The sequence below is a fragment of the Knoellia flava TL1 genome, from assembly GCF_000768675.1.
Lineage (GTDB): Bacteria > Actinomycetota > Actinomycetes > Actinomycetales > Dermatophilaceae > Knoellia > Knoellia flava.
Map to the genome: position 1 here is coordinate 1 of NZ_AVPI01000027.1, position 56,195 is coordinate 56,195.

Annotated in this window: 54 protein-coding genes and 1 pseudogene (1 of these 55 running past the window's edge); 42 read left to right on the forward strand and 13 right to left on the reverse strand. The window is 71.6% G+C overall.

What is annotated here, in order from left to right; translation table 11 throughout:
- A partial coding sequence (locus N798_RS09830; protein WP_035948160.1) for a 1,4-dihydroxy-2-naphthoyl-CoA synthase occupies window positions 1–818 on the reverse strand: 818 nt, incomplete at its 3' end.
- A gap of 61 nt (window positions 819–879) precedes the next feature.
- Window positions 880–1,125, reverse strand: a complete 246-nt coding sequence (locus N798_RS09835) for a hypothetical protein (protein ID WP_035948104.1) — start codon at window positions 1,123–1,125, stop codon at window positions 880–882.
- Between the two features lie 59 nt (window positions 1,126–1,184).
- Here N798_RS09835 and N798_RS09840 point away from each other — a divergent pair, with 59 nt between their 5' ends.
- From N798_RS09840 to N798_RS09870, 7 genes are all read left to right on the forward strand, one after another.
- The gene (locus tag N798_RS09840; RefSeq protein WP_035948105.1) at window positions 1,185–2,174 is read left to right on the forward strand and encodes an o-succinylbenzoate synthase; all 990 of its coding nucleotides are present in this window, start codon (window positions 1,185–1,187) and stop codon (window positions 2,172–2,174) included.
- On the forward strand, window positions 2,171–2,896 hold the full coding sequence (locus tag N798_RS09845; RefSeq protein ID WP_198030736.1) for a VOC family protein: 726 nt from the start codon (window positions 2,171–2,173) through the stop codon (window positions 2,894–2,896). The genes N798_RS09840 and N798_RS09845 overlap by 4 nt, the downstream gene beginning before the upstream one ends.
- A gap of 3 nt (window positions 2,897–2,899) precedes the next feature.
- A complete protein-coding gene (locus N798_RS09850) occupies window positions 2,900–3,235 on the forward strand; it encodes a TfoX/Sxy family protein (protein WP_035948106.1) in 336 nt (111 codons plus the stop codon).
- A 133-nt stretch (window positions 3,236–3,368) separates the two neighbouring features.
- The gene (locus tag N798_RS09855) at window positions 3,369–4,598 is read left to right on the forward strand and encodes a helix-turn-helix domain-containing protein (protein ID WP_035948107.1); all 1,230 of its coding nucleotides are present in this window, start codon (window positions 3,369–3,371) and stop codon (window positions 4,596–4,598) included.
- 105 nt (window positions 4,599–4,703) lie between these two features.
- The gene (gene exaC / locus N798_RS09860; protein ID WP_035948108.1) at window positions 4,704–6,221 is read left to right on the forward strand and encodes an acetaldehyde dehydrogenase ExaC; all 1,518 of its coding nucleotides are present in this window, start codon (window positions 4,704–4,706) and stop codon (window positions 6,219–6,221) included.
- 22 nt (window positions 6,222–6,243) lie between these two features.
- Complete coding sequence (locus N798_RS09865; RefSeq protein WP_035948109.1) at window positions 6,244–6,633, forward strand: DUF779 domain-containing protein; 390 nt, start codon at window positions 6,244–6,246, stop codon at window positions 6,631–6,633.
- Between the two features lie 66 nt (window positions 6,634–6,699).
- Window positions 6,700–8,013 (forward strand): MFS transporter, encoded by a 1,314-nt coding sequence (locus N798_RS09870; RefSeq protein ID WP_035948110.1) that lies wholly within the window; start codon window positions 6,700–6,702, stop codon window positions 8,011–8,013.
- On the opposite strand, the gene N798_RS09875 is transcribed toward N798_RS09870, so the two are convergent.
- Window positions 8,010–9,446 carry a mycothione reductase gene (locus tag N798_RS09875; protein ID WP_035948112.1) on the reverse strand — a complete coding sequence of 479 codons (1,437 nt, stop codon included), beginning with the start codon at window positions 9,444–9,446 and terminating at the stop codon, window positions 8,010–8,012. The two genes, N798_RS09870 and N798_RS09875, sit on opposite strands and share 4 nt — an antisense overlap.
- 127 nt (window positions 9,447–9,573) lie before the next feature.
- Here N798_RS09875 and N798_RS09880 point away from each other — a divergent pair, with 127 nt between their 5' ends.
- The 5 genes from N798_RS09880 to N798_RS09900 are packed head-to-tail and all read left to right on the forward strand — an operon-like array spanning window position 9,574 to window position 14,476.
- Window positions 9,574–9,816: a hypothetical protein gene (locus N798_RS09880; protein ID WP_156971697.1), complete on the forward strand. Its 243-nt coding sequence runs from the start codon at window positions 9,574–9,576 to the stop codon at window positions 9,814–9,816.
- Entirely contained in the window at window positions 9,813–10,994 is a 1,182-nt protein-coding gene (locus N798_RS09885) for an alpha/beta fold hydrolase (RefSeq protein ID WP_035948114.1), read from the forward strand. Before N798_RS09880 ends, N798_RS09885 begins: the two co-directional genes overlap by 4 nt.
- Entirely contained in the window at window positions 10,991–11,449 is a 459-nt protein-coding gene (locus N798_RS09890; RefSeq protein ID WP_035948115.1) for a DUF3817 domain-containing protein, read from the forward strand. The genes N798_RS09885 and N798_RS09890 overlap by 4 nt, the downstream gene beginning before the upstream one ends.
- On the forward strand, window positions 11,449–13,218 hold the full coding sequence (gene menD / locus N798_RS09895) for a 2-succinyl-5-enolpyruvyl-6-hydroxy-3-cyclohexene-1-carboxylic-acid synthase (RefSeq protein ID WP_035948116.1): 1,770 nt from the start codon (window positions 11,449–11,451) through the stop codon (window positions 13,216–13,218). The genes N798_RS09890 and menD overlap by 1 nt, the downstream gene beginning before the upstream one ends.
- Before the next feature lie 25 nt (window positions 13,219–13,243).
- On the forward strand, window positions 13,244–14,476 hold the full coding sequence (locus N798_RS09900) for a geranylgeranyl reductase family protein (protein ID WP_035948118.1): 1,233 nt from the start codon (window positions 13,244–13,246) through the stop codon (window positions 14,474–14,476).
- Between the two features lie 135 nt (window positions 14,477–14,611).
- Here the strand turns inward: N798_RS09900 and N798_RS09905 are convergent, their stop codons facing one another.
- Window positions 14,612–15,280: a SanA/YdcF family protein gene (locus N798_RS09905; protein WP_052117133.1), complete on the reverse strand. Its 669-nt coding sequence runs from the start codon at window positions 15,278–15,280 to the stop codon at window positions 14,612–14,614.
- A gap of 121 nt (window positions 15,281–15,401) precedes the next feature.
- Window positions 15,402–16,703 carry an isochorismate synthase gene (locus N798_RS09910; RefSeq protein ID WP_035948122.1) on the reverse strand — a complete coding sequence of 434 codons (1,302 nt, stop codon included), beginning with the start codon at window positions 16,701–16,703 and terminating at the stop codon, window positions 15,402–15,404.
- 73 nt (window positions 16,704–16,776) lie between these two features.
- Between N798_RS09910 and N798_RS09915 the strand changes: the two genes are divergently transcribed.
- From N798_RS09915 to N798_RS09995, 17 genes and pseudogenes are all read left to right on the forward strand, one after another.
- On the forward strand, window positions 16,777–17,469 hold the full coding sequence (locus tag N798_RS09915; RefSeq protein ID WP_035948124.1) for a demethylmenaquinone methyltransferase: 693 nt from the start codon (window positions 16,777–16,779) through the stop codon (window positions 17,467–17,469).
- 104 nt (window positions 17,470–17,573) lie between these two features.
- Entirely contained in the window at window positions 17,574–18,851 is a 1,278-nt protein-coding gene (locus tag N798_RS09920; RefSeq protein WP_052117134.1) for an NAD(P)/FAD-dependent oxidoreductase, read from the forward strand.
- Window positions 18,848–19,210, forward strand: a complete 363-nt coding sequence (locus N798_RS09925) for an NADH-quinone oxidoreductase subunit A (RefSeq protein WP_035948126.1) — start codon at window positions 18,848–18,850, stop codon at window positions 19,208–19,210. The genes N798_RS09920 and N798_RS09925 overlap by 4 nt, the downstream gene beginning before the upstream one ends.
- Before the next feature lie 78 nt (window positions 19,211–19,288).
- Window positions 19,289–19,885: a NuoB/complex I 20 kDa subunit family protein gene (locus N798_RS09930; RefSeq protein ID WP_035948128.1), complete on the forward strand. Its 597-nt coding sequence runs from the start codon at window positions 19,289–19,291 to the stop codon at window positions 19,883–19,885.
- Window positions 19,882–20,673, forward strand: coding sequence for an NADH-quinone oxidoreductase subunit C (locus tag N798_RS09935; RefSeq protein WP_035948130.1), 792 nt, complete (start codon window positions 19,882–19,884; stop codon window positions 20,671–20,673). Before N798_RS09930 ends, N798_RS09935 begins: the two co-directional genes overlap by 4 nt.
- Window positions 20,673–22,091 (forward strand): NADH-quinone oxidoreductase subunit D, encoded by a 1,419-nt coding sequence (locus N798_RS09940; RefSeq protein ID WP_035948132.1) that lies wholly within the window; start codon window positions 20,673–20,675, stop codon window positions 22,089–22,091. The genes N798_RS09935 and N798_RS09940 overlap by 1 nt, the downstream gene beginning before the upstream one ends.
- Window positions 22,091–22,939: pseudogene (gene nuoE, locus N798_RS09945) on the forward strand (NADH-quinone oxidoreductase subunit NuoE); the annotation flags it as partial. The gene N798_RS09940 and the pseudogene nuoE, both read left to right, overlap by 1 nt.
- A gap of 380 nt (window positions 22,940–23,319) precedes the next feature.
- Window positions 23,320–24,633, forward strand: a complete 1,314-nt coding sequence (gene nuoF / locus N798_RS09950; RefSeq protein WP_035948134.1) for an NADH-quinone oxidoreductase subunit NuoF — start codon at window positions 23,320–23,322, stop codon at window positions 24,631–24,633.
- Window positions 24,630–27,128 carry an NADH-quinone oxidoreductase subunit G gene (locus N798_RS09955; RefSeq protein WP_035948135.1) on the forward strand — a complete coding sequence of 833 codons (2,499 nt, stop codon included), beginning with the start codon at window positions 24,630–24,632 and terminating at the stop codon, window positions 27,126–27,128. The genes nuoF and N798_RS09955 overlap by 4 nt, the downstream gene beginning before the upstream one ends.
- Window positions 27,125–28,585, forward strand: coding sequence for an NADH-quinone oxidoreductase subunit NuoH (nuoH, locus tag N798_RS09960; protein WP_084100455.1), 1,461 nt, complete (start codon window positions 27,125–27,127; stop codon window positions 28,583–28,585). Before N798_RS09955 ends, nuoH begins: the two co-directional genes overlap by 4 nt.
- A complete protein-coding gene (gene nuoI, locus N798_RS09965) occupies window positions 28,578–29,183 on the forward strand; it encodes an NADH-quinone oxidoreductase subunit NuoI (RefSeq protein ID WP_035948136.1) in 606 nt (201 codons plus the stop codon). Before nuoH ends, nuoI begins: the two co-directional genes overlap by 8 nt.
- The gene (locus tag N798_RS09970) at window positions 29,180–30,043 is read left to right on the forward strand and encodes an NADH-quinone oxidoreductase subunit J (RefSeq protein WP_052117135.1); all 864 of its coding nucleotides are present in this window, start codon (window positions 29,180–29,182) and stop codon (window positions 30,041–30,043) included. Before nuoI ends, N798_RS09970 begins: the two co-directional genes overlap by 4 nt.
- Window positions 30,040–30,339, forward strand: a complete 300-nt coding sequence (gene nuoK, locus N798_RS09975; RefSeq protein ID WP_035903805.1) for an NADH-quinone oxidoreductase subunit NuoK — start codon at window positions 30,040–30,042, stop codon at window positions 30,337–30,339. The genes N798_RS09970 and nuoK overlap by 4 nt, the downstream gene beginning before the upstream one ends.
- Before the next feature lie 12 nt (window positions 30,340–30,351).
- Window positions 30,352–32,304, forward strand: coding sequence for an NADH-quinone oxidoreductase subunit L (nuoL, locus tag N798_RS09980; protein WP_035948137.1), 1,953 nt, complete (start codon window positions 30,352–30,354; stop codon window positions 32,302–32,304).
- Window positions 32,304–33,845 carry an NADH-quinone oxidoreductase subunit M gene (locus tag N798_RS09985; protein WP_035948138.1) on the forward strand — a complete coding sequence of 514 codons (1,542 nt, stop codon included), beginning with the start codon at window positions 32,304–32,306 and terminating at the stop codon, window positions 33,843–33,845. Before nuoL ends, N798_RS09985 begins: the two co-directional genes overlap by 1 nt.
- Window positions 33,842–35,422: an NADH-quinone oxidoreductase subunit NuoN gene (gene nuoN / locus N798_RS09990; RefSeq protein ID WP_035948139.1), complete on the forward strand. Its 1,581-nt coding sequence runs from the start codon at window positions 33,842–33,844 to the stop codon at window positions 35,420–35,422. The genes N798_RS09985 and nuoN overlap by 4 nt, the downstream gene beginning before the upstream one ends.
- Entirely contained in the window at window positions 35,419–36,405 is a 987-nt protein-coding gene (locus N798_RS09995; protein WP_035948140.1) for a polyprenyl synthetase family protein, read from the forward strand. The genes nuoN and N798_RS09995 overlap by 4 nt, the downstream gene beginning before the upstream one ends.
- 96 nt (window positions 36,406–36,501) lie before the next feature.
- Here N798_RS09995 and N798_RS10000 read toward each other — a convergent pair whose 3' ends face one another.
- Window positions 36,502–37,857, reverse strand: coding sequence for an MFS transporter (locus tag N798_RS10000; RefSeq protein WP_052117136.1), 1,356 nt, complete (start codon window positions 37,855–37,857; stop codon window positions 36,502–36,504).
- A gap of 71 nt (window positions 37,858–37,928) precedes the next feature.
- Here N798_RS10000 and N798_RS10005 point away from each other — a divergent pair, with 71 nt between their 5' ends.
- A complete protein-coding gene (locus N798_RS10005) occupies window positions 37,929–39,101 on the forward strand; it encodes an amino acid deaminase/aldolase (RefSeq protein ID WP_035948141.1) in 1,173 nt (390 codons plus the stop codon).
- Entirely contained in the window at window positions 39,098–40,402 is a 1,305-nt protein-coding gene (locus tag N798_RS10010; RefSeq protein ID WP_035948142.1) for a D-arabinono-1,4-lactone oxidase, read from the forward strand. Before N798_RS10005 ends, N798_RS10010 begins: the two co-directional genes overlap by 4 nt.
- A gap of 22 nt (window positions 40,403–40,424) precedes the next feature.
- On the opposite strand, the gene N798_RS10015 is transcribed toward N798_RS10010, so the two are convergent.
- From N798_RS10015 to N798_RS10030, 4 genes are all read right to left on the reverse strand, one after another.
- The gene (locus N798_RS10015; RefSeq protein ID WP_035948143.1) at window positions 40,425–40,817 is read right to left on the reverse strand and encodes a hypothetical protein; all 393 of its coding nucleotides are present in this window, start codon (window positions 40,815–40,817) and stop codon (window positions 40,425–40,427) included.
- 161 nt (window positions 40,818–40,978) lie between these two features.
- Complete coding sequence (gene rarD / locus N798_RS10020) at window positions 40,979–41,929, reverse strand: EamA family transporter RarD (RefSeq protein ID WP_035948144.1); 951 nt, start codon at window positions 41,927–41,929, stop codon at window positions 40,979–40,981.
- A gap of 88 nt (window positions 41,930–42,017) precedes the next feature.
- Complete coding sequence (locus N798_RS10025; RefSeq protein ID WP_035948170.1) at window positions 42,018–43,076, reverse strand: 2-oxoacid:ferredoxin oxidoreductase subunit beta; 1,059 nt, start codon at window positions 43,074–43,076, stop codon at window positions 42,018–42,020.
- Window positions 43,077–43,186: 110 nt separating this feature from the next.
- Window positions 43,187–45,055: a 2-oxoacid:acceptor oxidoreductase subunit alpha gene (locus N798_RS10030; protein WP_035948171.1), complete on the reverse strand. Its 1,869-nt coding sequence runs from the start codon at window positions 45,053–45,055 to the stop codon at window positions 43,187–43,189.
- A 226-nt stretch (window positions 45,056–45,281) separates the two neighbouring features.
- Here N798_RS10030 and N798_RS10035 point away from each other — a divergent pair, with 226 nt between their 5' ends.
- The 7 genes from N798_RS10035 to N798_RS10065 are packed head-to-tail and all read left to right on the forward strand — an operon-like array spanning window position 45,282 to window position 49,829.
- Window positions 45,282–45,581 (forward strand): hypothetical protein, encoded by a 300-nt coding sequence (locus N798_RS10035; RefSeq protein WP_156971699.1) that lies wholly within the window; start codon window positions 45,282–45,284, stop codon window positions 45,579–45,581.
- A gap of 3 nt (window positions 45,582–45,584) precedes the next feature.
- Window positions 45,585–47,312, forward strand: coding sequence for an alpha/beta hydrolase (locus N798_RS10040; RefSeq protein ID WP_052117137.1), 1,728 nt, complete (start codon window positions 45,585–45,587; stop codon window positions 47,310–47,312).
- A 14-nt stretch (window positions 47,313–47,326) separates the two neighbouring features.
- Window positions 47,327–47,926, forward strand: coding sequence for an LppA family lipoprotein (locus tag N798_RS10045; protein ID WP_035948146.1), 600 nt, complete (start codon window positions 47,327–47,329; stop codon window positions 47,924–47,926).
- A gap of 59 nt (window positions 47,927–47,985) precedes the next feature.
- On the forward strand, window positions 47,986–48,345 hold the full coding sequence (locus N798_RS10050) for an NADH-quinone oxidoreductase subunit A (protein ID WP_035948147.1): 360 nt from the start codon (window positions 47,986–47,988) through the stop codon (window positions 48,343–48,345).
- A gap of 4 nt (window positions 48,346–48,349) precedes the next feature.
- Complete coding sequence (locus tag N798_RS10055) at window positions 48,350–48,991, forward strand: NADH-quinone oxidoreductase subunit B (protein WP_035948148.1); 642 nt, start codon at window positions 48,350–48,352, stop codon at window positions 48,989–48,991.
- Window positions 48,991–49,419 (forward strand): DUF2568 domain-containing protein, encoded by a 429-nt coding sequence (locus tag N798_RS10060; protein WP_229708455.1) that lies wholly within the window; start codon window positions 48,991–48,993, stop codon window positions 49,417–49,419. Before N798_RS10055 ends, N798_RS10060 begins: the two co-directional genes overlap by 1 nt.
- Window positions 49,416–49,829, forward strand: a complete 414-nt coding sequence (locus tag N798_RS10065) for a DUF2256 and DUF3253 domain-containing protein (protein WP_035948149.1) — start codon at window positions 49,416–49,418, stop codon at window positions 49,827–49,829. The genes N798_RS10060 and N798_RS10065 overlap by 4 nt, the downstream gene beginning before the upstream one ends.
- Here N798_RS10065 and N798_RS10070 read toward each other — a convergent pair.
- Complete coding sequence (locus N798_RS10070) at window positions 49,798–50,640, reverse strand: DNA-formamidopyrimidine glycosylase family protein (RefSeq protein WP_052117139.1); 843 nt, start codon at window positions 50,638–50,640, stop codon at window positions 49,798–49,800. The genes N798_RS10065 and N798_RS10070 overlap by 32 nt on opposite strands.
- Before the next feature lie 250 nt (window positions 50,641–50,890).
- Here N798_RS10070 and N798_RS10075 point away from each other — a divergent pair, with 250 nt between their 5' ends.
- The 3 genes from N798_RS10075 to N798_RS10085 all read left to right on the forward strand — a co-directional run bounded on the left by N798_RS10075 (window position 50,891) and on the right by N798_RS10085 (window position 53,111).
- On the forward strand, window positions 50,891–51,940 hold the full coding sequence (locus tag N798_RS10075) for an SGNH/GDSL hydrolase family protein (protein WP_035948150.1): 1,050 nt from the start codon (window positions 50,891–50,893) through the stop codon (window positions 51,938–51,940).
- Window positions 51,941–52,035: 95 nt separating this feature from the next.
- Window positions 52,036–52,584: an NADH-quinone oxidoreductase subunit C gene (locus tag N798_RS10080; RefSeq protein ID WP_035948151.1), complete on the forward strand. Its 549-nt coding sequence runs from the start codon at window positions 52,036–52,038 to the stop codon at window positions 52,582–52,584.
- A gap of 2 nt (window positions 52,585–52,586) precedes the next feature.
- Window positions 52,587–53,111, forward strand: a complete 525-nt coding sequence (locus tag N798_RS10085; protein ID WP_035948153.1) for an STM3941 family protein — start codon at window positions 52,587–52,589, stop codon at window positions 53,109–53,111.
- On the opposite strand, the gene N798_RS10090 is transcribed toward N798_RS10085, so the two are convergent.
- Both N798_RS10090 and N798_RS10095 read right to left on the reverse strand, forming a co-directional pair.
- Window positions 53,072–54,589 carry a multicopper oxidase family protein gene (locus N798_RS10090; RefSeq protein ID WP_052117140.1) on the reverse strand — a complete coding sequence of 506 codons (1,518 nt, stop codon included), beginning with the start codon at window positions 54,587–54,589 and terminating at the stop codon, window positions 53,072–53,074. The two genes, N798_RS10085 and N798_RS10090, sit on opposite strands and share 40 nt — an antisense overlap.
- The gene (locus tag N798_RS10095; RefSeq protein WP_035948155.1) at window positions 54,576–55,061 is read right to left on the reverse strand and encodes a DUF6220 domain-containing protein; all 486 of its coding nucleotides are present in this window, start codon (window positions 55,059–55,061) and stop codon (window positions 54,576–54,578) included. The genes N798_RS10090 and N798_RS10095 overlap by 14 nt, the downstream gene beginning before the upstream one ends.
- Before the next feature lie 210 nt (window positions 55,062–55,271).
- Between N798_RS10095 and N798_RS10100 the strand changes: the two genes are divergently transcribed.
- Window positions 55,272–56,195: the 5' portion of a complex I subunit 1/NuoH family protein gene (locus N798_RS10100; protein ID WP_035948156.1), read on the forward strand. 33 nt of this gene lie beyond the right edge of the window; 924 of the gene's 957 nt are visible here — the first part of the coding sequence; it begins with the start codon at window positions 55,272–55,274; the stop codon falls past the right edge of the window.

Sequence of the window (56,195 nt, forward strand, 5' to 3'; positions counted from 1 at the left end):
CCGTCGTCGACGAGGTTGAAGGAGAACTTGAGCATGCGCTGCGCCTGCGGCGACTTCGACAGGATCTCGCGGGCGACCTGGAGGGCGTCGGACTCGAGATCGGCGTGGGCGCTGACGATGTTGACCGCGCCCATCCGGTGCATGTCGTCGGCGGTGTAGGTCCGGCCGAGGAAGAAGATCTCGCGGGCGAACTTCTGCCCGACCATGCGCGCGAGGTAGGCCGAGCCGTAGCCACCGTCGAAGGAGCCCACGTCGGCGTCGGTCTGCTTGAAGCGGGCGTGCTCGCGCGAAGCCATGGTGAGGTCGCAGACGACGTGCAGCGAGTGGCCGCCCCCGGCCGCCCAACCGTTCACGAGGCAGATGACGACCTTGGGCATCGTGCGGATGAGGCGCTGGACCTCGAGGATGTGGAGCCGGCCGCCCTCGGCCTTGACCCGGCGCTCGTCGACGCCCGCCGCAGTCGCGTCGTCGGTGTCCTCGGCGGCGTACTGGTAGCCCGAGCGGCCGCGGATGCGCTGGTCGCCGCCGGAGCAGAACGCCCACTTGCCCTCGCTGCCCGTGCCGGACGGACCCGGGCCGTTGCCGGTGAGCAGGACGACGCCGACGTCCGCGGTGCGGCGGGCGTGGTCGAGCGCGCGGTAGAGCTCGTCGACGGTGTGCGGCCGGAAGGCGTTGAGCACCTCGGGCCGGTCGAAGGCGATGCGCACGGCACCGAGGCCCTTGGCCCGGTGGTAGGTGATGTCGGTGAAGTCGAACCCCTCGACCTCGTCCCACGCCGCCGGGTCGAACGTCTCGCTCACGCCATCGATCGCAGTCACGCGTCGGAGCCTAACGGGGCGCCGAGAGGCGCCGGTCGCCGCGGCAGGCTCCGGCCGGCTGTCAGCGCTGCCAGCCGTAGTCGGCGCCGGCCTCGGCCTCGACGACCTCGTCGGGCACGACGACGAAGTGGGTGCGCTCGGCCTCGGTGAGGGTGGCCGGGTCGACCTTGCCGTCGGGGTCGACGATCTCGAGGTGCGCCCGCAGGGCGCCTTCCGCGAACTCGTTCCACGTGAGGCCGGAGCGCTTCGCGTAGCCGCGGGCCTGCTTGAGGAGGGCCGAGTCGATGCTGATCGTCGTCTGCTGCATGCCCCCATCGCAGCTCACGCCGTCGCCGTTGGCAAGAGACGCGCGGGTAGGTTCGCCCCATGGCGCCACCCGGACCGTCGCTCGATGACGTGCTGGCGACCCTGCGGGTCGTCTCGATCCCCATGCGCGTCCGCTTCCGCGGCGTCACCGAGCGCGAGGTCGCCCTCGTCGAGGGTCCAGCGGGGTGGGGCGAGTTCGGCCCATTCCTCGAGTACGGACCGACCGAGGCGAGCCGGTGGCTCGACGCCGCCGTCGAGGCCGCGTGGACCGGCTGGCCGGACCCGGTGCGCAACTCGGTCCAGGTCAACGCCACCGTTCCCGCCGTCGCGGCCGAGGCCGTCCCCGCTCTGCTGCAACGGTTCCCGGGGTGCACGACCGCCAAGGTCAAGGTCGCCGAACGCGGTCAGGAACCGAACGACGACGTATGCCGTGTGGCCGCCGTCCGTGACGCGATGGGACCTTCCGCTCGGATACGGGTGGACGCCAACGGGGCCTGGGACGTCGACACGGCGAGGGACGTGCTCGGGAGGCTCACGGCATACGGGATCGAGTACGCCGAGCAGCCGTGCGGCACGGTCGAGGAGCTGCGCGACCTGCGAGTCGTGCTGGCGCGCAACGGGATCGACGTGCCGGTCGCCGCGGACGAGTCGATCCGCAAGGCCGAGGACCCGCTGCGCGTGCGCGACCTCGAGGCGGCCGACGTCATCGTCATCAAGGCCGCACCGCTCGGGGGAGTGCGACGTGCGCTCCAGGTCGTCGAGGAGTGCGGGCTGCCGGCCGTCGTCTCGTCCGCGCTCGACACGAGCGTCGGCATGGCTGCCGGGGTCGCGCTCGCGGCCGCGCTGCCGGAGCTCGACCACGCCTGCGGCCTCGGGACCGTCGCCCTGCTCGACGGCGACGTGACGGCCGACTCGCTCGTGCCCCAGGACGGTGCGCTGCCGGTCCGCCGGGTCGTCGCCGACGCCGAGCTGCTCGACCGGCACGCAGCGTCGCCTGAACGGGCAGCATGGTGGCGAGAGCGGGTCACGGCTGCATGGGAGGCGAGATGATCGACGTCCGTTGGGTCTGGGTGTTCCTCGACACGGCCGAGGCCGACGCCGGCCGGTCGTGGGAGTTCTGGGCCGAGGTGACCCGGTCTCGGCTCGCCGACCGACGCGGGCCGCAGGACGAGTTCTCGACACTGCTGCCGCGCAGCGGGGACGCGTGGGTCAAGCTCCAGGCGGTCGGGGACGGCGGTGGGGTGCACGTCGACCTCGACGTCGACGTGCCGCTGTCGGAGGCGGCCGAGAAGACGACGCGTCTGGGTGCGACCGAGGTCCACCGCGACAGCGACTTCGTCGTCCTGCGCTCGCCGGCCGGTTTCACCTTCTGCCTCACCTCGTGGGCCAACGCGGGCTCGGCGACGACCCAGGTGCGCGACGGCGAGCCCGACCTGCTCGACCAGGTGTGCGTCGACATCCCGTCCGAGCACTACGCCCGTGAGGTCGATTTCTGGGAGTCGCTGACGGGATGGCCGAAGCGTCCGGGCAGCCTGCCCGAGTTCGTGTCGCTGACCCGGCCGGACGGCATACCGGTGCGGTTCCTGCTCCAGCGGCTTGGGGAGGCGAGCGGCACGGCACGCGGGCACGTCGACCTCGCCTGCCGCGACCGGGCCGCGAGCCGGGACGTCCACGTCGCCGCCGGCGCCGAGGTCGTCTCGGAGCAGGAGTTCTGGACCGTCATGCACGACCCTGCCGGGCGCACCTACTGCCTCACCGACCGGCAGCCCTGAACCATGGCCTACGACGAGGTGCTGGCCCAGAGGCTTCACGACCTGCTCGACAACGAGCCGGGCCTGAGCACGCGGGCGATGTTCGGCGGGCTCGGGTTCATGCTCGACGGCCACATGGCCGTGGCCGCCGGCAGCGGTGGCTCGCTCATGGTGCGGGTCGACCCCGCCGACGGCGAGGCGTGGACCGACGGGGAGTCGGTGGGGCCGATGGAGATGCGCGGGCGTGCGATGGCCGGGTGGCTGCTCGTCGACGGTCCCGAGCTCGCCGAGGACGAGCGGCTGCGGCTGTGGGTCGGTCGTGGCGTGGAGTTCGCGCGCTCGCTGCCGCCGAAGCAGTGACGAGGCGCCGCCCGGGCGGCCGGAGCGGCCACATGGCGCCGCGGGCGACCGCCCACCCGGCGATGTTGGCGAACTGCTGGTCGCCGCACAGGTGGGGTGCCTACCCTGACAGGCACCGGCGGATGGAGGGTCGATGGCGACCAAGGGCCTGAGAGGGCGGCGCACCGCGCTCGAGCGCGCCCGCTCCGCATGGGCCGACCGGGTCGGGCCTCGTGCACGACCGGACGACGTCGACGAGACGATCGTCGACAGCTGGGACCGCAGCGCCGACAGCGTCCCCGAGGGCGTCACCGAGGCGCCGATGGCGGACCCCGACCAGACGCGGGCCGAGTTCGAGGACTCGCCGCTGCACGTCGCCGTCGGCAACATCTCGACCGAGCTGCGGCGCGCCGCCGAGGACGGCGACCTCGTCGTCGCCGTCACCGACCGTGACACCCGGATCCTGTGGACGTACGGCGGGCGCGTCATGCGCCGCAAGGCCGAGCGGGTCAACTTCGTCGCAGGCGGTCGGTGGGACGAGGAGAGCGTCGGCACCAACGCGCTCAGCCTCGCGCAGCGGACCGGGCGGACGCAGACGGTCTTCTCGGCCGAGCACTACGCGCCGATCGTCCACAACTGGGTGTGCTGGGCGGCGCCCGTGCACGACCCCACGACCGGCGAGCAGATCGGCGTCCTCGACCTGTCGACGACCTGGGACCGGACCCACCCGATCGGTGCCGCGACGGCGACCGCGCTGGCCGCCCTGCTCGAGCGGGAGATCCCCCGCGGAGGACCTGCCGCCGCGGCGCCGAGGCTGGGGTCCGGCCTCGCGCTCCGGCTCCTCGGCGCGGCTGAGGCGCACCTCGACGGCTCGCGGCTGCTCCTCACGCGGCGGCAGAGCGAGATCGTCGCGCTCCTCGCGCTGCACCCCGAGGGGCTCACCCTCGATGCCCTGCACGCCGCGCTCTACGGCGACGCTCGGGTCTCGCCCTCGACCCTCAAGGCCGAGGTGTCCCACCTCCGTCACGCGCTCGGGGGGCGGCTGGCCTCGCGCCCCTACCGGCTCGACCTGCCGGTGTCGTGCGACGCCGTCGAGGTGATGCGCGCGGTCCGCAGCGGTGATGTCGAGAAGGCGGTCACGGCATACGGAGGAGATCTCGTGCCGGGGACGGACTCGCCCGAGCTGACGCAGACGGGGGAGTACCTCGCGGTCGCCGTGCGCGAGTCACTGCTCGCCGACCCACGGCCCGACGTCGTCGCCCGCTACGCCCGCGCGGTGCCGTGGGACGTCGAGGTCGTCGAGCGGGCGCTCGCGGTGCTCGGCGACCACCCGCACCCGGCACGGGCCGAGCTCGTCGCCCAGCGGCGCGCGGCGCAGCTCTGACGCCCGGCCGAGCCCGGCCAACCTTCGACCAACCTCTCCCGACCTAGCGTCCGGACCAGGTGGTGACGCAGTGGCGCGTCACCTCGTGGACAAGGAGGTCCGGTCATGGTCTACGCACCCCCGAACGCCGAGGGCTCGAAGGTGGCGCTCCCGTCGCACTTCGACAACTTCATCGGCGGCAAGTGGGTCCCGGCGCAGGACGGCGAGACGTTCGAGGACATCTCGCCGGTCGATGGCAAGGCGTTCGCGACGGTCGCCCGCAGCAAGCAGGCCGACATCGACGCCGCGGTCCAGGCCGCGCACGACGCCAAGGACGCCTGGGCGCGCACGTCGACGACCGAGCGCAGCAACATCCTGCTCAGGATCGCCGACCGGCTCGAGGAGCACCTCGAGGAGCTCGCCGTCCTCGAGACGTGGGAGAACGGCAAGCCGGTGCGCGAGACCCTCGCCGCGGACCTGCCGCTGGCCATCGACCACTTCCGCTACTTCGCCGGCGCCGTGCGCGCCCAGGAGGGTGGGATCTCCGAGATCGACCACGACACGATCGCCTACCACTTCCACGAGCCGCTCGGCGTCGTCGGCCAGATCATCCCGTGGAACTTCCCGATCCTCATGGCGACGTGGAAGCTCGCCCCCGCGCTCGCGGCCGGCAACTGCGTCGTCCTCAAGCCCGCCGAGCAGACCCCGGTGTCGATCCTGCGCGTCGTCGAGATCATCGCCGACCTCCTGCCCGACGGCGTCCTCAACGTCGTCAACGGCTTCGGCGTCGAGGCGGGCAAGCCGCTCGCGTCGCACACCGGTATCGCCAAGATCGCCTTCACCGGCGAGACGACGACCGGGCGGCTCATCATGCAGTACGCCTCGCAGAACATCATCCCGGTGACCCTCGAGCTCGGCGGCAAGAGCCCGAACATCTTCTTCTCCGACGTCATGGCCGAGGACGACGCGTTCTTCGACAAGGCGCTCGAGGGCTTCACGATGTTCGCGCTCAACCAGGGCGAGGTGTGCACCTGCCCGTCCCGCGCACTCGTCCAGGAGTCGATCTACGACCGGTTCATGGAGCGCGCCATCGAGCGCGTCAACGCCATCACCGTCGGCAACCCGCTCGACCCGGCCGTCATGGTCGGCGCGCAGGCGAGCAGCGACCAGCACGAGAAGATCCTCAGCTACCTCGACATCGGCAAGCAGGAGGGCGCCAAGGTGCTCACCGGCGGCGACAGGCGCACGGTCGAGGGGCTCGAGGGCGGCTACTACATCCAGCCGACCGTCTTCGAGGGCGACAACTCGATGCGGATCTTCCAGGAGGAGATCTTCGGCCCGGTCCTCTCGGTGACGACCTTCAGCGACAAGGACGACGCGCTGCGCATCGCCAACGACACCCTCTACGGCCTCGGAGCGGGACTGTGGACGCGCGACACGAACACGGCATACCGGCTCGGTCGCGGCATCGAGGCGGGACGCGTGTGGGTCAACTGCTACCACGCCTACCCGGCGCACGCGGCGTTCGGCGGCTACAAGCAGTCCGGCATCGGGCGCGAGAACCACAAGATGATGCTCGACCACTACCAGCAGACGAAGAACCTGCTCGTCAGCTACAGCCCCGACAAGCTCGGCTTCTTCTGAGCCGGCCGGGAGCGATGCAGCGATGAACCAGCCATCGGTGGCGACCCGCGTCGAGCTCACGGACCCTGCCGCAGAGCTGCTCGCCCGCCTGGAGCGGACCCACGGTCCGCTGATGTTCCACCAGTCCGGCGGGTGCTGCGACGGGTCGTCACCGATGTGCTTCCCGGTCGGGGAGTTCCTCACCTCGGACGCCGACGTGCTGCTCGGCACGCTGGCGCCCGAGGGCGTGACGCCCGTCGAGTTCTGGATGAGCGCGTCGCAGTACGAGTACTGGAAGCACACGCACCTCACCGTCGACGTCGTGCCCGGCCGCGGCTCGGGCTTCTCGGTCGAGGCCCCCGAGGGCGTGCGCTTCCTCATCCGTTCGCGGCTCATGACCGAGGAGGAGCTCGTCGCCTTCGACCTGCTCTGACGCCCTCCGGGACAGGTGGGCGGTCGCGTATGCCGGCCGCCCACCTCCGGACGTAGGCTCGCTCGCGTGCCCCTGCTCCTCGACCTCGAACCGCTGAGGAGCAACACCGACTACCGCCGCCTGTATGCCGGCTTCACCCTCTCGAACGTCGGCTCCCAGCTCGCCGTGGTCGCCATCGGGCTCCAGGTCTACGACCTCACCCGGTCGACGGCGTCGGTGGGCGTCGTCGGGCTGTGCGCCCTCGTGCCGCTCGTCGTCATGGGGCTCTACGGCGGGACGCTCGTCGACCACTTCGACCGCCGCGTCGTCGGGCTCGTCGCGCAGTCGGTGGCCTTCGTCGTGTCCGTGCTGTGCGCGGTGCAAGCGTGGATGGGCAACACGTCGGTGCTCGTCCTCTATGCGCTCGTGGCGGCGTGGAACGCGGCCTTCGCGGTGTCGTCGCCGGCCCGCACGTCGATCTACCCGCGCATCCTCCGGCGCGACCAGCTGCCCGCCGCCAACGCGCTCTCGGTCTTCGCGATGAACGCGTCGATGACGGTGGGGCCGTTGCTCGCCGGCCTCCTCGTCGACTGGGGCGGATTCCGAGCCGCCTACACCGTCGACGCCATCATCACGACCGCCGCACTGTGGGGACTGGCCCGGTTGCCATCTCTCCCACCGGAACCCGACAGCGTCCGGCAAGGTGACGGCCTGGCCACCACAGTTGCGGACGCAAGGCAGCGGCGGGCACCCGGCATACGGTCGGTCCTCGACGGATTCTCGTTCCTCGCGACGAGGCCCAACGTGCGCATGACCTTCGTCTCCGACATCTGCGCGATGGTGCTCGCCCAGCCGCGCGTGCTCTTCCCGGCGGCGGGCGCGGTGATCTTCGGCGGGGGAGCGACGACGGTCGGCGCGCTCTCGGCGGCGGCCGCCGTCGGGGGCATCGGCGCGATGTTCTTCTCCGGGCGTCTCGGCTCGGTCGTCCACCAGGGGCGGGCCATCCTCGTCTCGATCGTGGGCTGGGGCGCGGCGATCGCCGGTCTCGGGGCCGCGATGCTCGCCGCCGGCGACATACTCACCCGCGGTCAGGCCCTGTGGGTGGGGCTCGTCTGCATGGCGGTCGCGGGCGGGTCGGACTCAGTGAGCGCGGTCTTCCGCACGACGATCCTGCAGTCGGCGACGCCGGACCACCTGCGCGGCCGTCTCCAGGGCGTCTTCATCGTCGTCGTCGCCGGAGGACCGCGTCTCGGTGAGCTGCTCGGCGGGTTCGTCGCCGAGAACGTCGGCGAGGGGACGACGGCTCTCGCGGGCGGGATTGCCTGTGTCGCAGCGATGGTCGTGCTCGCGCGGGTGACGCCGGGCTTCCTCCGCTACGACGCGCGCAACCCCACGCCCTAGTCCACCTGGTCGTTGGCCGGCAGGTCGAGGCCGAGCAGGGCGTTCTCGACGACCTCGGCGAGCGCGGGGTGGATCCAGTACTGCCCGCGCGCGACGGTGTGCGCGTCCTGCCCGAACGACGCCGCCTGGATGAGCGGCTGGATGAGCGTCGAGGCGTGCGGCCCCATGCAGTGCGCGGCGAGCAGCTGTCCGGTCTCGGGGTCGGCGTAGACGGTGAGGATCCCGGTCGTGTCCTCCAGCGCCCACCCGTATGCCGTGTCGCCGAACGACTGCGTGTAGCTCACGTAGGGGGTCTGCGCCTCGTCGAGCTCGGCCCTGGTCGGCCCGAACGCGGCGACCTGCGGGTGGCCGAAGACGGCGTGCGGGACGAAGCGGTGGTCGGCGTCCATCGGCTTCGGGTCCGACTCGCGGGCTCGACCGGTGTCGACGGCGATGTTGTGGGCGACGACCCGCGCCTCGTGGTTGGCGACGTGCTTGAGCTGCCACGCGTTGGCGACGTCACCGAGCGCCCAGACACCGTCGGCGGTGGTGCGCTGCTGCTCGTCGACGACGACGACACCGCGGTCGTCGAGCTCGATGCCGCCGGCCTCGACGTCGAGTCGCTTGCCGTTGGGCGTCCGGCCGATGGCGACGAGCACGGCGTCGGCCTCGACGTCGGTGTCGCCGTCGAGACCCTTGAGGTGCAGGGTCCACGTGCCGTCGTCCGCGCGGGTCGCGCCGGACACCGTCGTCTCGAGCCGGACGTCGTGGTGGCCGCGGGCAAGCTCGGTGTAGCGGCGCGAGATCTCGGCGTCCTCGGCGCGCAGGAGGTGGGCCGACCGCTGGATCTGGGTGACCTCGACGCCGAGCGAGCCGAAGACGTGGGCGAACTCGCAGGCGACGAACCCCCCGCCGACGATTGCCATCCGGCGCGGCAGCGCGTCCATCCGCATCACCGTGTCGCTCGTGTGGACGCTGCGGTCGGGGTCGACGCGGTCGAGCCCGTCGATCTCGAGCAGGTCCGCGCGCGAACCCGCGGCGACGACGACCCGGTCGGCGGTGATCTCCTCACCGGTCGAGAGCGCGAGGCGGCGCTCGCCGACGAAACGGGCCGTCGCGGCATACACCGTGACGAAGTCCTGGCTGCGCCGGTAACGCTCGCCGCCCGCGGCGATCTCGTCGATCCGGTCGGCGAAGATCCGGTCGCGGATCGCCGGCCAGTCGACCTCGACGTCGCGGCTGATCGTCACGCCGAGCCGCTGCGCCTCGCGCGACTCGAGGACGCGGTCGGCGGGCAGGACGAGCATCTTCGTCGGGATGCAGCCGACGTTGAGGCAGGTGCCGCCGAACGTGCCCTCCTCGACGATGGCGATGTCGAGTCCCTCGAGCTCGGGCGTGATGAGCGAGTTGCCCGACCCGGTGCCGATGATGATCAGGTCGTGGTGTCTCGCCATAGCAGCAGCGTATGCCGGGTGCTTCCGGCTCTCTCGGCCGTCCACATGGGCGGTGGTCGCGGTTGGTCGTCCACAGGCCCGGGCGAGCAGGCTCGACGCGGTCCTCGACGGGGCGTTGGCTGGTCGCATGATCGACGCGGGGGACCTGAGACGGCGGGCGGGACGGTGGCGGCAGGCGACCGACACGACCCGGCGCGAGTGTGCCGTGCTCGTGAGGGTGTCGGAGCTGAGCTGGCGGTCTCCGTCGGCCGCGGAGTTCCGGCGAATCATCGACGTGCGGCTCCGTGAGCTCCACGACCTCGCCGCCCGCGAGGACGCCGTTGCCGACCTCCTCGACCGAGTGGCCGACGCGGCGGAGCGGGCGGCGTGAGCGACCTCGTCGTCACCGGTGGGGCCGGCGGGATCGAGGTCGCGGTCGAGGACCTGCGACGTGCGGCGTCGCGCCTTCGGGCGAGCGCGGACGAGATCGAGCGCGTGGTGCCCGAGCGATGGCGCGCGCCGCCGTGGGACCTCATTTCGGCCTCTCCCGACCTCGCCCACCTCGTCGTTCGGGCACGGCTGGCCTCTGCGGCATGCGCCGATGCGGTGCAGCACGGCGTCGAGCGGCTGCGGGACCTCGCGGCCTCGACCGACCGGTCTGCGGAGAGGTACGAAGCGGCCGAGGCGTCGGTCCGCGGGCTCGTCGCGGGGCTGCACGACCAGGCGATGGGCATCGCGTGGCTCGTGTCCGAGACGACGGGTCGGGCGTTCGGTCTGCTCGACGAGGGCGAGGGATGGGACGTCTCGGTCACGGAGGTGCCGGCGCCCGACTACGTCCCGGCACCCACGACGACGGACTCCCTCCTCGCTGGCGTCGAGACCCTCGGTGGTCAGGGAAGCCGGGGCGGAGTGCGCGTGCTCGAGGTCCCCTTGGCCGACGGCACGACGACCTGGGTCGTCCAGGTGCCGGGGACGCACGGCGGCTGGGCCGAGGGCGACCCCGTGCCCATGGACTGGCCGGCCAACGTCGCCCTCATGCTGCACGCGACGAGTGCCTCGAAGGTGGCCGCCGAACGGGCGCTGTCACTGGCGCAGGCCGACCGGGCGAGCCCTCGGGACCGGGTCGTGCTCGTTGGCCACAGCCAGGGTGGGATCGTCGCCGCGGCGCTCGCGTCCGACCCAGCCTTCGCCCGGCGGCACCGGGTGACGCACGTCGTCACCGCCGGGTCGCCCATCGACGACTTCCCGGTGCCCGTCACGACCCAGGTCCTCTCGCTCCAGCACCGGACCGACCCGGTCCACGCCCTCGACCTGTCGCCGCCGCCGGACCGGCGGAGCTGGACGACGGTCGAGGCGTCGGCCCCGATCCCTGCCGGTGCGCACCTCACCGCTGGTGCCCACGCCCTCTCGGCCTACCGCTCGACCGCCGCTGCCGCCGATCGTTCCGACGACGTGTCGCTGCGCGCGTGGCGTGCCTCGTTGGCGCCGGCGCTCGCGACCGCGCCGGGCGCGCAGCCGGTGGTGCATGAGTTCCGCTCCGAGCGCCGGTGGCAGAATCGCGACTCGTGACCCCCAAGCTGCTGTTCCGCCGGGTGGCCGTCGCCGAGGCGATCACCTGGGCCCTGCTCCTGCTCGGCATGTTCCTCAAGTACGTCACCGAGACGACCGACCTCGGTGTGCGGATCTTCGGGATGGTGCACGGGGTCGTCTTCATCGCCTACGGCCTCGTCGCGCTCACGACGTGGGTCAACCAGCGCTGGTCCCTGGGCGTGGGGATGCTCGCGCTCGTCAGCGCCATCCCTCCGTTCGCCACCGTGCTCTTCGACCGGCGGGCCGAGTCCGCCGGGCTGCTCGAAGGGCTGTGGCGGTTCGCCGCCGGGGGGGAGACCCCGGGGTCACTTCCCGAGCGGGTCCTCGCCTGGCTCACCCGCAACCCGGGACTCGCCGCTGTCGTCGGGGTCGTTGCCGTCGCCGGGCTCACCGGTGTCGCCCTCTTCGTCGGCCCGCCCGCCTCGGGCAGCTGATGAACCCCTCCACCGCGCTCGCTCGCGTCCTCGTCGACGAGCTCGTCCGCGGTGGGGTGCGTGACGTCGTCCTCGCACCCGGGTCGCGCTCCGCACCCTTGGCGTATGCCGTCCAGCAGGCCGAGCGTGACGGTCGCCTGCGCCTGCACGTCCGGGTCGACGAGCGGACAGCCGGGTTCCTCGCCCTCGGGCTCGCGAAGGGCTCTGGCGCACCGGTCCCCGTCATCACGACGTCGGGCACGGCTGTGGCCAACCTCCACCCCGCGGTGCTCGAGGCCCACCACACCGGCGTGCCCCTCGTCGTGATCTCCGCCGACCGCCCCGCCGAGCTGCGGGGGACGGGCGCCAACCAGACGACGGTCCAGCCGGGCATCTTCGGACCGGCGATGCGCTGGTCCGCGGACCTACCCGCACCCGAGTCGGTCGAGTCGGTCGGCGCCTATCACCGCACCTCCGTATGCCGCGCCCTCGCCGCCGCTCTCGGCGCACCGGGCAGCGGTGTGCCCGCCTCGCACCGCGGGCCTGTCCACCTCAACGTCTCCTTCCGCGACCCCCTCACCCCCGACTTCTTGCGCACCAGCGACACCACAGGCCGGGATTCCGGGGCTTCCGTGTCGCTGGAGCGCAATCAGTTGGGGGTGCATGAGGGGCGGGCGGACGGTATGCCGTGGGTCGAGGTGCCGGGTGAAGCTCGGATCGGCGGCTCCCTCTCTCTGCGCGACGTCCCACGCACGCTCGTCGTGCTCGGCGACCTCTCGCCGTCACCGGTGACCTCGGCGCAGGTCGTCTCTTGGGCCGCGTCGCAGTCGTTCCCGATCATCGCGGAGCCCTTCGGCGACCACGTCCGCGACGGCGTCGTGCCGCACGGCCCGCTGCTCCTCACCGATGGCGACTGGCTCACAGAGCACCTGCCGGACCGGGTGCTCGTCGTCGGACGCATGACCCTGTCCCGTGCCGTGGCCGGACTCCTGCGCAACCCGGACGTGCGGGTCGAGGCGCTCAGCGCCCAGCCCCAGTGGTCCGACCCGGGCCATGTCGCCCACGTCGTCCACCCGCTGGTCGAGCTCGCCGGTGGGTCCGGCCCGGAGGGTGACGGAGCGTGGGCGTCGACGTGGGCGGACGCCGGATCGGCTGTCGCGCAGGCGGTGTCGGCGTCCCCAGCCGAGTGGGGGACCGGGTTGGCCGTCGGGATGCTCGTCGGCGAGGTCCTGCCCGAAGGGGCGCGGCTCTTCGTCGGATCCTCCAACCCGGTGCGCGACCTCGACCTCGGCATGGCCCCCCGCGACGCGCCACTCACCGTCGTCGCCAACCGCGGTCTCGCCGGCATCGACGGGTGCCTCTCGACCGCCGTCGGGCTCGCCCTGACGACCGACGCACCGAGCTATGCCTGGGTCGGGGACCTCACCTTCCTCCACGACAGCAACGCGCTGGTCATCGGACCCGACGAGCCCCGGCCGGACCTCACGATCCTCGTCACCAACGACGGGGGCGGCGGCATCTTCCGCACCCTCGAGCACGGGGCGCCCGAGCGGGCCGACGACTTCGGCCGCATCTTCGGCACGCCGACGGGGACCGACTTCGGGGCACTGTGCCGGGCACACGGCATACGCCACGTTCTTGCGCGCACGCGCGAGGAGGCGGCCGAGGCGCTGTCCGCGACGCCCGCCGGCCTCACCGTCGTCGAGGTGCCGGTCGACCCCGAGTCGCACCGATCCGCGCACGAGAGGCTGCGGCAGGTCGCGCGCGAGGCCCTGGCGATTTCGGGCTGAGCGGACGGCTTGCGAGAATGAGGACGTGACCACCACCCCGCAGCGCACGGACGTCCTCGTCGTCGGAGCCGGTCCGGCCGGCTCGGCAGCAGCGGCCTGGGCGGCCCGCGCCGGGCGCGACGTCGTCCTCGCCGACGCGGCCGTCTTCCCGCGTGACAAGACCTGCGGCGACGGGCTGACGCCACGCGCCATCGGCGAGCTCGAGCGGCTCGGCCTGCGCGACTGGGTCCGCGGGCACACGGTCAACAAGGGCCTGCGCGCGCACGGCTTCGGCCAGACGCTGCTGCTCGAGTGGCCGGGCGGCACGCTGCCCGACTACGGCTCGGCGGTCGCGCGCACCGAGCTCGACGACCACCTGCGCACGACCGCGCTCAAGTCCGGCGCGCTCGGCGTCGAGGGTGCCAAGGCGGTCGACGCCCGCATCGAGGGTGGGCGTGTGCGCGGCGTGACCTTCAAGCGCGACGGCGAGACCTTCGAGATCGAGTGCGAGCGGCTCATCGTCGCCGACGGCGTGCGCTCGACGCTCGGCAAGGTGCTCGGCCGCGAGTGGCACAAGGACACCGTCTATGCCGTGGCCGGCCGGTGCTACGTCGACTCCGGCATGTCCGACGACCCGTGGATCAGCAGCCACCTCGAGCTGCGCGGCGAGGACGGCGAGATCCTCTCGGGCTACGGCTGGATCTTCCCGCTCGGCGGCGGCCAGGTGAACGTCGGCGCCGGCACCCTCGCGACGACGAAGCGCCCGGCCGAGGTCGCCATCAAGCCGCTCATGGCGCACTACGTCGAGGAGCGCCGGGCCGACTTCCAGCTCAGCGGCGAGGCTCGGATGCCCACGAGCGCACTCCTGCCGATGGGCGGTGCGGTGAGCAACATCGCCGGGCCCAACTGGGCCCTCATCGGCGACGCGGCCGCCTGCGTCAACCCGCTCAACGGCGAGGGCATCGACTACGGCCTCGAAGGTGGGCGGCTCGTCGTCGACCTGCTCGACACCGACCTGTCGGTGACGTGGCCCGCGACGCTGCAGGAGCACTACGGCGAGGCGTTCTCCATCGCCCGCCGCCTGGCCGGTGTCGTCACCGTGCCGCGGGTGCTGCCCGCGCTCGGTCCGGCCGGCATGCGCTCGGACTGGCTCATGACGCTCGCGCTCCGCTGGATGGGCAACCTCGTCACCGACGAGGACCGTGATCGAGCCGCGCGCGTGTGGCGCTGGGCCGGCCGGCGTTCCGTCGCGCTGGACTCCCGCCCGCCCTTCACCTGATCAGCCGAGTCTCCCGCGCGACCGGGCACGCCCGCGACGGGGCTCGCGAGCCTGGCTGCCGCTCCCGAGCCTGGATGACGAGGCTCGGGAGCGGTGACAGGGCTCGCGAGCCGCTTGCCCTTCTGGAACGGGTCGTCAGGAGCGGGCGAGGGCGTTGCGGACGCCCGGCTCCGGGTCGCCGAGCACCGGGTTGCGGTGGCTCAGGACGTCGACAGCGGCCTTGACGTTGGCGACCTTCTCCCGCGCCCACCCGACCTGCCAGTCGCGGGGGAAGCGGTCGCGCACGGTGACGTCGCCGACACCCTCGGTCGTCATGCCGGCCGCGCGGCACAGCGCCACCGCTCGGCCCACGTGGTACTGCTGCGAGACGACGGTGACCTCGTCCACTCCGAAGATCCGGTGCGCGCGCTGGCACGAGTCATGGGTGTCACGACCCGCGAAGTCGAGCACCACCGCCTCCGTCGGGACGCCCGCCTCGACGAGGTAGTCGCGCATGGCGGTCGGCTCGTCGTAGGAGTGGGTGCGGTTGTCGCCGGACACGAGAAGGACCCGGACCTTGCCGGTCTCGTAGAGCTGGGCCGCCGTGTCGAGGCGCGCCTTGAGGTAGGGCGACGGCGTCCCGCCCGGGTCGATCCCGGCGCCGAGGACGAGCGCCACGGGAGCCGTCGGTGCGTCGGCCACCGAGTGCACGCGTCCGGCCGAGGCCACCGAGACCCACAGCCACGGACCCAGCACACCCACAGCTCCCAGCCCGGCGAGTGCCGCCAGGACCCGCACCCAGCGCCGCCCCCAGAGTCTCTTCACGGGCCCAAGTCTGCTGCGGGCGCGATCCCGAGTGTCGGACATCCGGGCCATCACACGCCGGGAAGGCCCCGGATCCCCGACACTTGAAGGCGCCGCGAGACGGTTCCCCGGCTCAGGTGGATCACGGACGGGTGGCGGTGAGGGCGTCGCGCATGGGGATGAGCTTGGCGTCGGACTCGGCCACCTCGTCCTCCGGCACCGAGCCGGCGACGATGCCGCACCCGGCGTAGAGCGACATCCGCTGCGGGTCCTCGGGGTTGATCGCCCCCGAACGCAGGGCGATACCCCACTCGCCGTCGCCGCTGGCGTCCATCCAGCCGACCGGTCCGGCGTAGCGGCCGCGGTCCATGTGCTCGAGCTCGGAGATGAGCGCGTCGGCCACCGGGGTGGGCGTGCCGCACACGGCCGCGCTGGGGTGCAGCGACGCCGCCAGCGACAAGGACGACGTCGAGTCGGTGAGCACGCCGGCGACGTCGGTCGCGAGGTGCATGACGTTGGAGAGGTGCAGGACGAAGGGCGCCTCGGGCACGTTCATCGAGGAGCAGTGCGGCGCAAGGGCATCGGCGACCGAGCGCACGGCGTACTCGTGCTCCTCGAGGTCCTTCGACGACCGCGCCAGCGAGGCCGCGAGTGCGAGGTCGTGCTCGTCGTCGCCCGTCCGGCGGATCGTGCCGGCCAGCACCCGCGAGGTGACGAGCCCCTTCTCGCGGCGGACGAGCATCTCGGGCGTCGCACCGACGAGCCCGTCGACGGCGAAGACCCAGGTCGACTCATAGCTCTCGGCGAGCCTCGACAGGAGCCACCGGACGTCGATGGGCGCAGCGGTGTGCACGTCGAGGTCGCGCGCGAGCACGACCTTGTCGAGGTCGCCGCGCTGGATGCGCAGCACCGCCTCGGCCACGGCCCCCGCCCACTCGGTCGGGGAGAGCGACCCGTCGGCGAAGGCGACCTCGCCCGGGGCCTCGACGTCGTCGGCGACGACGGGCTCGACGCTCGGCGGCAGGGCGTCGGTCGTGGTCGTCGTCGTGACCCACCACCGGTCGCCGCGGCGCCCGATGACGACCGACGGCACGACGAGGGTGGCCCCGACCGGTGAGTCGGCGGCATACGAGAGGGCGCCGAAGGCGACCGGTCCGGTGCCCGGCAGGTCGACCTCGTCCCGGACCACGGCGGAGGCGGACACCGACTGCCACCACGTCTCGAGCGCGGCGAAACGGGGCTCGCCGTGGGCGGTGACGGAGGCGGCCCGGCCCCAGCCGACGAGGCCCTCGCCGCGGCGCACCCACGAGGTGGTGTCGCGCGCGTCGGTCGCCGGCAGCAGCGACAGCAGGGCGGCACCGTCGGCGGGGGAGAGGGGGACCGTTCGGGTGACCAGCGGCGCGAGGGGCGCGGTGCCGGGGTCGGGCGTGGGCAGGGACGTCATCACCGGGAAGCGTAGTCCCGGAGCGGTCCCGGCCCCGCACCGAACCCGTGTGGCGCGGTGAGAGGATGACGACATGAGCCGTGCCTCCCTCGACAAGCAGCCGCGCGACGTCGCCGCGATGTTCGACGACGTCGCCGAGCGCTACGACGTCACCAACGACGTCCTGTCCCTCGGTCAGGACCGCCTCTGGCGTCGCGCCGTCGTCAAGGCCGTCGACGCCAAGGGGGGCGAGCGGGTGCTCGACATCGCCGCGGGCACAGGCACGTCGAGCGAGCCCTTCGCCGACCACGGGGTGCACGTCGTCCCCGCCGACTTCTCCCTCGGCATGCTGCGCGTGGGCAAGAAGCGCCGGGACGACCTCGGCTTCACCGCCGCCGACGCGATGCGGCTGCCCTTCGCCGACGCCTCCTTCGACGCGGTGACGATGTCGTTCGGGCTGCGCAACGTCGCCGACGTCGATGCCGCGCTGCGCGAGTTCGCCCGGGTCACCAAGCCCGGTGGGCGCCTCGTCGTGTGCGAGTTCAGCCAGCCGGTCAACGGCCCCTTCCGCAAGGTCTACAGCGAGTACCTCATGGAGGCGCTGCCCCGCGTCGCCCGCAAGGTGAGCTCGAACCCCGAGTCCTACGTCTACCTCGCCGAGTCGATCCAGGCGTGGCCCGACCAGCGCGCGCTCGCGACCCGCGTCGCCGCCGCCGGCTGGGGCGAGGTCGAGTGGCGCAACCTCACCGGCGGCATCGTCGCCCTCCACCGCGCGACCAAGGCCTGAGGAGCTCAAAAAGCGGGACTTAGGTTCGCCTTAGTGCAGGGCGCGAAACCGGCTGCATAGAGTAGGGCGTTGTTCGTGAAGACTTTCACAAGCAAGGTGTCCCGTTGACGTTTCTCCCTGACGCTGCAGGCGTCGTCGTCATCGGAGCCGGCGCCGCCGGTTCCGCTGCTGCGGCACACCTGTCGGCGGCGGGGGTCGACGTCCTGCTCCTCGAGCGCAGCGCCGAGAGCGACCCGCGTCCGGGCGCCGCGGCACTCACACCGGCCGCCGTCCGCGAGCTCGCGGTCCTCGGCCTCCCCGAGTCCGACACCTCCGGCTGGCACCGCACGACCGGCGTCCGCTTCGTCGCGGGCACGACTGGCGGCATGCGCCTCGCCCTCGCGTGGCCCGACGCGCAGGGTCGTGCGACCCACGGCCTCACCGTCGCCCGCTCGGTCCTCGACGACACCCTCGCCTCGTATGCCGTCCGCTCCGGTGCGCGCCTGCACCGCGCCACCGAGGTCACCGGGCTCACCCGCGACGCCGCTGGTCGCGTCACCGGTGTCACGACGGAGGACGGCGCGACCGTCACCGCCGACGTCGTCGTCGACGCGTCCGGCGTGCAGACCGTGTCGCATCCGGGCAAGAAGTCGGGGGGGCCGGTCGCGGTCTCCGCCGACTTCGAGAGCCCGCGCCACGGCGACGACCACGTCGAGACCTGGCTTCGCCTCACCGCCGGCGACGGCGCCGGCCTGCCCGGCCACGGCTGGATCGTCGGCCGCGGCGACGGCCGCGTCACCGTCGGCGTCGGCGCCCTCGCCGACGACACGACCGCCACGACCGACGCCTGCGCTGGGGTCCTGCGCCGCTGGCTCACCGCGCTCCCCGCGAACTGGGAGCTCACCGAGACCACGATGACCGGCCCCGTCGCCGGGTCCCGCCTCGCCACCACCGGTCCCAGCGGGCGAAGCGAGCGCCGCTACAACGACGGCCTCCTCGCCGTCGGCGACTGCGCTTCCGTCGCCCACCCCGTCACGGGGCAGGGCGTCGCCGCCGCGCTCACCTCCGCCCGCCTCGCCGCTGTCGTCGTCGCGCGAGCCCTCGCGCACCCGGCCGGAGCCGCGCGCGATGCCGAGCTCACGGCATACGACGACGTCCTCGACGGTGCCCTCGGACGGCACCGGACGCTGGGACGCGCGGCCGCGCAGATCCTCGACCGTCCGCTCGTCACCCGGCTCGCGACGACCTACGCCCTCCCGAGGCAGCCGCTCATGAAGCTCGCCCTCGGCGCCCTGACCACCCCCACCCCGGCTGCAGTTGAGACCTGCGTCACGCCCTCTACGATGGGGCGCGTGACCCGAGCCGCAGACCCTGGCACCGAAAGGGGAGTTGACCAGCGATGAGCAACCCCTACGTCCCGATCCTCTTCCTCCTGGCGCTCGGCTTCGGGTTCGCCGCGCTCTCGGTGGGGACCAGCCTCGTCGTCGGGCCCAAGCGCTACAACCGCGCGAAGTCCGAGCCCTACGAGTGCGGCATCCAGCCGTCGCCGCGCGCCGAGGGCGGCGGTCGCGTGCCGATCAAGTACTTCCTCACGGCGATGCTCTTCATCATCTTCGACATCGAGTCGGTGTTCCTCTACCCGTTTGCCGTCGCCTTCGACCAGCTCGGCCTCTTCGCCCTTGTCGAGATGGTCCTCTTCATTCTCACCGTCTTCGTCGCCTACGCCTACGTGTGGAAGCGCGGCGGACTGGAGTGGGACTGACATGACCCGTATGCCGTGTGCTCCGGTCGCGCTCCCGCGCGCCACCGCTCTGCCTGACCCGATCGGAAGGAGTCTCTGATGGGACTCGAGGAGAAGCTGCCCGCCGGCTTCGTGCTGACGACGCTCGAGAACGTTGTCGGCTACATGCGCAAGGCCTCGATCTGGCCGGCGACGTTCGGTCTCGCCTGCTGCGCCATCGAGATGATGGCCGTCGGCACGCCGGACTACGACATCGCCCGCTTCGGCATGGAGCGCTTCTCGGCGACGCCACGCCAGGCCGACCTCATGATCGTGGCCGGACGCGTGTCCAACAAGATGGCGCCGGTCGTCCGCCAGGTCTACGACCAGATGCCCAACCCCAAGTGGGTCATCTCGATGGGTGTCTGCGCCAGCTCGGGCGGCATGTTCAACAACTACGCGATCGTCCAGGGCGTCGACCACATCATCCCGGTCGACATCTACCTGCCCGGCTGCCCGCCGCGGCCCGAGATGCTGCTCAACGCGATCATCGAGCTGCACGACCAGATCCAGAACTCCAAGCTCGGCGTCAACCGCATCGCCGCAGCCCGCGCCGCCGAGGAGGCCGCCCTGCGCGCCGTCCCGACCTCGCTCATGCCGCCCACCCACGACCACGCCGCCCTCACCGCGACGCCCGGGAGGAACCTCCTCGCATGAGCGACGACACCAAGCCCCCCGCCGACGACCCGAAGGCGACCGCGCCCGAGGCGGTCGTCGGCTCCGAGGACCTGCACGCGACCGACCTCGACCTCACCGAGGCCAACGCGGCCGGCGACACGGCGCCCGTCCGGATCGGCGAGCGTCGCGGCATGTTCGGCCCGACCCGTGGCAGCGACACGACCGGCTACGGCGGCCTGCGCACGCCGATCCTCTTCCCCGGCGCCTCGGAGAAGCCCTACGGCTCCTACTTCGACGAGCTCACCACGACGCTCGAGCAGGCGCTCGGCACGACCGGTGACACCGCATACGGGTCCGCGGTCGAGCGGGTCGTCGTCGACCGCGGCGAGCTGACGCTGCACATCCGTCGCGAGGCACTGCCCGCCGTCGCCCGCGCGCTGCGCGACGACCCGGCCCTGCGCTTCGAGATCTGCACCGGCGTCTCCGGCGTCCACTTCCCCGGTGAGGCCGGTCGCGAGCTGCACGCGGTCTACCACCTGCTCTCGATCACCCACAACCGGCGCCTGCGCCTCGAGGTGAGCGCGCCCGACGACGACGCGAGGATCCCCTCGGTCGTCGAGACGTGGCCCGCCGCCGACTGGCACGAGCGCGAGACGTGGGACATGTTCGGCATCGTCTTCGAGGGCCACCCGTCCCTCACCCGGATCCTCATGCCGGACGACTGGCCGGGCCACCCCCAGCGCAAGGACTATCCCCTGGGTGGCATCCCGGTGGAGTACAAGGGCGGCACCGTCCCGCCGCCCGACGAGCGGAGGTCGTACAACTGATGACCACTCACGACGACACCATCTACGAAGAGATCCCGGCCGACGAGCAGAGTCCGGGTCTCGACCCGGCGCTCGGCGACGGTCAGGGCGACCCCTACGCCACGACCGACGCCGACCGCGAGGACGGCGCCCGCGTCTTCAACGCCTCCGGCGGCGACTGGGGCGATCTCGTCGACGAGGCGACGGCGCTGCACGAGGAGCGCATCGTCGTCAACATGGGTCCGCAGCACCCGTCGACGCACGGCGTGCTGCGCCTCATCCTCGAGCTCGACGGCGAGACGGTGACCGAGGCCCGCGCGGGCATCGGCTACCTCCACACCGGCATCGAGAAGAACATGGAGTTCCGCTCCTGGGTCCAGGGCGTGACGTTCTGCACGCGCATGGACTACCTCACGCCGATGTTCCAGGAGGCGACCTACTGCCTCGGCATCGAGCGCCTTCTCGGCATCGAGGACCAGATCCCCGAGCGCGCGAGCATCATCCGCGTCCTCATGATGGAGCTCACCCGGATCAACTCCCACCTCGTGTGCCTCGGCACCGGCGGCATGGAGCTCGGTGCGACGACCGTCATGACGGTCGGCTTCCGCGAGCGCGAGCGCATCCTGCGGATCTTCGAGGCGGTCACCGGCCTGCGCATGAACAACGCCTACATCCGCCCCGGTGGTGTGGCGCAGGACCTGCCGCACGGCTGCCTCGACCAGATCAACGACACCGTGCCGCAGCTGCGCGCGGGCCTGCGCGAGCTCGAGCTCCTCCTCAACGAGAACCCGATCCTCAAGGGCCGCACCAAGGAGGTCGGCTACCTCGACCTCGCCGGCTGCATGGCGCTCGGCATCACCGGCCCGATCCTCCGGTCGGCCGGCCTGCCGCACGACCTGCGCAAGAGCCAGCCCTACTGCGGCTACGAGACCTACGACTTCGAGGTCATCACCCGCACCGGGGCCGACGCCTACGACCGGATCCGGATCCGCCTCGACGAGATGTACGAGTCGCTCAAGATCGTCGAGCAGTGCGTCGAGCGCCTCAAGAAGGTCCACGGCCCGGTCATGGTCGAGGACAAGAAGATCGCGTGGCCGGCCCAGCTCTCCGTCGGCAGCGACGGCCAGGGCAACAGCCTCGACCACATCCGCGAGATCATGGGCACCTCGATGGAGTCCCTCATCCACCACTTCAAGCTCGTCACCGAGGGCTTCCGCGTCCCCGCCGGACAGGCCTACGTGCCGATCGAGTCGCCGAAGGGCGAGCTCGGCTGCCACGTCGTCTCCGACGGTGGGACCCGTCCCTACCGGGCGCACTTCCGGGACCCGAGCTTCAACAACCTGCAGGCCGTGGCCGCGCTGTCCGAGGGCGGCCAGGTCGCCGACGTCATCGTCGCCGTCGCCAGCATCGACCCCGTCATGGGAGGCGTTGACCGCTGATGGAGCACTACGGATTGCAGACTGCCGCCGGTCACCTCACGGTGCCCGCGGAGTCCAAGGAGCCGTATGCCGCGGAGCAGCTCGCGCAGCTGCACGCGGACGCCGAGCAGGTCGTCTCCCGCTATCCCCAGAAGCGCTCGGCGCTGCTGCCGCTGCTGCACCTCGTGCAGTCGGTCGACGGCTACGTCACCGGTCGCGGCATCGACTTCTGCGCCGAGGTGCTCGACCTCACCCGCGCCGAGGTGTCGGGCGTGGCGACCTTCTACACGCAGTACAAGCGCCACCCCAACGGTGACTACACCGTCGGCGTCTGCACCAACACGCTCTGCGCGGTCATGGGCGGCGACGAGATCTGGGAGTCGGTCTCGGACCACCTCGGCATCGGTCACGACGAGACGACCGAGGACGGCAAGATCACCCTCGAGCGCATCGAGTGCAACGCGGCGTGCGACTACGCCCCGGTCGTCATGGCCAACTGGGAGTTCTTCGACAACCAGACGCCGGAGTCGACGAACCAGCTCGTCGACGACCTGCGCGCCGGCACGCCGGTGAAGCCGACCCGCGGTCCCGACAGCCTCTGCACCTTCAAGCAGATGTCGCGCGTCCTCGCCGGGTTCAGCGACGGTCTCGCCGACCAGGGCGTCGGCGCCGGTCCCGCGTCGCTGCGCGGCCTCGAGGTCGCCCACGAGAACGGCTGGGAGGCGCCGAGCGCCAACGGGTCCTCGAAGGACGGCGACACCGACACGTCGGCCAGCGCCGAGGGCGAGACGGTCGAGGGCAAGGCGGCCGGACGGCATACCTCGGTCAACGCCCCGACCAACGAGCCGGACGAGAAGCCCGGCGGCGCTCCGGCCAAGAAGAGCGCGGCCGAGCCCGACGACAAGCCCGTCGAGGACTCCGCCAAGGACGACGCCGACGGCGAGGCCGAGGCCGGCGAGGCCAAGGGCAAGAAGAAGACGAAGAAGGACGCCCCCGCGCAGCCCTCGACCGTCCAGGCCGAGGCCGAGCCCGCGACTCTCTTCGATGACGGCGCCACGACCGCCGAGGCCGAGCCGCGCGGCGACGCACCGCTCACCGGCACCCCGGCAGCGGCCTCGTCGCAGGGTGCCACCCCGCAGACCGGTGGCGTGCGTCCCGGGGGCGCCGAGACCTCGTCGTACGGCGAGGGCACCGCGAAGGACGACGGCACCGGTTCCGAAGGACCGGAGATCAAGGGCGAGGGAGACCGATGAGCACCACGCTGACCCCGATCCTCACGAAGTTCTGGGACGACCCCCAGAGCTGGACGCTCGAGACCTACGAGAAGAACGAGGGCTACCAGGCGCTCAAGAAGGCGCTCGGCATGGCGCCGGCCGACCTCGTCCAGCTGACCAAGGACTCCGGTCTGCGTGGTCGTGGGGGCGCCGGCTTCCCGACCGGCATGAAGTGGGGCTTCCTGCCCCCGCCGGACGGCGGCCCCCGCTACCTCGTCGTCAACGCCGACGAGTCCGAGCCGGGCACCTGCAAGGACATCCCGCTGATGATGGCGGCCCCGCAGTTCCTCATCGAGGGCGTGGCGATCACGTCGTTCGCGATCGGCTGCAACCACGCCTTCATCTACCTGCGCGGCGAGGTCGTCCACGTCTACCGCCGCCTGCTGCGCGCGGTGGAGGAGGCCTACGCGGCCGGACACCTCGGCAAGAACATCCACGGCTCGGGCTTCGACCTCGACGTCACCGTCCACGCGGGCGCCGGCGCCTACATCTGTGGTGAGGAGACCGCGCTCCTCGACAGCCTCGAGGGCCGTCGCGGACAGCCGCGCCTCAAGCCGCCGTTCCCGGCCGTCGCCGGTCTCTATGCCCGCCCGACCGTCGTCAACAACGTCGAGTCGATCGCGTCGATCCCGCCGATCCTGCTCCACGGCTCCGAGTGGTTCGGCGACATGGGCACCGAGAAGTCGCAGGGCTTCGGCATCTTCAGCCTCTCGGGCCACGTCAAGAACCCCGGTCAGTACGAGGCCCCGCTCGGCATCACGCTGCGCGAGCTGCTCGACATGGCCGGTGGCATGCGCGACCCCGACAAGGCGCTGAAGTTCTGGACCCCCGGCGGGTCCTCGACGCCGCTGTTCACGGCCGAGCACCTCGACATCCCGCTCGACTTCGAGTCGGTCGCCGCGGCGGGCTCGATGCTCGGCACGCGCGCCCTGCAGATCTTCGACGAGACGACCTGCGTCGTGCGCGCCGTCGACCGCTGGACCGAGTTCTACAAGCACGAGTCCTGCGGCAAGTGCACCCCGTGCCGTGAGGGCACGTGGTGGCTCAAGCAGATCCTCGGCCGCCTCGAGCACGGGCAGGGGAGCGAGGAGGACCTCGACAAGCTCCTCGACATCTGCGACAACATCCTCGGGCGGGCCTTCTGCGCGCTCGGCGATGGTGCGACCAGCCCGATCACGAGCTCCATCCAGTACTTCCGCGACGAGTACCGCGCCCACCTCACCGAGGGCCGCTGCCCGTTCGACTCGCGTGAGTCCACGCTCTTCCACAAGGACCGAGTGACCGCATGACGGCCGTAAGCGACAAGAAGGACGACGTGCAGACCAAGCCCGCTGTCGAGATGGTCGACCTCTCCATCGATGGCATCGACGTCTCGGTGCCCAAGAACACCCTCGTCATCCGTGCGGCCGAGGAGGCCGGGATCGAGATCCCGCGCTTCTGCGACCACCCCCTCCTCGAGCCGGTCGGCGCCTGCCGCCAGTGCCTCGTCGAGGTCGCGACGCCGGGCCCCGACGGGACGCTGCGTCCGATGCCGAAGCCCCAGGCCTCGTGCACCATGACGGTGTCGCCGGGCATGGAGGTCAAGACCCAGCACTCCTCGCCCGTGGCCGACAAGGCTCAGCAGGGCATCATGGAGATGCTCCTCATCAACCACCCGCTCGACTGCCCGGTCTGCGACAAGGGCGGCGAGTGCCCCCTGCAGAACCAGGCGATGAGCAATGGGCGTGCGGTGAGCCGCTTCGACGACGTCAAGCGGACCTACCCCAAGCCGATCAACATCTCGAGCCAGGTCCTCCTCGACCGCGAGCGCTGCGTGCTCTGTGCGCGCTGCACCCGCTTCTCCGACCAGGTCGCCGGTGACCCGTTCATCGCCCTCGTCGAGCGTGGCGCCCTCCAGCAGGTCGGCATCTACGAGGAGAAGCCGTTCGAGTCCTACTTCTCCGGCAACACCGTCCAGATCTGCCCGGTGGGCGCGCTCACCGGTGCCGCCTACCGCTTCCGCGCCCGCCCGTTCGACCTCGTGTCGACGCCGAGCGTGTGCGAGCACTGCGCGAGCGGCTGCTCGATGCGGACCGACCACCGCCGTGGCACCGTCCTGCGCCGCATGGCCGCGAACGACCCGGCGGTCAACGAGGAGTGGAACTGCGACAAGGGCCGCTGGGCCTTCCAGTACGCCACGACCCCGGCCCGCCTCGAGCTTCCGCTCGTGCGTGAGGACGGCGAGCTCCGCGTCGCCTCGTGGCGCGAGGCCCTCGAGGTCGCCGCCGCCGGGCTCAAGGCGGCCTCGGCCGCCGGTGTGCTCGTCGGCGGTCGCGTCAGCTCCGAGGACGCCTACGCCTACGGCAAGTTCGCCCGCACGATCCTCGGCACCAACGACGTCGACTTCCGCGCCCGCCCGCACTCGGCCGAGGAGGCGGACTTCCTCGCGTCGTCCGTCGTCGCCACCGGCCCCGACGGCGGTGCGGTGACCTACGCCGACCTCGAGTCGGCCAGGACCGTCGTCCTCGCGGGCTTCGAGCCCGAGGACGAGAGCCCCATCGTCTTCCTGCGCCTGCGCAAGGCCTCGCGCAAGTCCAAGACCGCCGTGTATGCCGTGTCGCCCGTGGCGACCCGCGGCCTCGCCAAGGTCTCCGGTCGCCTCATCCCGACCGCGCCCGGCACGGAGCCCGAGGTCCTCGACGCCCTCGGCAAGGGCTCGGCCAGCGGTGCGCCCGGCGAGGGCCCCGACACCGTGCGTGACGCCGCCGAGGCGCTGCGCGGTGAGGGCGCGATCATCCTCGTCGGCGAGCGCCTCGCCACCGTGCCCGGTGCACTGAGCGCGGCGGCCCGTCTCGCCGAGACCACCGGCGCCCGGCTCGCGTGGGTCCCGCGTCGTGCGGGCGAGCGCGGTGCCCTCGAGGCCGGAGCCTTCCCGACGCTGCTGCCCGGTGGCCGTGCGGTCGGTGACGCCACCGCCCGCGCCGAGGTCGCCTCCGCCTGGGACGTCGTCGGCCTGCCCGACGAGCCCGGCCGCGACGCCGGCGCGATCCTCGAGGCAGCCGCCACCGGACGCCTCGGTGCGCTCGTCGTCGGTGGCGTCGACCCGCTCGACTTCGGTCGCGCCGACGCCGTCCAGGCCCTCGAGAACACCTTCGTCGTCTCGCTCGAGATCCGCGAGTCCGCGGTCACCGCGCTCGCCGACGTCGTCCTGCCCGTCGCGGCGCACGCCGAGAAGGCCGGCAGCTTCGTGGACTGGGAGGGCCGGGTCCGCCCGTTCCAGCAGGCCATCGAGACCGGTTTCGTCAGCGACCACCGCGCGCTCGACATGCTCGCCGACGAGATGGGCGAGTTCCTCGGCTGCCGCACGGTCGCCGAGGTCCGCTCAGAGATGCAGCGCATCGGCCCCGCGTCGGGCCCCCGTGCCGCCGCGCCGACCGTCGAGGCCGGCGAGGTCCCGAGCGCCGAGGACGGTCACCTCGTCCTCGCGACGTGGCGCCACCTCCTCGACAAGGGTCTGCTCCAGGACGGCGAGCCGTTCCTCGCAGGCACCGCGCCCAAGGCGGCCGCGAAGGTGTCGGCGGCGACCGCCGACTCCCTCGGGCTGACCGAGGGCGACGCCGTCACCGTCGCCGGTGGCGACTTCAGCGTCACGGTCCCCGTCGCGGTCACCGAGATGGCCGACCACGTCGTCTGGCTCCCGACCAACTCGGAGGGCTGCGACCTCCGGGGCACGCTCGCGGACGCCCCCGGCATCCGCGTCTCCGTCACCAAGGTGGACACGATGGACAAGGGAGTCTCCGCATGAGCACCCTTCTCAGCCTCCACGAGGCTGCCGGCACCTACAGCGAGAGCGCGCTGACCGGCATACAGGCTCTCGGGTCGCTGGCGACCGAGGGCAAGGACAACCCGCGGGCCGACTTCTCGGACACCCCGTGGTGGCTCTCGCTCGTCAAGGCGCTGATCATCTTCGTCTACCTGCTCGTCTCGACGCTGCTCGTCATCTGGTTCGAGCGTCGCGTCATCGGCCGGATGCAGCAGCGCCCGGGGCCCAACCGCAACGGTCCCTTCGGCCTGCTCCAGACCCTCGCCGACGGCATGAAGTCGATGCTCAAGGAGGACAACACCCCCGCCAAGGCGGACCGGTTCGTCTTCACCCTCGCGCCGCTCATCACGGCGACGATGTGCTTCATCGGCTTCGCGATCATCCCGCTCGCCGGTGAGGTGAGCATGTTCGGGCACCGCACGCCGTTCCAGCTCGCCGACTCCTCGATCGCCGTGCTCTTCGTGCTCGCGATCGCCGGCATCGGCATCTACGGCGTCGTCCTCGCCGGCTGGTCCTCGGGCTCGCCCTACCCGCTCATGGGTGGTCTGCGCAGCTCGGCGCAGATGATCTCCTACGAGATCGCGATGGGCCTCTCGCTCGTCGCCGTCTTCCTCTACAGCGGCTCGATGTCGACCTCGCAGATCGTCGGCTCGCAGGCCAACGTCTGGTACATCATCCCGGCGTTCTTCAGCTTCTTCGTCTACGTCATCACGATGGTCGGCGAGACCAACCGACTGCCGTTCGACCTCGCCGAGGGCGAGGGCGAGCTCACCGGTGGCTTCCACACCGAGTACGGCTCGATGCGCTTCGCCATGTTCTTCCTCGGCGAGTACATCAACATGTTCACCGTCGCGGCCCTGGCCACGACGATGTTCCTCGGTGGCTGGCAGGCGCCTCCCGGCATCGCGGCCATCAACGACGGCATGTTCAACGAGGGCTGGTGGGGCCTGCTCTGGTTCACCGTCAAGCTCTGGATGTTCATGTTCGTCTTCGTGTGGCTGCGCGGCTCGCTGCCCCGCACCCGCTACGACCAGTTCATGCGGTTCGGCTGGAAGTTCCTCATCCCGGCCACGCTCGCCTGGGTCGTGCTCGTCGCCTTCTTCCGCGGCGCGCAGAACGGCTGGTTCGGCGACGCGGCCCTCGAGGTCGCGGGCCGCCGCTTCCCGGTCTCGTCGCTCGCGATCGTCGGTCTCGTCGCCGTGGGCGCGCTCGCCCTCGGCTGGTGGTGGGACAGCCGTGCCATCGCCCGCGACAACGCCGCGAGCCAGGCGCCGCCCGAGGAGATCGACCCGTATGCCGGTGGGTTCGTCGTGCCGCCGCTCCCGGGCCAGCGCCTCAAGGAGACCGCACGCGTCGGTGCCCCCGCACTGCCCGAGGCCGACCCCCTGAAGACCGACCTCGACACCGCTTCATCGGACAAGGAGGCCACTCGTGGCTGACAAGGACAAGGGCGGGTTCCTCTCGGACCTCTTCGCGCCCGTGGGTGGGTTCGGGGTGACCTTCGCGACGATGTTCCGCAAGGTCGCCACGACCGAGTACCCCGAGGTGAAGCGCCCGACCGCGCAGCGCTTCCACGGCCGCCACCAGCTCAACCGTCACCCCGACGGGCTGGAGAAGTGCGTCGGCTGTGAGCTGTGCGCGTGGGCCTGCCCGGCCGACGCGATCCTCGTCGAGGGTGCCAACAACGACGACGCCTCGGGTCAGCGGTTCTCGCCCGGCGAGCGCTACGGCCGCGTCTACCAGATCAACTACCTGCGCTGCATCTTCTGCGGCCTGTGCATCGAGGCCTGCCCGACGCGCGCGCTGACGATGACGAACGAGTACGAGATCGCCGACAACAACCGCGCCGACCTCATCTTCACCAAGGAGCAGCTCCTCGCCCCGCTCCAGGGCGGCATGGTCCCCGCGCCGCACCCGATGGTGGACGGCATGGAGGAGCGCGACTACTACCTCGGCAAGGTCTCGGGCGCGACGTCCGAACAACGCGAGTGGGTCGAGCAGCACCACGCCAAGGCCCCCGAGGAGGCAACGTCATGACCACCACCGGAGAAGCGATCCTCTTCTGGGTCCTCGCCCCGGTCGCCGTCGCGGGTGCGCTCGGCCTCGTCTTTGCCCGCAAGGCGGTGCACGCCGCCCTCGGCATGGCGCTGACGATGATCTGCCTCGGCGTGTTCTACCTCGCCCAGGACGCGGACTTCCTCGGCGTCATCCAGATCTTCGTCTACACCGGCGCCGTGATGATGCTCTTCCTCTTCGTCGTCATGCTCGTCGGCGTCGACTCCTCGGACAGCGTCGTCGAGACCCTCAAGGGCCAGCGGGTCGCCACGGTCGTGCTCTCGCTCGGCCTCGGTGTCCTCCTCGCCGGCGCGCTCGGCCGCATCACCATCGGTGACGCCCCGGCCGACCGGCTCACGTCGCTCAACGCCGAGACCGGCAACGTCTCCGGCGTCGCCGAGCTCATCTTCGGCCGCTACGTCTGGGTCTTCGAGGCGACGTCGGCGCTGCTCATCACCGCCGCCCTCGCCGCGATGGTCCTCGCCCACCGCGAGCGCCTCGGGTCCCGCCCGAGCCAGCGCGCCTGGGCCGAGCGCCGCATCCGCTCCGGCGAGAACCTCGCCGGCCTGCCCGCCCCGGGTGTCTACGCCCGGCACAACGCGGTCGACACCCCGGCCCTGCTGCCCGACGGCTCGCCGAGCGAGCTCTCGGTGTCGCGCGTCCTCACCGCCCGCGACCAGGTCGGCTCGGCCACCCCGTGGGTCGAGGCCGAGCGCGAGATCGGCCGCGAGGTCGGGGACGCCGCGTGGTCCGAGAACGCGCTCAACGACGGCGACGGCGCGTCCGCGCGCACCGACGCGGCAGCGCGCGACGCCCGCAAGGCCAAGGAGGACCGAGCATGAGCCTCATCAACTACATCTACCTCGCGACGCTGCTCTTCGTCATCGGCGGCGCCACCGTCCTGACCCGGCGCAACGCGATCGTCGTCTTCATGGGTGTCGAGCTCATGCTCAACGCGGCGAACCTCGCGTTCGTGACCTTCGCCCGGATGCACGGCAACCTCGACGGACAGGTCATCGCGCTCTTCGTCATGGTCGTCGCGGCCGCCGAGGTCGTCGTCGGCCTCGCCATCATCATGGCGATCTTCCGTGCCCGCCGGTCGGCCTCGGTCGACGACGCCAACCTCCTGAAGCTCTAAGGGGCTGCACTCGTGAACTCATTCGCACTGCTCGCCGCGGAAGGTGAGGTGGCCGCGGCCACCGGCCTCACGGCATACGCGTGGCTCCTCGTCCTGCTCCCGCTCGCGGGTGCCGGGATCCTCCTGCTGGGAGGCAGGGCCACGAACGCCTGGGGCCACCTGCTCGCGACCGCCCTCTCGTGGGGCAGCTTCGTGATCGGCTTCGCGATCTTCCTCGCGATGGCCGGCCGCGGCGCCGAGGAGCGCGCCGCCCACGTCGGTGGCTGGAACTTCATCCCGGCGGGGCAGTTCCAGCTCGAGACGGGGCTGCTCGTCGACCAGCTGTCGATCGCCTTCGTCCTGCTCATCACGTTCGTCGGGTCGCTCATCCACGTCTACTCCATCGGCTACATGGAGCACGACCCCGACCGCCGCAAGTTCTTCGCCTACCTGAACCTCTTCGTCGCGTCGATGCTGCTGCTCGTGCTCGCCGACTCCTACCTCCTGCTCTTCGTGGGCTGGGAGGGCGTGGGTCTCGCGTCCTACCTGCTCATCGGGTTCTGGAACCACAACCCGGCCTACGCGACCGCGGCCAACAAGGCGTTCTTCGTCAACCGCGTCGGTGACGTCGGCATGTCGATCGCGATCATGTTCATGTTCTTCACCTTCGGTGCGGTCGACTTCGAGACCGTCCACGCAGGCGCGGCCGAGGCCGGCTCGACGGCGATGACGATCCTCGGCCTGTTGCTGCTCGTCGGCGCGTGCGCCAAGTCGGCGCAGTTCCCGCTCCAGTCGTGGCTCGGCGACGCCATGGCCGGCCCGACGCCGGTGTCGGCGCTCATCCACGCGGCGACGATGGTCACCGCCGGTGTCTACCTCGTCGTGCGCTCGAACTCGATCTTCGATGCGGCCCCCAACGCCCAGCTCGCCGTCGCGATCGTCGGTGCGATCACGCTCCTCTACGGCGCGATCGTCGGCTGCGCGAAGGACGACATCAAGAAGGCGCTCGCCGCGTCGACGATGAGCCAGATCGGCTACATGATGCTCGCCGCGGGTCTCGGCCCGGTCGGCTACGCGTTCGCGATCTTCCACCTCATCACCCACGGCTTCTTCAAGGCCGGGATGTTCCTCGGCGCCGGCTCGGTCATGCACGGCATGAAGGACCGGGTCGACATGCGCGGGTTCGGTGGGCTGTCCGGCTTCATGAAGATCACCTGGGTGACCTTCGGCCTCGGCTGGCTCGCCATCCTCGGTGTCCCGCCGTTCTCCGGCTTCTGGTCCAAGGACAAGGTCATCGAGGCCGCGTTCATCGGCGAGGGCTGGCGTCCGTGGGTCTTCGGCGGCGTGGCGATGATCGGCGCCGGCATCACGGCGTTCTACATGTCGCGCCTGTTCTTCATGACGTTCCACGGCCGTCGCCGCTGGGTCGACGAGCACGAGGACGCCGAGCGCGGCGTGCACCCGCACGAGTCGCCGCTGACGATGACCGTGCCGATGATCGTCCTCGCCGTCGGCTCCGGCCTCCTCGGTCTCGTCCTCTCGTGGGGCGGCATGTTCACCCACTGGCTCGAGCCGGTCGTCGGCGAGCACGGTGAGGAGCACCCGGTCCTCGCGGTGCCGGTCATCATGGCGCTCACCCTCCTGCTCGTCGCCGGCGGTGCGGCCTACGCGTGGATGCTCTACTGGCGCGACGACGTCGCCGAGGTGGCGCCGCGTGGCTCGCTGCTCACGCGCGCGGCCCGCGCCGACCTCTACCAGGACGCCATCAACGAGGGCCTCTTCATGCGGCCCGGCACCCACCTCACCCGTGCGCTCGTCTTCACCGACGGCAAGGGTGTCGACGGGGTCGCCGGTTCGCTGGCCGCCGCGATCGGCGGCGCGTCCTCGCGTCTGCGCCGCGTCCAGACGGGCTACGCCCGGTCCTATGCCCTGACGATGCTCACCGGCGTCGTCGCCGTCCTCGGAGCCCTGTGGGTGATGAACTGATGTCCTTCCCCATCCTCACACTCATGATGGTCGTGCCGCTCGTCGGCGCGGCGGTGGTGTGGCTGCTGCCGGCGGCGTCCTCGCGGCTGGCCCGGCCGGTCGCCCTGGCGACCTCGCTCGTCACGCTCGTGCTGGCGCTGCTGGCCTGGGCACGGTTCGACACCGGTGGCTCGGCGGAGCGCTACCAGCTCACCGAGACCCACTCGTGGATCCCGCAGTTCGGGGTGTCCTACGCCCTGGGTGTTGACGGCATCGCCCTGTCGCTCATCGTCATGGCCGCGATCCTCACGCCGGTCTGCCTCCTCGCCGCGTGGAACGACCTCGGTGATGACGCCGACCCGAAGCGGGAGAAGACCTACTTCGCGCTCATGCTCGTCCTGCTCACCTTCATGGTGGGTGTGTTCGCGGCGCGCGACGTCTTCCTCTTCTATGTCTTCTTCGAGGCGATGCTCATCCCGGTGTACTTCCTCATCGGCATGTTCGGCGGCCCCCGTCGCCAGTACGCCGCGGTGAAGTTCATCCTCTTCTCGCTCGTGGGCGGGCTCATCATGCTCGTCGCCGTCATCGCGCTCTACTTCTACGGGCCGGGTGGCGAGCAGGGCTTCCTCTACGAGTCGCTCGAGGGTGCCGTCGGCGGGTCCACCGCCGCGCAGCGCTGGATGTTCCTCGGCTTCTTCATCGCCTTCGCGATCAAGGCGCCGATGTGGCCGGTCCACACCTGGCTGCCCGACGCCGCCTCCGAGGCGCGCCCGGCGACCGCCGTGCTCCTCGTCGGCGTCCTCGACAAGGTCGGAACGTTCGGGATGCTGCGCTTCTGCCTCGGGTTCTTCCCGGAGGCCTCGAAGTGGGCGACGCCGGTCGTCATCACGCTCGCCGTCATCTCGGTGATCTACGGCGCGCTGCTCGCCATCGGCTCGCGCGACATGATGCGGCTCATCGCGTTCACCTCGATCAGCCACTTCGGCTTCATCGTCATGGGCATCTTCGCGATGACGACGACCGCCGGTGCCGGGTCGGCCCTCTACATGGTCAACCACGGGTTCGCGACGGCCGGGCTCTTCCTGCTCGCCGGCTTCCTCGTCGCGCGCCACGGCTCGCAGCGGATCGCCGACTACGGCGGCTGGCAGCGCGTGACGCCGGTGCTCGCCGGGACGTTCCTCGTCGCCGGTCTGTCGTCGCTCGCCCTGCCCGGGCTCTCGTCCTACGTGTCCGAGTTCCTCGTGCTCACCGGGACGTTCCAGCGCTACCCGTGGGCTGCGGCGATCGGCACGATCGGCATCGTGCTCGCGGCGCTCTACATCCTGCTCATGTACCAGCGCGTCTTCACCGGCCCGCGCCCGGAGTTCGCCGCCGTGGCCGAGCCGCGTGACCTCGGGCTGCGCGAGAAGCTCGTCGTGGCGCCGATCATCGCGTCCTTCCTGCTCCTCGGCTTCTTCCCGAAGCCCGTGCTCGACCTCGTCAACCCCGCGGTCGGCAAGACGCTCGAACTCGTCGGCGTCTCCGACCCCGCGCCGACCAACGCCTCCGGGAGTGCCCAGTGACCGCCGCCCTTCTGCCCACGGCCCTGCCGACGGCGTTCGAGGCCGTCAAGGTCGACTACGCCGCCGTCGCGCCGATGCTCATCGTCGTCGCGGCCGCGCTCGTCGGCGTGCTCGTCGAGGCGTTCGCGCCCCGGCTCCGGCGGCACGCCATCCAGGTCGGGCTCACGCTCGCCGCCCTCGTCGTGGCGTTCGCCGTCCTCGTCCTCGTGTCCGTCGACAACCAAGGCGTGACCGTCGGCGGCTCGATCGTCGTCGACGGCCCGGCGCTCTTCATGCAGGGCTCGCTGCTCATCTTCGCCGTCCTCGGCATCCTCACGATGTCGGAGCGCTTCGGTGGCCGCTCGGCCGACGCCTTCACCCCGATGGGCGCGGCCACGCCGGGCTCGCCCGCCGAGGCCGCGGCCGACCGCGCGGGCTACGCCACGTCGGAGGCCTTCCCGCTGACGATGTTCGCCGTCTTCGGCATGCTCATGTTCGTCTCGGCCAACGACCTCATCACGATGTTCGTCGCCCTCGAGGTGCTCTCGCTGCCGCTCTACGTCCTCACCGGGCTCGCGCGCCGTCGCCGCCTGCTCTCGCAGGAGGCGTCGCTCAAGTACTTCCTTCTCGGCGCGTTCTCGTCGGCCTTCTTCCTCTTCGGCGCCGCGCTCCTCTACGGGTATGCCGGCTCGTCCGACCTGTCGAAGATCGCCACCGCCATCACGACGGCCAACGGTGACCTCGAGGGGCTGCTGCTCCCCGGTGTCGTCCTCACCCTCGTCGGCCTGCTCTTCAAGATCGGCGCCGTGCCGTTCCACTCGTGGACGCCCGACGCCTACCAGGGCGCCCCGAGCCCGGTCACCGGCTTTATGGCCGCGGCCACGAAGCTCGCCGCGTTCGGTGCGATCCTGCGCCTCGCCTACGTCGGCCTCGAGGCCTCGCGCCTCGAGTGGCGCCTCGGCGTCGCCGCCGTCGCCGTCCTCACGATGGTCGTCGGCGCGGTCCTCTCGGTGACCCAGACCGACATCAAGCGCCTCTTGGCCTACTCGTCGGTGGCGCACGCCGGCTTCATCCTCGTCGGCGTCCTCGCCTTCGACGTCACCGGCGTCTCCGGCGTGATGTTCTACCTCGTCGCCTACGGCCTGGCCACGATCGCCGCCTTCGCCATCGTCGCGCTCGTCCGCTCCGGCGGCTCCGAGGCGACGCACCTGTCGCAGTGGGCCGGGCTCGGCCGCAAGCACCCGGTCGTCGCCGGCATCTTCGCGCTGCTCCTGCTCGCCTTCGCGGGCATCCCGCTGACGTCCGGCTTCACGGCGAAGTTCGCGGCCTTCGCGCCGGCCATCGCGCACGGCGGCCTCGCCGGCATCGTCATGGTCGTCGTCGGCGTGCTCGCCTCGGCCGTCACCGCGTTCGTCTACTTCCGGCTCATCGTGCTCATGTACTTCACCGAGCCGACCGGTGACGAGGTCGCAGCCCTCACGCCGTCGATCGCGTCGACGATCGCCATCACCGTGGGCGCCCTCGGCACCGTCATCCTCGGCGTCGTCCCGGGCCCGATCCTCGACCTCGCCGGTCGGGTGTCGCAGTTCATCCAGTGACGCTCGCACTGCCCGAGGTGTCGGCGGGGATGCAGGAGCGCGTCGCCGACGCGCTCGCCCGGGTCGAGGCGCTCATCGAGGAGCGGATCGACCACGAGGACCCGTTCATCGCCGAGGCCAACGTCCACCTGCTCCGAGCCGGTGGCAAGCGCTTCCGGCCGATGCTCACCATCGTCGCGGCCGAGCTCGGCGACGGCGTCAACGACGAGGTCGTCAGCGCGGCCGCGGCCGTCGAGCTGACCCACCTCGCCTCGCTCTACCACGACGACGTCATGGACGAGGCGGACCTGCGCCGAGGCACCCCCACCGCCAACACGGCATACGGGAACTCCACGGCCATCCTCGTCGGTGACCTGCTCTTCGGGCATGCGTCGGCGCTCGTCGCCGACCTCGGGCCCGAGGCGGTGCGCATCCAGGCCGAGACGTTCATCCGGCTGTGCACCGGCCAGATCCGCGACGACCGGCAGGCGCCCGAGGGCTCGGACGCGTCGGCGTGGTACATGCGGGTGCTCCAGGACAAGACCGGCGTGCTCATCGCGACGGCCGCGCGCTACGGCGCGATGTTCTCGGGCTGCTCCGACGACGTCGTCGAGACGATGCGTGTCTACGGCGAGCGGCTCGGCATGGCGTTCCAGCTCGCCGACGACCTCATCGACATCGAGTCGAGCGAGGAGGAGCTCGGCAAGACGCCGGGCACCGACCTGCGCGAGGGCAAGCGGACGCTCGCCGTGCTCCACGCTCTGGCCTCGACCTCGCCCGAGGACGCCCGCCTTCAGGAGCTGCTGCGCTCGGACCTCTCCGGTGACGCCGAGCTCGCCGAGGCGCTGCGGCTGCTGCGCGCGCACCCGGCGCTCGAGCAGGCGCGGGCGGAGACGCGTGCGGTGGGGGAGCAGGCCCAGGCCGCGCTCGCCGACCTCCCCGAGAGCGAGGCCAAGACGGCCCTGCTCGCCCTGGCGACGTCGGTCACCTCCCGCGTCTCCTGAGTTGCCTCTGGTCGACGCGGTCGCTCGTGATGTGTCCAGTCGGACGCGGGCTCTACGCCACGCTCGGCTGGACACAGGCGCGACGGACGAGCGAGGTCAGGCGGGGATCTCGGTGCTGGTGGTGGTGCGGCGGCGGGGGATGGAGAGGGCAATGAGGACGCTGGCGAAGCAGAGCCCGGCGGCGAAGAGCCAGGCCGAGCTGTAGCTGCCCGACGACTCCCGCACCCAGCCGGCGATCGACGCCCCTACCCCGGCACCGACCATGTGCGACGCGAAGACCCACCCGAAGACGATGCCCGAGTCGGCCAGCCCGAAGTGCTGCCGGCACAGGGCGACCGTCGGCGGCACGGTCGCCACCCAGTCGAGCCCGTAGAAGACGATGAAGATCCACAGCCCCGGCTCGACCCCGGGCGCGAGCACGGCGTCGATGGCGAGCAGCGAGAGCCCGCGCCCGCCGTAGTAGATCGCGAGCAGCACCCGCGAGTCGACCCGGTCGGTGAGCCAGCCGGACGCGATCGTCCCCGCGATGTCGAAGATCCCGACGAGCGCGAGCAGCCCCGCCGCGGTCTGCGTGCCCATGCCGTGGTCGTGCGCGGCCGGGATGAAGTGCGTCTGGATGAGCCCGTTGGTCGACCAGCCGCAGACCCAGAACGTCAGCACGAGCGCCCAGAACGTCCACGACCTGCTGACCCGCACGAGGACGGCGATCGCGTTGCGCGCCGGGGGTACGACCGGCCGAGCAGCCACGATCCGCGCCGCCTTGGCAGCCTCCTGCTCCGACTCCGCCGTCGCACCGAAGGGCGCCAGACCGCGGTCCGCCGGCCGGTCGGCCATGAGCAGACCCATGAGCAGGGCGACGACGAGCGCGAGCCCGGCGACGACGAGCGCCGCCGCGCGCCACCCGTGCTGGGTCGCCGCCCAGGCGATCGCCGGCAGGAAGACGAGCTGGCCGGTGGCGTTGGCCGCGGAGAAGATGCCGGTGACGAGCCCTCGGTGCGAGACGAACCAGCGGTTCGCGACGATCGCGCCGAAGACGAGCGCCATCGACCCGGTGCCGATCCCGATGACGAAACCCCACAGCACCCACAGCTGCCACGGCGAGGACATGAGCGTCGTCGCCGCGCTCGCCAGCCCGACGGCGACGAGCGAGATCGTCGCCATCCGCCGCACGCCGAACCGGTCCATGAGCGCCGCGGCGAACGGTGCGGTGAGCCCGTAGACGACGAGGTTGAGGCTCACCGCACCCGACGTCGTCGTGCGCGACCAGCCGAACTCCTGCTCCACCGGCTCGAGCAGCACGCCGGTCGACGAGCGGAACGCCGCGGCGGCGACGAGACCCGCGAGCGTGACGCCGGCGACGATCCAGGCTCGGTGGATCGGACGGCGCGGCGGGTCGCCGGCGAACGGCTCGGAGGCGGCACCCGAGGTGCCCACGGCGACGTCGTCGGTCATGACAGGAATCCTCACATCCAGGCCCCACGGGAGCCAGCGGCAGAAATGCCACATCGTGCAAGGATCCAGCCATGAGTCGCAAGGGCGCGCCGAAGGTGGATCTCGCGGCGCTGGAGTCGGCCACGGCCGGGCTGCCCGCGCCCCTTGTCACCGTCGACCTCGCCGCCTTCGACGCGAACGCCGACGACCTCGCGCGTCGCGCCGCCGGCCGCCCGATCCGGGTCGCGAGCAAGTCGGTGCGGTGCCGTGCGCTGCTGCGACGGGTCCTCGACCGACCCGGCTTCGCCGGGGTCATGGCGTATGCCGTGCCCGAGGCGGTCTGGCTCGTGCGGCACGGCTTCTCGGACGTCTTCGTGGCCTACCCGAGCGTCGACGCCGAGTGGATCCGGACCGTCGTCGAGGACGATTCACTGCGCCAGCAGGTCACGCTCGCGGTCGACAGCGTCGAGCACGTCCGGTTCCTCGCCGACCTCGTCGGCGTCGGCAGCGGGCTGCGGGTCGCTCTCGACGTCGACTGCTCGCTGCGCGTCGGACGCCTCCACCTCGGGGTGCGCCGGTCGCCGCTGCGGACGCCGGCCGACGCCCTCGACGTCACCCGGGCAGCGCTCGACGCCGGGCTGTGGGTCGTCGGGCTCATGTTCTATGACGCTCAGGTCGCCGGGCTGCCCGACCGTGGCCCCCACCTGCGCGCGCTCAAGAGGCGGTCGCTGGCCGACCTCGCCGAACGCCGGGCGCCGCTCGTCGAGGCGGTGCGGGCCCTCACCGGCGTCGAGTTTGTCAACGGCGGTGGCACCGGCAGCCTGCACCACCTCGCCGGCGCCGACGCGCTCACCGAGCTCGCCGCCGGGTCGGGGCTCTACGGCCCCACCCTCTTCGACGCCTACGACGACTTCGCGCCGCGTCCGGCGATGACCTACGCCCTCCCGGTGGTGCGCCGTCCCGGTCCGGGGATCGTCACGGCATACAGCGGGGGTTATGTCGCGAGCGGCGAGCCGGGGTGGTCGCGGGTGCCGCGCCCGGTCGGTGACGCGCTCAGGCTCATCCGGTCCGAGGCGGCGGGTGAGGTGCAGACGCCGCTGCGGGGCTCGGCTGCCGACGGGACCGCGATCGGCGACCGTGTGTGGCTGCGCGGCGCCAAGGCGGGCGAGCTGCTCGAACGCTTCGACCACGTGCACCTCGTCGAGCAGGGCAGGCTCGTCGAGACGGTGCCGAGCTATCGCGGAGAGGGACAGAACTTCGGATGAGCACGACCTGGAGCAACTGGGCCGGCAACGTCACGGCGCACCCGGCGCGGATCGTCGAGCCACGGTCGGTCGAGGACGTCGTCGAGGCGGTCAAGGAGGCCGCCGACCGTGGCGAGCACGTGCGGGTCGTCGGTGCCGGGCACTCGTTCACACCCCTCGTCGCCACCGACGGGACACTGCTTCGCCTCACCGCGCTGAGCGGGATCGTCGACGTCGACCTGGCCCGGCAGCGGGTGCGGGTCGCCGCGGGCACCCCGCTGCACGTCCTCAACCCGCTGCTCGACGGTCTCGGTCTCGCGCTGCCCAACCTCGGCGACATCGACCGGCAGGGCATTGCCGGGGCCATCGCCACGGGCACGCACGGCACCGGGGTCCGGCACCGGGGGATCGCCGCTGCCGTCACCGGGCTCACCCTCGTCCTGGCCGACGGGTCCGTCGTCGCGGTGGACGACTCGCACGACCCGGACCTGTTCCGGGCGGCGACGGTCGGGCTCGGTGCCTTCGGGGTCGTGGTCGAGGTCGAGCTCCAGTGCGTGCCGGCGTTCCGGCTGCGCGCGCTCGAGACGCCGGGCCGGCTCGACGAGGTGGTCGAGGGCTACGAGGACCTCGTCGCCGAGCACGACCATGTCGACTTCCACTGGTTCCCGCACACGGGTCGCGTTCTGCTCAAGCGCAACTCACGCGTCGACCATGCTGATCCCGGTCGGCCGCAGCCTCGGTGGCGCGAGTGGCTCGACGAGGACCTCCTGAGCAACAAGGTCTTCGAGGGGCTCAACCGCGCGGCTGCTGCGCGTCCGTCGATCGTGCCTCGGCTCAACCAGGTCAGCGCCCGCGTGCTCGGCGCCAAGGAGTACACCGACACGTCGTGGCGCGTCTTCTGCACCTCGCGTGACGTGCGCTTCCGCGAGTCGGAGTATGCCGTCCCGCGCGCCTCCCTGCCCGCCGTCATCGCCGAGCTCCGGGCGTGGATCGACAGCCACGACGTGTCGCTGCCGTTCCCGGTCGAGGTGCGCTCGACCGGTGCCGACGACGTGTGGCTGTCGACGGCATACGAGCGGGAGAACGCCTATGTCGCCGTCCACCAGTACTACCGGATGGACGACGGGGGAGTCTTCGCGGCGTTCGAGGCGATCGTGCGCGAGCACGAGGGGCGGCCGCACTGGGGCAAGCTGCACACGCTCGGGGCCGGCGAGCTCGGCCGGCTCTACCCGAGGTTCGGTGACGTGCAGCGGGTGCGGGACCGGGTCGACCCGGAGCGGCTCTTCGCCAACGCCCACCTCACCCACGTCCTCGGGGAGTGATCGGGTCCCGGTGCTCGCAGGGTCAGACCGGTGCGAAGGCGTCCGGGTCCTCGTCGAGCCGGCGACGGAGCGCCTCCTCGAGGGTCCGGTCGGTGGGGACGAGCGCGTTGTAGTCGCGGTCGAGGCGCGACTCGAGGGCGTCCGCGACCTCGTCGTCGTCAAGGTCGGTGGCGGCGATGACGTCGGCCGCGCGCGTGAGCAGGGAGGCCACCTCGGTCATCCCGAGCCAGGCGAACCCGGCACGCGCTGCCCTGAGCTCCTCGTCCTCGAGGGCCTCGAAACCGTTGAGCACACCGTCGCTCATCGCCTCGCCGTGGAAGAGCAGGGCGTCGTGGAGGGCGCGGTCCCCTTCGCGGGCGTCGTCGTCGAGCTCGACCTCGGCGGCGCGGTTCCACACCTTGTCGGCGTCGTCCATGGTTCGCACTCTCGGGGTGGACGGGCGGGGCTGTCAATGGGACGAGCCCGACGGCGGGCGCGTCGACTTCACCCCGGAAGGTCGCACTTCGGAGGGGAACCGTTCCCACCCGAAGTACGAGGAACCCACTTCAGGCGGGAAAGGAGGGGGGAGGCGAGGGGTCAGGGGCAGGGGTCGGGCTCGAGGGCGGCGAGGCGGGTGCGCCGGTTGCTGCGCGCCTGGCGCAGCGAGTCGATCGACAGCAGCACCAGCGCCACCCAGACGATCGCGAAGCCGACCCACAGCGCGCCGGACACGTGCTCGCCGAGCACCAGCACGCCGATGAGCAGCTGCAGCATGGGCGTGAGGAACTGGATGAGCCCGATCGTCACCAGCGGGATGCGACGCGCCGCCGCGGCGAAGAACAGCAGCGGGATCGCCGTGACGACACCGGCCGCCACGAGCAGACCCGTGTGCCACCCACCGTGCGAGCCGAACGTCGTCGAGCCCTGCGCCGACAGCCAGACGAGCACGCCGACCGCCACGGGCGCGAGCACCATCGTCTCGACGGTGAGCGAGTGCATCGCGTCGAGCGTGGCGCCGACCTTCTTCTTGACGAGCCCGTAGAACGCGAACGAGAACGCGAGCGACACCGCGATCCACGGGAACTCGCCGCCGGCCACCGTGAGGTAGACGGCCGCTACCGCACCCACCGTCACCGCTGCCCACTGCAGCGGTCGCAGCCGCTCGCGCAGCACGAGCACCCCCAGCGCGACCGTGACGATGGGGTTGAGGAAGTAGCCGAGCGCCGCGGCATACGTGCGTCCGGTGATGACCGCCAGCACGTAGATGACCCAGTTCGCCGCGATGAGCAGCGCCGCAATCGTCAGCCCCCCGAGGAGGCGGGGTCGCGCGGCCACCGTCCGCAGCCACCCGAAGTCGCGCCGCACGAGCAGCACGACCGCGCAGAACGCCAGCGTCCACAGGATCCGGTGCGCGAGGATCTCGAACGCGCCCGACGGCTTGAGGGCGTGGAAGTAGAGCGGGAAGAGCCCCCAGATGCCGTAGGCGAGGAAGGCGTATGCCGTCCCCCGCCTCAGCTCTGCGTCGTCACCCGCGAGGGGCGCGCTCACGCCCCGGCCACCGGACGCACCCGTTGCGTCCGCACCAGTGGGGACCAGGGCGTCATCGTGCCGGACGCAAGGAGTGGGGCGGCAGGGGTCACCCGACGGTCCACGTGTCGCGACCGCGCAGCAGCGCCGCGAGGTCGTCGTCGCTCGCGGGCCCGCCGGCGGTGTCGACCGCAGCCGAGATCTGGGCGCGCACGCCGTCGTCGTAGGTCGGGCGCGACACCGAGCGGAAGATGCCCATCGGCACGTGCGTCATCTCGGGGGAGTCGAGCCGCGACAGCGCGAACGCCTGGCTCGGGTCCTCGGCCCCCGCGTCGTGCACGACGACGTCGGCTCCCTCGGCCGACGCGGCAGCCGCGTCGACGAACTCGAGGCGACCACCCGGCATACGGACGAGGGTCTTGCGGTCGTTCTCGGGACCGACCTGCACCGGCTCGCCGTCGAGGAGGTGCACGAGGCGCGCCTCCTGCTGGGTGCGGTCCTTGATGAGGTCGAAGGCGCCGTCGTTGAAGATCGGGCAGTTCTGGTAGATCTCGACGAGCGAGGTCCCGCGGTGCTCGGCGGCGGCGCGCAGGATCGACGTGAGGTGCTTGCGGTCGCTGTCCATCGTGCGCGCGACGAACGTCGCCTCGGCGCCGAGGGCGAGCGACACCGGATTGAACGGCTGGTCGACCGACCCGAGCGGCGACGACTTCGTCACCTGGCCGACGCGCGAGGTGGGGGAGTACTGGCCCTTGGTGAGGCCGTAGATCTCGTTGTTGAAGAGCAGGATCGTCATGTTGACGTTGCGGCGCAGCGCGTGGATGAGGTGGTTGCCACCGATCGACAGCGCGTCGCCGTCACCGGTGACGACCCAGACGTTCTGATCCGGCCGCGACGTCGCGAGACCGGTCGCGATCGCCGGCGCGCGCCCGTGGATCGAGTGCATGCCGTAGGTGTCGAGGTAGTAGGGGAAGCGCGAGGAGCAGCCGATACCCGAGACGAAGGTGATGTTCTCGCGCTTGAGCCCGAGCTCGGGCAGGAAGGACTGGACGGCCGCGAGGATCGCGTAGTCGCCGCAGCCCGGGCACCAGCGGACCTCCTGGTCGGAGGTGAACTCCTTCTTCGTCTGCGCAGGGGCGTCCGGCGCGAGCAGAGGTATGCCGGCCAGCCCGCTCGGGCGCGCGGCCGCACCTCCCGAAGTGGTGCCGTTCGGCGCGCCGCCGGTGGAGGCGCCGTTGGCGGAGGCCGTGTCGGTGGTCGTCGGGTTCTCGACGGTGGTCACTTCAGCTCCTCGAGGTGGGTGAGGATGACGTCGGCGAGGTCGACCGTGGAGAACGGCAGGCCACGCACGGAGGTGTGGGGGCGGACGTCGACGAGGAACTCGGCGCGCAGCAGCATCGACAGCTGGCCGAGGTTCATCTCGGGGACGACGACGCGGTCGTAGGACCGCAGGACCTCGCCGAGGTTGGCGGGGAACGGGTTGAGGTGGCGCAGGTGGGCGCTCGCGACCGCATGGCCGGCGTTGCGCACGGCGCGGACGGCGGCGGCGATCGGGCCCTGCGTGGAGCCCCAGCCCAGGACGAGCAGGCTCGCCTCGCCGGAGGGGTCCTCGACGACGACGTCGGGGATGCCCGCGATGCCCGCGACCTTGGCGGCGCGCAGCCGCGTCATCTTGTCGTGGTTGTCGGGGTCGTAGGAGATGTTGCCGGTGACGTCGGCCTTCTCGATGCCGCCGATGCGGTGCTCGAGACCCGGGGTGCCGGGGACGGCCCACGGTCGCGCGAGCGTCTCCTCGTCGCGCAGGAACGGGTGGAAGACCGGGTCGCCCTTGTCGTCGACGCCGTTGGGCGCCTTGGCGAACTCGACCTGGAGGTCGGGCAGGTCGCCCACCTCGGGGACGGCCCACGGCTCGGAGCCGTTGGCGAGATAGCCGTCGCTGAGCAGGAAGACGGGGGTCCGGTATGCCGTCGCGATCCGGACCGCCTCGAAGGCCGCCTCGAAGCAGTCGGCCGGGGTCGACGGCGCGATGATCGGCACCGGCGACTCCCCGTTGCGGCCGAACATCGCCTGGAGCAGGTCGGCCTGCTCGGTCTTGGTGGGCAGGCCGGTCGAGGGGCCGCCGCGCTGGACGTCGACGATGACGAGCGGCAGCTCGAGGCTCACGGCGAGGCCGATCGTCTCGGACTTGAGGGCCACGCCCGGGCCGGACGTCGTCGTCACCCCGATGGCGCCGCCGAAGCTCGCGCCGAGGGCGATGCCGATGCCGGCGATCTCGTCCTCGGCCTGGATCGTCATGACGTCGTGGCGCTTGAGCGCCGACAGCGCGTGGAGGATGTCGGACGCCGGCGTGATCGGGTATGAGCCGAGGACGAGCGGCAGCTTCGCCCGGTGGGCGGCGGCGACGAGCCCGTGCGCGAGTGCGGTGTTGCCGGTGATGTTGCGGTAGGTGCCCGGCGGCATGACCGCGGGCGCGATCTCGTAGCTCGACGCGAAGTCCTCGGTCGTCTCGCCGTAGTTCCAGCCGGCCTTGAGGGCGGTGAGGTTGGCCTCGAGGATCTCGGGGTGCGCGCCGAACTTCTTCGTGAGGAACGCCTCGGTGCCGGTCGTCGGGCGGGTGTACATCCACGACAGGAGGCCGAGCGCGAACATGTTCTTGGCGCGCTCCTTCTCCTTGCGGGTGAGGCCCTCGAAGGAGGCGAGCGCGTCGACGGTGATGCTCGTGAGCGGCACCGCGTGGACGTGGAAGGACTCGAGGGTGCCGTCGTCGACGGGGCTCTCGGCGTAGCCGACCTTGGCGAGGTTGCGCTTGGAGAACTCGTCGGTGTTGACGATGATCGTCGCCCCGCGCGGCACGTCGCCCAGGTTGGCCTTGAGCGCGGCCGGGTTCATCGCGACGAGGACGTCGGGGGCGTCGCCCGGTGTGAGGACGTCGTGGTCGGCGAAGTGGAGCTGGAAGCTCGAGACACCCGGCAGCGTCCCCTGGGGTGCGCGGATCTCTGCGGGGAAGTTGGGCAGCGTCGACAGGTCGTTGCCCATCGCCGCCGTCTCGGAGGTGAACCTGTCCCCCGTGAGCTGCATCCCGTCGCCGGAGTCACCGGCGAATCGGATGACGACGCGATCGAGCTTCTGGACGGTCTTGCTGGACATGAACACCTGACTCGAGAGACGTCGGTCGGGGCGCGTGCGTCGTGTCCCGACGTGGTCCTTCCATCCTACGACCGGACTTAGGCAAGGCTATGGAGGTGTCCATCCGCGATCAGGAGCGTGACCCTGCAGCCGGGTAGTCCTCCCCATTGTCCGCCCGGTGACTGGATGACAGGCTGTCTTCCGGGGGCACGCGACGCGGTGCCGGCAACACACGACGGGGGTGGCGATGGCGTACGAGGTCGAGATCAAGGACCTGCGTGACTCGGCCAGGGCTGCCCGCACGGCCGCCACCGAGGTGGCGCGCCAGACGCCGGGCAGCCACCTCACCGGCGCCGGCACCGGCATCCCGGGGGCCGACAGCGTCGCGGTCATGGCGCGGGTCAGCAGGGGATGGGCCACGGAGCTCTCCGACTGGGCCAAGGCAGCCCGTGGCTACGGCCGCACCCTCGACACCAACGCCGACCAGTACGAGCTCGACGACGAGGCCGCGCGTGACGCGTTCGGACCCCTGGGTCGGGGGCGCTGACGCGTGCCCCTGTCATGGTCCGACATCACAGCGTGGAAGCACGAGCCACTCGCCACCGCGGAGCGCGAGCTGCGCACCACGCGGCGCGACCTGCTCGACCTCGCCGACGAGCTGGCCACGATGGGCCTGCCCAGGAACTGGACCGGCGACGCCGCCAGGACCTCGGGTACGTGTCTCAGGACCGTCGCCGACGACCTCCGCGACGTCGTCGCGGAGGTGTCCGCGGCATACACGGCGGTCTGTGACGCCGCGGACGGAGTCCTCGGCGTTGTCCGTGCTGTGGCCGAGGCCCGGGAGTACGCCCGGCTCAGCTCCCTGACCATCAGCGCCTCCGGTGTGGTCACGACCAAGGAGCTCCTCGTATGCCGTGCCGACGACGACGAGGAGGACGTCGAGACCCGTCGGGCCCGCCAAGCGCAGGTCGACGAGTGCGTCACCCGGATCGCCGAGGCGCTGCGCAAGGCCGCCGACGTGGACGCCGACCTCTCCGCCGTCCTCACGAGCATCGAGCTCAACCGCATCGAAGGCGGCAAGGGGACGCTCGCCCAGGCCTCGGCCATCGGCGAGGTCAAGGGTGACCTCAGCGTGCTCGAGCCACCCCGGGGCGGGTCGCCGACGCAGAACGCCGCGTGGTGGGCGACGCTCTCGCCGGACGAGCGGGCGCTCGTCATCGCCGAGAACCCGGGCTGGATCGGCAACCTCGACGGCATCGACGCGACGTCGCGGGACCTGGCCAACCGCAACCTCCTCGACACCCGCCGCACCCACGTCACGACGAGGCTGGCCGAGCTCGAGGCCGGATTCATCGACGAGGACGGCAACTTCGACTACGTCTACTACCAGGACCACATCGACGAGTACCACGACCTCATGGAGGAGAAGGGAGCGATAGCCACGCTCGACGAGATGCTCGCCCGTCCCGGTGCGCACCAGCTCATCGGCGTGGACTTCACGACGCCGCGCACCCAGGCGATCGTCGCCAACGGCAACGTCGACACCGCCGACCACGTCGCTGTGTTCACACCCGGCTTGACCTCCACCGTCGAGGGCATGGGCGGCTACGACTCGAGCATGGCCCAGTTGCGGGCGAGGACCGAGGACGAGCTCTTCCGCCGGGGCGAGTCTGGCACCGTCGCCACCGTGACCTGGCTCGACTACCAGGCGCCGCAGTGGGGCACGACGTTCGCGGGTGACTCGGTCGCCCTGTCCGGCTCCGCCGAGAATGGGGGCCGGGACCTCGCTGCGTACTTCACGGGGCTCAACGCCTCACGGCTGACGGACCCCGACCTCACCGCGCTCGGCCACTCCTACGGCTCCACGACGACCGGCTACTCGCTCCAGCACGAGGGCACCGGGGTCGACCGTGCCGTCTTCTTCGGCTCTCCGGGTCTGGGGACGAGTGACCTCGGCGACCTGCACCTGCCCGAGGGCAACGCCTACTACGCCGAGGCGAAGTGGGACCCGGTCGGTGACCTCGGCCGCTTCGGCACCGACCCCACCGGCCTGGAGGGCATGAACCACCTCGAGACCGGCGGGGGAGAGTCCGCCGACGGCCGGTCGTGGAACGGCGTCGAGGGCCACTCCGACTACCTCCAGGACGGCTCGACGAGCCAGTACTCCATGGCGCAGGTCGTGGGCGGCCACCCGGGCGACGTCATCGAGGGCAAGAATGTGGGCTTCTGGACCGACCCGCTCGACGCCCAGCCCTGGTGGCCGGGGTTCCTCACGTGAGAGACGACAACCCGATGACCGGCCTTCGCCGCACCTCGACCGACCGACGCCGCCGGGCGCGGGTCGCGACAACGGCTGCCGCCGTCGTCGCCGTCCTGGCCCTGTTACCCGGGTGCACCGGGGACGCCGGGGGCACCGGGGGCACAGGGGGCACCGGCACCACCCGCACGACAGGAGACACCGTGGACGCACGACAGCAGCTCGACTCGCGGCGCAGCGAGGCTGAGGCCAAGCGTGACAACCTCGCGCTCCTCGCCGAGGTGCGCGAGGCCCTGACCAAGGTCAACCCCGCGCTCAGGTGGCGCACTCCCGAGCCGGCCGTCGAGTCCGGCTCGCTGTGCAAGAAGCCCTTCGACGCCGTCGACGGTGCCGGGACGCTCAACCTCACCGCAGGCGGAGCCTTCGGGTCGATCCCCGACGCCGACTGGCCCCGCGCCTGGGCGGCGGTCAAGGAGGTCGCGGCCAAGCGTGGCTACGGCGACGAGCACGTCCTCAAGGACGAGCCGGGTGGACACCAGGCGTCGGTCTACGACGAGGACGGGTCCGAGCTGTCCGTGGGAACCGGCGTCAACACCACGGCGACGATCTTCGGAGCCTGCTACCTCACCAGGTGAGCGGGTTCGCCCGACCCGGGTGCTGCCCCTGACGACCGGGCCGCGGCTAGGCTCTCGGCATGACCGGATACGTGGCAGCGGCAGCGGTGCTGGCCACGGGCATGCTTCTCGTCATCGCCGCGATGGGCGCCCGGTCCCTCCTCGCCCCGCGCGCGGCGACGACGGCCAAGCTCACGACCTACGAGTCCGGCGTCGACCCCGTCGGAGAGGGCTGGGCGCAGAGCCAGGTCCGCTACCTCGCCTACGCCTTCCTCTACGTCGTCTTCGCGGTCGACGCGGTCTACCTCTTCCCCTGGGCCTACGTCCTGCGCGACGCGGACCTCGGGGTCGCCTCGCTCGTCGAGATCGCGGTCTTCATCGGAATCATCGTCATCGGCCTGCTGCACGCCGCACGTCGCGGCCTGCTCCGGTGGACGTGACGCGATGACGACCGAGCAGCCCGTCGCTCCGAGCGCCCAGCCCGTCTCCCTGCCGATGCCGCGTGTCGGCCCCGTCGCCGAGCACGCGCCGAAGCCGATCCGCGTCGTCCTCAACTGGGGCCGGCGATACTCGCTATGGGTCTTCAACTTCGGGCTGGCCTGCTGCGCCATCGAGTTCATCGCCGCGTCGATGGGCCGGCACGACTTCATCCGGCTCGGCGTCATCCCGTTCGCGCCCGGGCCACGCCAGGCCGACCTCATGGTCGTCTCGGGCACGGTCACCGACAAGATGGCGCCCGCGATCCGCCGCCTCTACGACCAGATGCCCGAGCCCAAGTACGTCATCTCGTTCGGAGCCTGCTCCAACTCCGGCGGCCCCTACTGGGACTCCTACTCCGTGACCAAGGGCGTCGACCAGCTCATCCCCGTCGACGTCTACGTCCCCGGCTGCCCGCCCCGGCCGGAGGCCCTGCTCCACGGCATCATCCGGCTCCAGGAGCAGATCGCCGGTGAACGCCTCTCGGGCCGCGCGATCGCCGACCGACTTGGCGCCGACCGCTGGCAGCCCCGCTACACCGCCCACCGCACCGCCTCCGCGGGTGAGGTGACGCGCGGGAGGGTTGAGCGCCCCGAGCCCGCGCGGTGATGCTCGTCGTCCTCGCGCTGCTCGCGTTCGTCATCGAGTTCGCCTTCATGGTCGGTGTCTTCCTGCTCGCCTCCGGCCTCGTCGGTGGTGGCCTCGGCGGTGCCGTCGTCGGGGTCCTCGCGGTCGTCCTCGTCGCCGCCCTCTGGGGCCTTTTCATCGCCCCGAAGGCCCGCCGGCGGCTGCCCAAGGTCGTCCGCGCCCTCGCCTCCGGAGGTGGGGTCGCCGTCGTCGGCGCCGTGCTGCTCGGACTGGGACGCGAGCGGTTCGGGCTCGTCCTCCTCGGGGCCGGGCTCGTCCTCGTCCTCGCGCAGCTCGTCCTCGACGAGACCGACGCGGGGCGCGCGAACGGACCGGCCGCCGCGAACAGGGCCCGCGACGCCGGTGACACCCGACGGTCACGTCGCAGCCAGCGCTCGCGCCGTCGATGAGCGCCTCCCGGGAGGCGAAGACCTGCGCATCCTGCGGCCGCCGGATCGAGTGGCGCAAGAAGTGGGAGAGGGACTGGGACCAGGTCCGCTACTGCTCCACCGCCTGTCGTCGCCGCGGCGTCGGTGAGGTCGACCGGGCACTGGAGCACTCGATCCTCGACCTCCTCGGGCAGCGGGCGTCCGGTGCGACGATCTGCCCGTCCGAGGCGGCGCGGGCCGTGGCTGCAGCCGGCGGTGGCGACACCCCTGCTGACGAGGAGCCGTGGCGCGAGCTCATGGAGCCGGCCCGCCGGGCGGCGCGACGGCTCGTCGACGCAGGCGCGGTCGAGATCCTCCAGCAGGGCAGGGTCGTCGACCCGTCGACGGCCAGGGGCCCGATCAGGATCCGGCGCGTCCGCGGACGGCTCTGACCCGTGCCTCGGGCCCGGGGCCCGGCTGGCAGTGCGGGCACCACCAGGTGCGACGGTTCGCCGCGTCGCCAGGGACCTCGTCGACCATGAGGACCACCGTGCCGCACCTGAGGCAGGGGCGTCGTTGTCGTCCGGACACCCAGTGGTCCTCTCCGTGCCGGGACGTGCCGGTCGTGACCTGGTAGGCGCCGGGCACGGTAGCGGAGTGCCGCAACGCGAGCGCCGCCCGTTCGACGAGCCGGTCGACGTCGACATCACCCACAGGCGTCCACGGACTCACCCCTGCGAGGAAGGCGAGCTCGTTGGCCCAGAGGTTGCCGAGGCCGGCGAGGGCGGTCTGGTCGAGGAGGGCGGACACCAGCGGCATGCCGGCCCGGGCGCGAAGCCGTCGCGCTGCTTCCAGCGGGTCCCAGTCGTCGCGCAGCGGGTCCGGTCCCAGGTGCCCGGTCACGAGGTGCTCGTTCGCCGTCGCCACCAAGGCGAGGTCGTGCAGGCGCAGGCCCCAGACGGTCGACCCGGAGTCGAGTGCGAGGACGAGCCGGACCTCGTGCATGAGCCGCGACGGGAGGCGGCGGCCCGGTCGGGTCACCGACCACTCGCCGTCCATCCGCAGGTGACTGTGCAGGGTGACGTCGCCCGAGAAGCGGGTGAGCAGGTGCTTGCCGTGCGTCGCGTGCTCGAGCACGGTCCGGTCGGCGACGTCCTTGGTCGCGAGGCGCGGAATGCGGAAGTCCGAGCGCCGGACGACCCGGCCCCGGAGCGAGCGGTCGAGCCGGCGTGCGAGCTTGAAGACGCTGTCGCCCTCGGGCACGGGTCAGCAGCGCCCGACGCAGCGGGCGCCGGCGGGCGACGTACGGCGGCCGGGCACACGGGGCGACGGGGACATGGGCACGTCCACGACGCTAGGGCCGACCCCCGACACCCGCCTCACGGCGGGCTGCAGAGCGACGACGCAAAGGTTTGCCTACCCGGGGGTAAGAACTTGGCAAAGTCCTGTGACGCGGGTCACCCGACAGCCCTAGGTTGCGAGACACCAGTTCCACCACCCATGGGAGATGTCAATGACGACAGTTCGAGCGCTGGGCCTCGTCGCGGCGGGTGCCGCCGCGGTGAGCATCGGAGTCAGTGCAGCACCGGCACAGGCCGCCACGTCCTATGTCGCCCTCGGCGACTCCTACTCGTCGGGGACGGGGACGCGCAGCTACATCGCCGACGGCACGTCGTGCCAGCGTTCGACCCTGGCCTACCCGTCGCTCATCGCGGCGAGCAAGGGCCTGTCCCTCAACTTCCGGGCCTGCTCCGGCGCGACCGTCGCCGACGTCACCAACACGCAGCTGAGCGCGCTCTCGTCGTCGACGACCCACGTCACCCTCTCGGTCGGCGGCAACGACGCCGGGTTCGCGGACGTCCTCACCGAGTGCGCGATGCCGGGCTGGGCGAGCAACTGCAACGGTGCGATCGACGCGGCGCAGAGCTTCGTCAACAACGTCCTCCCGGGCCGGCTCTCGACCCTCTACTCCTCGATCAGGACCAAGGCGCCGAACGCCAAGGTCGTCATCGTCGGCTACCCGCGGATCTTCATGGGCGAGGACTGCAACGCTCTCACGTGGTTCTCGCCGGCCGAGGAGACCCGACTCAACGCGATGGCGGACCTGCTCAACAGCAAGACGTCCTCGGCCGCCAGCGCCAAGGGCTTCAGCTTCGCCAACCCGACCTCGCGCTTCATCGGGCACGCGGTCTGTGACGACGTCGAGTGGCTCAACGGCCTGTCGAGCCCGGTGAGCGAGAGCTACCACCCGAACCGTCCCGGCCACTCCGGCGGATACGCGCCCACCGTGAGCACCCCGCTCACCGGCTCGGCGTTCCGCCTCACGTCGGCCACCTCGCAGAAGGCCGCCGCCAGCGCCGACCGCCTCGCCGCTCAGCAGCGCACGTATGCCGTCCGCGACGCCTCGATCACGCCGAAGGAGTTCCGCGCCCCGGACCTCTCGACCGCCGAGGTCAAGGCCGCGGCAGCACGAGCCGGGGTCGACCTCCGCTCGCGGGCCAGCATCGACAGGGCCGACCGCATCTGGTCCGACCACCAGGCCGCACAGGTCGCCGGCCGCTGACCACCACGACTTCTTGCCCCGTTGGGACGCCGAGCGCCAGCGAGGTGTCCCAACGGGGCAAGAAGTCGGACCAGCTGGCGGTCTAGGGTGACGACGTGAGCACCGATGAGCTGCACGTCGTCGCCCCGGAGGAGTGGCACGAGGCCGTCTCCGCCGCGCAGGCGACCGGGTTCACCTTCTTCGACTGGCTCAGCGCCGTCGACCGCACCTACGACGTGGCCGCGCCCGGCTATGACGTCGTCATCCGCGCCCTCGGTCTCCAGCGCCGCGACTCGGTGACGGGTGACCAGCTCGCGGGGCTGCACGGCATACGGATCACGACGCGGGTGCCGGAGGGAGGCGCGGTCGCATCGGTGACCGACGTCTATGCGGGCGCCGCGTGGCACGAGCGCGAGACGCACGAGATGTTCGGGATCGGGTTCGACGGGTTCGACGACGGGTCGGGCAGCGGGCTGCGCCCGCTCCTGCTCCCCGAGGGCTTCGAGGGCACACCGCTGCGCAAGTCGTTCGTCCTCGCGGCCCGCGCGTCGAAGCAGTGGCCCGGCGGCAAGGAGCCCGGCGAGGGCCACGACTCCGCGAAGTCGCCGTCGCGCCGTCGGGTCCAGGCGCCCGGTGTCCCCGACGCGACGTGGGGACCCCGCTGACCATGGCGGAGGTCGCGATCGAGCGGAGCCGCGGCAAGGGCGTGCTCGCCATCCTCGGTTGCGTGGGGTTCGTCTTCGCCTGCCTGCTGCTCGCCTCGACGGGTCACCCCGTCGCGCTCGCGATCGCGGCTCTCGGCATCGTCACGTTCGGGACGTTCGGTGCGCTCTGGGTGCGGCAGCTCCTCCGTCCCGGACCCGGGCTCGTCGTCGACGAGGAGGGGTTCGACGACCGCAGCTCGGCGACGGCGGTCGGGCGCGTGCCGTGGGGTGACGTCATGAACGTGACGACGTGGGGCCTGCCCGGCAGCACCAACGTCGTCGTCCATGTCCGCAACCCCGACGACCACATCGCCCGCCTCGGCTGGTTCAGCCGGCGGGCAGCCCGCGCCAACGTGCGGCTCCTCGGAACCCCCGTCGTCCTCGCCTCGACCGGGCTCAGGATCGACACCGACGGGCTCGTGAGCCTGATGCGTGACGGCTTCGAGCGTCACTCCGGTTCGTTGGGCGTCGTGCCGCCGACGAGGTAGGGGGTCGTCACGCCCTCGTAGGCGAGGTGTGCGACGAGACCCTCGCGGGCGTGGGGGAGGTTGTGGCAGTGGTCCATCCAGATGCCGGGGTTGTCGGCGACGAACGCCACCTCGAAGCGCGCGCCGACCGGCACCTCGAGCGAGTCGGTCCACCACGGGCTGCCCGTCGCGGCCTTCCCGTCGCGCGACAGGACCAGCACGTGGTGGCCGTGGAGGTGCATCGGGTGGGTCTCGTTGCTGCGGTTGAGGATCTCCATCCGCACGACGTCACCCTCGGCGACGGTGAACATCGGGATGTTGGGCCACAGCTTGCCGTTGATCGACCAGTGCACGCCCGGACGGCCCTTGACGAAGCCGGGCTTGCGCCCGATCGAGTAGGCGAAGGTCCGGGCCGGCTTGCTGGGGTCGAAGGCCGTTGTCGACGGTGAGCCGTAGGTGAGGAGGTCGACGTCCTTCTTGGGCCGGCTCGTCGTCGGTGCCGTCGAGCCGGCCGGCCCCACGACCATCGACACGCCGCTCATCTGCACCCGGGCCGCACCCGACGCCGGGACCTCGACGACGAGGTCGGCGCGCCCGCCCGCCGGTACGACGACGGCCCTGTCGCTCACCCGTGTCGGCGCGTTGACGTCGGTGCCGTCCACCGCTGCGAGCACGTATGCCGTCCCGCTCACCCAGACGGGCGCCACGCCCGCGTCGGTGTTGACGACCCGGACCCGGACGCGGTCACCGGGGCGGGCCTCGACCCGCTGCTCGCCCACACGCCCGTTGAGGGTGCGCTTGCCGGCATACGTGTGGGAGAGGGCGACCACGTCGGTGGTCACCGCGACGGCGGGTGCGACCTTCGGCGCGACGACGATCGCACCGAGCAGGCCCTTGCGCACCTGCTCGTGCGAGACCTGGTGCGAGTGGTACCAGTAGGTGCCGGCCTGGCGCGCGACGAAGCGGTAGGTGTGCGACTCGCCCGCGTGCACGGCGTCCTGGGTGACCCCGGCGACCCCGTCCTCGGCGTTGGGCACGTCGAGCCCGTGCCAGTGCAGCGTCGTGCCGCCGGGGACGGACTCGTTGACAAGGGTCACCTCGACGACGTCGCCCTGCGTGGCCCTGATGACCGGGCCCGGGGACGAGCCGTTGAGGGTGACGCCGGGCACGGTGAGCCCCGCGCCGATCGTCACCCGTCCGGCCGCGGCGACGAGGCGGACGCTGACGTCCGCCGGTCCCGTCTCGCGCTCGGTCAGGTCCTTGACGGAGATCGGGGCGGCGGCGCTCCCGGGAAGCGGGTGTGGCGTCCCGTGGCTGCCCGCAGCGGCCGCGATGCCCGGCTCGTGGAAGCCCATGTCCATGACCGAGTAGGTGTCGGGCATGCGGCTGCCCTTCCACATCCAACCGAGCGGAAGGACGATCGCGAGGGTCGCGACAAGGGCGGCCAGCAGCGCCAGCCGTCCCTTGCCGCGACCACCGGTGGTCTCAGGCGATGACACGTTCCCTCGGGACGTCGGATGCCGCCGCGGCGTCGGAGACGACCCGGCGCGAGCGGTAGAACGTCCACACCGCAGACGAAAAGAGCAGCAGGGCGTTGATGCCGTGCAGCGCCCCGATGATCGGGAAGCTGTGGCCGAGGAGGCCGAGGGCCACCTGGAGCACGACGAGGCCGAGGACGATGCCGGCCCACTTCGTGCCTCCGGGCACCTTGGCGAAGAACGACGAGATGAGGAGGAGCAGGGCGATCAGCGGGATGACCATCATCCCGTTCATGCCGTGGAGGACGAAGGCGATGAACTCCGAGAAGGGGGCGTCACCGCTCTCGAACGCCGCCTCCATGCCCGCCTTGTCGACGACGCCGCCGTCCTCGATGTACTTCCCCATCCCGGCATCCCCGTAGACGATGAACGACGCCTGGAGCATGACCTCGACGGCAACCAGTGCCGCGAGCACACGGTAGACAGTCCGCATGGTTGTGCCTCTCTGACAAGGCCCGGCCGGAGTACGCAGCCGACCGCGCCACGAAACCGCAGGAACGGTGCCCCTGCGAGGAGGAGGAGGCCCCGGCTTGACCTCAGATACATGGTCCCGCCGCGGGTTCCGGCTGTCTGCCGATCCGCCGAAATGCCGCGAACCGACGGCACCCACCACGCGGAGCCGGTCCCAACTAGGCTGCCCACGATGAGCGCGCTCGAGGTCGTGGTGAGGTCGGTGGCCGTGCTGGCCGCCTTCCTCGTGCTCCCGCTCCTCGTCGGCCAGGCCGAGCACAAGCTCATGGCGCACATGCAGGGTCGCCTCGGACCGATGTATGCCGGTGGGTTCCACGGGTGGGCCCAGCTCGTCGCCGACGGGGTCAAGTTCGCCCAGAAGGAGGACATCACCCCGCGTGCCGCCGACCGGACGGTCTTCCGGGTCGCGCCCTTCGTCGCGCTCGTGCCCTACCTGCTCGCCATGGCGGCACTGCCGCTGCAGTCGGGGGTGGCCGGCGTCGAGGTCCCGGCGAGCGCCGTCCTCATCCTCGCCGCGACGAGCGTCGGCGCCCTCGGCACCCTCATGGCCGGTTGGGCCAGCGCTAACAAGTACGCCCTCCTCGGCGCGCTGCGCTCCGCGGCCCAGCTCGTGTCCTACGAGCTGCCGCTCGTCCTCGCCGTCGCGTCCGCGTGCCTTGCCGCAGGGACTCTCAGCCTCACGGGCATCGTCGAGGCGTGGAGCCCGTGGTGGCTGCTGTGGCAGCTGCCCGGCGCCCTCGTCTTCCTCGTCGCCGCGCTCGCCGAGCTCCAGCGCCCGCCGTTCGACATGCCGATCGCCGACGCCGAGCTCGTCATGGGCCCGTGGACCGAGTACACCGGGCTGCGGTTCGCCTTCTTCCTCCTCGCGGAGTATGTCGGCATCGTCGTCTTCTCCCTCCTCTTCGCAGTCCTCTGGCTCGGCGGGTGGCGCGGACCGTTCGACGAGCAGCTCGGCTGGCTCTGGACGCTGCTCAAGGGCTTCGTCGTCGCCGTCCTCGTCATCTGGTTCCGGGTCGCCTGGCCCCGGATGCGCGAGGACCAGCTGCAGCGGCTGGCCTGGCTCGTCCTCCTGCCCATGGCGCTGGTCCAGCTGGCG

Excerpts from the sequence above, each read along its gene's own strand:
- N798_RS09835 (WP_035948104.1), bottom strand. The coding sequence starts at position 1,125 with ATGCAGCAGACGACGATCAGCATCGACTCGGCCCTCCTCAAGCAGGCC.
- N798_RS09840 (WP_035948105.1), top strand. The coding sequence starts at position 1,185 with ATGGCGCCACCCGGACCGTCGCTCGATGACGTGCTGGCGACCCTGCGG.
- N798_RS09845 (WP_198030736.1), top strand. The coding sequence starts at position 2,171 with ATGATCGACGTCCGTTGGGTCTGGGTGTTCCTCGACACGGCCGAGGCC.
- N798_RS09850 (WP_035948106.1), top strand. The coding sequence starts at position 2,900 with ATGGCCTACGACGAGGTGCTGGCCCAGAGGCTTCACGACCTGCTCGAC.
- N798_RS09855 (WP_035948107.1), top strand. The coding sequence starts at position 3,369 with ATGGCGACCAAGGGCCTGAGAGGGCGGCGCACCGCGCTCGAGCGCGCC.
- exaC (WP_035948108.1), top strand. The coding sequence starts at position 4,704 with ATGGTCTACGCACCCCCGAACGCCGAGGGCTCGAAGGTGGCGCTCCCG.
- N798_RS09865 (WP_035948109.1), top strand. The coding sequence starts at position 6,244 with ATGAACCAGCCATCGGTGGCGACCCGCGTCGAGCTCACGGACCCTGCC.
- N798_RS09875 (WP_035948112.1), bottom strand. The coding sequence starts at position 9,446 with ATGGCGAGACACCACGACCTGATCATCATCGGCACCGGGTCGGGCAAC.
- N798_RS09880 (WP_156971697.1), top strand. The coding sequence starts at position 9,574 with ATGATCGACGCGGGGGACCTGAGACGGCGGGCGGGACGGTGGCGGCAG.
- menD (WP_035948116.1), top strand. The coding sequence starts at position 11,449 with ATGAACCCCTCCACCGCGCTCGCTCGCGTCCTCGTCGACGAGCTCGTC.
- N798_RS09910 (WP_035948122.1), bottom strand. The coding sequence starts at position 16,703 with ATGACGTCCCTGCCCACGCCCGACCCCGGCACCGCGCCCCTCGCGCCG.
- N798_RS09915 (WP_035948124.1), top strand. The coding sequence starts at position 16,777 with ATGAGCCGTGCCTCCCTCGACAAGCAGCCGCGCGACGTCGCCGCGATG.
- N798_RS09925 (WP_035948126.1), top strand. The coding sequence starts at position 18,848 with ATGAGCAACCCCTACGTCCCGATCCTCTTCCTCCTGGCGCTCGGCTTC.
- N798_RS09930 (WP_035948128.1), top strand. The coding sequence starts at position 19,289 with ATGGGACTCGAGGAGAAGCTGCCCGCCGGCTTCGTGCTGACGACGCTC.
- N798_RS09935 (WP_035948130.1), top strand. The coding sequence starts at position 19,882 with ATGAGCGACGACACCAAGCCCCCCGCCGACGACCCGAAGGCGACCGCG.
- N798_RS09940 (WP_035948132.1), top strand. The coding sequence starts at position 20,673 with ATGACCACTCACGACGACACCATCTACGAAGAGATCCCGGCCGACGAG.
- nuoF (WP_035948134.1), top strand. The coding sequence starts at position 23,320 with ATGAGCACCACGCTGACCCCGATCCTCACGAAGTTCTGGGACGACCCC.
- N798_RS09955 (WP_035948135.1), top strand. The coding sequence starts at position 24,630 with ATGACGGCCGTAAGCGACAAGAAGGACGACGTGCAGACCAAGCCCGCT.
- nuoH (WP_084100455.1), top strand. The coding sequence starts at position 27,125 with ATGAGCACCCTTCTCAGCCTCCACGAGGCTGCCGGCACCTACAGCGAG.
- N798_RS09970 (WP_052117135.1), top strand. The coding sequence starts at position 29,180 with ATGACCACCACCGGAGAAGCGATCCTCTTCTGGGTCCTCGCCCCGGTC.
- nuoK (WP_035903805.1), top strand. The coding sequence starts at position 30,040 with ATGAGCCTCATCAACTACATCTACCTCGCGACGCTGCTCTTCGTCATC.
- N798_RS09985 (WP_035948138.1), top strand. The coding sequence starts at position 32,304 with ATGTCCTTCCCCATCCTCACACTCATGATGGTCGTGCCGCTCGTCGGC.
- N798_RS10000 (WP_052117136.1), bottom strand. The coding sequence starts at position 37,857 with ATGACCGACGACGTCGCCGTGGGCACCTCGGGTGCCGCCTCCGAGCCG.
- N798_RS10005 (WP_035948141.1), top strand. The coding sequence starts at position 37,929 with ATGAGTCGCAAGGGCGCGCCGAAGGTGGATCTCGCGGCGCTGGAGTCG.
- N798_RS10010 (WP_035948142.1), top strand. The coding sequence starts at position 39,098 with ATGAGCACGACCTGGAGCAACTGGGCCGGCAACGTCACGGCGCACCCG.
- N798_RS10015 (WP_035948143.1), bottom strand. The coding sequence starts at position 40,817 with ATGGACGACGCCGACAAGGTGTGGAACCGCGCCGCCGAGGTCGAGCTC.
- N798_RS10030 (WP_035948171.1), bottom strand. The coding sequence starts at position 45,055 with ATGTCCAGCAAGACCGTCCAGAAGCTCGATCGCGTCGTCATCCGATTC.
- N798_RS10035 (WP_156971699.1), top strand. The coding sequence starts at position 45,282 with ATGGCGTACGAGGTCGAGATCAAGGACCTGCGTGACTCGGCCAGGGCT.
- N798_RS10045 (WP_035948146.1), top strand. The coding sequence starts at position 47,327 with ATGACCGGCCTTCGCCGCACCTCGACCGACCGACGCCGCCGGGCGCGG.
- N798_RS10050 (WP_035948147.1), top strand. The coding sequence starts at position 47,986 with ATGACCGGATACGTGGCAGCGGCAGCGGTGCTGGCCACGGGCATGCTT.
- N798_RS10055 (WP_035948148.1), top strand. The coding sequence starts at position 48,350 with ATGACGACCGAGCAGCCCGTCGCTCCGAGCGCCCAGCCCGTCTCCCTG.
- N798_RS10060 (WP_229708455.1), top strand. The coding sequence starts at position 48,991 with ATGCTCGTCGTCCTCGCGCTGCTCGCGTTCGTCATCGAGTTCGCCTTC.
- N798_RS10065 (WP_035948149.1), top strand. The coding sequence starts at position 49,416 with ATGAGCGCCTCCCGGGAGGCGAAGACCTGCGCATCCTGCGGCCGCCGG.
- N798_RS10075 (WP_035948150.1), top strand. The coding sequence starts at position 50,891 with ATGACGACAGTTCGAGCGCTGGGCCTCGTCGCGGCGGGTGCCGCCGCG.
- N798_RS10085 (WP_035948153.1), top strand. The coding sequence starts at position 52,587 with ATGGCGGAGGTCGCGATCGAGCGGAGCCGCGGCAAGGGCGTGCTCGCC.
- N798_RS10095 (WP_035948155.1), bottom strand. The coding sequence starts at position 55,061 with ATGCGGACTGTCTACCGTGTGCTCGCGGCACTGGTTGCCGTCGAGGTC.